This window comes from Kribbella sp. WER1 (assembly GCF_054189145.1).
On sequence record NZ_CM135186.1, the window covers coordinates 1 to 57,671 of the forward strand.

At 69.4% G+C, this 57,671-nt stretch carries 49 protein-coding genes, 1 tRNA gene, 1 pseudogene and 1 riboswitch (1 of these 52 running past the window's edge); of the genes and pseudogenes, 34 read left to right on the forward strand and 17 right to left on the reverse strand.

Going from position 1 to position 57,671, the window contains the following annotated elements:
• From ACXJJ3_RS00005 to ACXJJ3_RS00020, 4 genes are all read left to right on the forward strand, one after another.
• Positions 1–1,779, forward strand: a complete 1,779-nt coding sequence (locus ACXJJ3_RS00005) for an ABC transporter substrate-binding protein (protein ID WP_458167676.1) — start codon at positions 1–3, stop codon at positions 1,777–1,779.
• 95 nt (positions 1,780–1,874) lie between these two features.
• On the forward strand, positions 1,875–2,888 hold the full coding sequence (locus tag ACXJJ3_RS00010; protein ID WP_458167677.1) for an ABC transporter permease: 1,014 nt from the start codon (positions 1,875–1,877) through the stop codon (positions 2,886–2,888).
• Positions 2,885–3,955 carry an ABC transporter ATP-binding protein gene (locus tag ACXJJ3_RS00015; protein WP_458167679.1) on the forward strand — a complete coding sequence of 357 codons (1,071 nt, stop codon included), beginning with the start codon at positions 2,885–2,887 and terminating at the stop codon, positions 3,953–3,955. The genes ACXJJ3_RS00010 and ACXJJ3_RS00015 overlap by 4 nt, the downstream gene beginning before the upstream one ends.
• An 11-nt stretch (positions 3,956–3,966) precedes the next feature.
• On the forward strand, positions 3,967–5,016 hold the full coding sequence (locus ACXJJ3_RS00020) for an ABC transporter ATP-binding protein (RefSeq protein WP_458167680.1): 1,050 nt from the start codon (positions 3,967–3,969) through the stop codon (positions 5,014–5,016).
• On the opposite strand, the gene ACXJJ3_RS00025 is transcribed toward ACXJJ3_RS00020, so the two are convergent.
• The 4 genes from ACXJJ3_RS00025 to ACXJJ3_RS00040 are packed head-to-tail and all read right to left on the reverse strand — an operon-like array spanning position 5,010 to position 8,786.
• Entirely contained in the window at positions 5,010–6,131 is a 1,122-nt protein-coding gene (locus ACXJJ3_RS00025) for a hypothetical protein (RefSeq protein ID WP_458167681.1), read from the reverse strand. The two genes, ACXJJ3_RS00020 and ACXJJ3_RS00025, sit on opposite strands and share 7 nt — an antisense overlap.
• Positions 6,128–6,634, reverse strand: coding sequence for a SigE family RNA polymerase sigma factor (locus ACXJJ3_RS00030; protein WP_458167682.1), 507 nt, complete (start codon positions 6,632–6,634; stop codon positions 6,128–6,130). Before ACXJJ3_RS00030 ends, ACXJJ3_RS00025 begins: the two co-directional genes overlap by 4 nt.
• Before the next feature lie 20 nt (positions 6,635–6,654).
• Complete coding sequence (locus ACXJJ3_RS00035; RefSeq protein ID WP_458167683.1) at positions 6,655–7,458, reverse strand: SGNH/GDSL hydrolase family protein; 804 nt, start codon at positions 7,456–7,458, stop codon at positions 6,655–6,657.
• A complete protein-coding gene (locus ACXJJ3_RS00040) occupies positions 7,455–8,786 on the reverse strand; it encodes an alpha/beta hydrolase (RefSeq protein ID WP_458167684.1) in 1,332 nt (443 codons plus the stop codon). Before ACXJJ3_RS00040 ends, ACXJJ3_RS00035 begins: the two co-directional genes overlap by 4 nt.
• Positions 8,787–9,050: 264 nt before the next feature.
• Here ACXJJ3_RS00040 and ACXJJ3_RS00045 point away from each other — a divergent pair, with 264 nt between their 5' ends.
• The 3 genes from ACXJJ3_RS00045 to ACXJJ3_RS00055 are packed head-to-tail and all read left to right on the forward strand — an operon-like array spanning position 9,051 to position 13,164.
• Entirely contained in the window at positions 9,051–9,884 is an 834-nt protein-coding gene (locus ACXJJ3_RS00045) for an MIP/aquaporin family protein (protein ID WP_458167686.1), read from the forward strand.
• 30 nt (positions 9,885–9,914) lie between these two features.
• The gene (glpK, locus tag ACXJJ3_RS00050; RefSeq protein WP_458167687.1) at positions 9,915–11,432 is read left to right on the forward strand and encodes a glycerol kinase GlpK; all 1,518 of its coding nucleotides are present in this window, start codon (positions 9,915–9,917) and stop codon (positions 11,430–11,432) included.
• A 19-nt stretch (positions 11,433–11,451) separates the two neighbouring features.
• On the forward strand, positions 11,452–13,164 hold the full coding sequence (locus ACXJJ3_RS00055; protein WP_458167689.1) for a glycerol-3-phosphate dehydrogenase/oxidase: 1,713 nt from the start codon (positions 11,452–11,454) through the stop codon (positions 13,162–13,164).
• A 38-nt stretch (positions 13,165–13,202) separates the two neighbouring features.
• Here ACXJJ3_RS00055 and glpK (ACXJJ3_RS00060) read toward each other — a convergent pair whose 3' ends face one another.
• The 5 genes from glpK (ACXJJ3_RS00060) to ACXJJ3_RS00080 form a co-directional block, all read right to left on the reverse strand.
• Positions 13,203–14,708 (reverse strand): glycerol kinase GlpK, encoded by a 1,506-nt coding sequence (gene glpK / locus ACXJJ3_RS00060; RefSeq protein ID WP_458167690.1) that lies wholly within the window; start codon positions 14,706–14,708, stop codon positions 13,203–13,205.
• A gap of 156 nt (positions 14,709–14,864) precedes the next feature.
• A complete protein-coding gene (locus ACXJJ3_RS00065; RefSeq protein ID WP_458167691.1) occupies positions 14,865–15,623 on the reverse strand; it encodes an IclR family transcriptional regulator in 759 nt (252 codons plus the stop codon).
• A 39-nt stretch (positions 15,624–15,662) separates the two neighbouring features.
• Positions 15,663–18,185: an ABC transporter permease gene (locus ACXJJ3_RS00070; RefSeq protein ID WP_458167693.1), complete on the reverse strand. Its 2,523-nt coding sequence runs from the start codon at positions 18,183–18,185 to the stop codon at positions 15,663–15,665.
• Complete coding sequence (locus ACXJJ3_RS00075; protein ID WP_458167694.1) at positions 18,185–18,937, reverse strand: ABC transporter ATP-binding protein; 753 nt, start codon at positions 18,935–18,937, stop codon at positions 18,185–18,187. The genes ACXJJ3_RS00070 and ACXJJ3_RS00075 overlap by 1 nt, the downstream gene beginning before the upstream one ends.
• A gap of 38 nt (positions 18,938–18,975) precedes the next feature.
• On the reverse strand, positions 18,976–19,860 hold the full coding sequence (locus ACXJJ3_RS00080) for a RecB family exonuclease (RefSeq protein WP_458167695.1): 885 nt from the start codon (positions 19,858–19,860) through the stop codon (positions 18,976–18,978).
• A 108-nt stretch (positions 19,861–19,968) separates the two neighbouring features.
• On the opposite strand from ACXJJ3_RS00080, the gene ACXJJ3_RS00085 reads away from it, so the two are divergent.
• The 4 genes from ACXJJ3_RS00085 (at position 19,969) to ACXJJ3_RS00100 (ending at position 24,507) form a co-directional block, all read left to right on the forward strand.
• Positions 19,969–21,123 carry a M50 family metallopeptidase gene (locus tag ACXJJ3_RS00085; RefSeq protein WP_458167696.1) on the forward strand — a complete coding sequence of 385 codons (1,155 nt, stop codon included), beginning with the start codon at positions 19,969–19,971 and terminating at the stop codon, positions 21,121–21,123.
• Between the two features lie 40 nt (positions 21,124–21,163).
• Positions 21,164–22,126, forward strand: coding sequence for a tRNA (adenine-N1)-methyltransferase (locus ACXJJ3_RS00090; protein WP_458167697.1), 963 nt, complete (start codon positions 21,164–21,166; stop codon positions 22,124–22,126).
• 144 nt (positions 22,127–22,270) lie between these two features.
• The gene (gene arc / locus ACXJJ3_RS00095) at positions 22,271–24,016 is read left to right on the forward strand and encodes a proteasome ATPase (RefSeq protein ID WP_458167698.1); all 1,746 of its coding nucleotides are present in this window, start codon (positions 22,271–22,273) and stop codon (positions 24,014–24,016) included.
• 143 nt (positions 24,017–24,159) lie between these two features.
• On the forward strand, positions 24,160–24,507 hold the full coding sequence (locus ACXJJ3_RS00100; protein WP_458167699.1) for a hypothetical protein: 348 nt from the start codon (positions 24,160–24,162) through the stop codon (positions 24,505–24,507).
• 6 nt (positions 24,508–24,513) lie between these two features.
• Here the strand turns inward: ACXJJ3_RS00100 and ACXJJ3_RS00105 are convergent, their stop codons facing one another.
• Genes ACXJJ3_RS00105 through ACXJJ3_RS00115 form a run of 3 tightly spaced genes read right to left on the reverse strand, consistent with a single transcriptional unit; the run spans position 24,514 to position 27,170 of the window.
• The gene (locus ACXJJ3_RS00105) at positions 24,514–25,287 is read right to left on the reverse strand and encodes a hypothetical protein (protein WP_458167700.1); all 774 of its coding nucleotides are present in this window, start codon (positions 25,285–25,287) and stop codon (positions 24,514–24,516) included.
• The gene (locus tag ACXJJ3_RS00110; protein ID WP_458167701.1) at positions 25,284–25,895 is read right to left on the reverse strand and encodes an RNA polymerase sigma factor; all 612 of its coding nucleotides are present in this window, start codon (positions 25,893–25,895) and stop codon (positions 25,284–25,286) included. The genes ACXJJ3_RS00105 and ACXJJ3_RS00110 overlap by 4 nt, the downstream gene beginning before the upstream one ends.
• A 36-nt stretch (positions 25,896–25,931) precedes the next feature.
• Entirely contained in the window at positions 25,932–27,170 is a 1,239-nt protein-coding gene (locus ACXJJ3_RS00115; protein ID WP_458167702.1) for a phosphotransferase, read from the reverse strand.
• A 73-nt stretch (positions 27,171–27,243) separates the two neighbouring features.
• On the opposite strand from ACXJJ3_RS00115, the gene dop reads away from it, so the two are divergent.
• The 13 genes and pseudogenes from dop to ACXJJ3_RS00180 all read left to right on the forward strand — a co-directional run.
• A complete protein-coding gene (dop, locus tag ACXJJ3_RS00120; RefSeq protein ID WP_458167704.1) occupies positions 27,244–28,764 on the forward strand; it encodes a depupylase/deamidase Dop in 1,521 nt (506 codons plus the stop codon).
• A gap of 57 nt (positions 28,765–28,821) precedes the next feature.
• Positions 28,822–29,031 (forward strand): ubiquitin-like protein Pup, encoded by a 210-nt coding sequence (locus ACXJJ3_RS00125; protein ID WP_130448384.1) that lies wholly within the window; start codon positions 28,822–28,824, stop codon positions 29,029–29,031.
• A gap of 8 nt (positions 29,032–29,039) precedes the next feature.
• Positions 29,040–29,882: a proteasome subunit beta gene (prcB, locus tag ACXJJ3_RS00130; RefSeq protein WP_458167705.1), complete on the forward strand. Its 843-nt coding sequence runs from the start codon at positions 29,040–29,042 to the stop codon at positions 29,880–29,882.
• A 25-nt stretch (positions 29,883–29,907) separates the two neighbouring features.
• Positions 29,908–30,789, forward strand: coding sequence for a proteasome subunit alpha (gene prcA / locus ACXJJ3_RS00135; protein ID WP_458167706.1), 882 nt, complete (start codon positions 29,908–29,910; stop codon positions 30,787–30,789).
• Positions 30,786–31,436 carry an NUDIX hydrolase gene (locus tag ACXJJ3_RS00140; protein WP_458167707.1) on the forward strand — a complete coding sequence of 217 codons (651 nt, stop codon included), beginning with the start codon at positions 30,786–30,788 and terminating at the stop codon, positions 31,434–31,436. The genes prcA and ACXJJ3_RS00140 overlap by 4 nt, the downstream gene beginning before the upstream one ends.
• A 4-nt stretch (positions 31,437–31,440) precedes the next feature.
• A riboswitch (ZMP/ZTP riboswitch) is annotated at positions 31,441–31,526 on the forward strand.
• Between the two features lie 21 nt (positions 31,527–31,547).
• Positions 31,548–32,408: a bifunctional 5,10-methylenetetrahydrofolate dehydrogenase/5,10-methenyltetrahydrofolate cyclohydrolase gene (locus tag ACXJJ3_RS00145; protein WP_458167709.1), complete on the forward strand. Its 861-nt coding sequence runs from the start codon at positions 31,548–31,550 to the stop codon at positions 32,406–32,408.
• A gap of 31 nt (positions 32,409–32,439) precedes the next feature.
• On the forward strand, positions 32,440–32,808 hold the full coding sequence (gene aroH / locus ACXJJ3_RS00150; RefSeq protein ID WP_458167710.1) for a chorismate mutase: 369 nt from the start codon (positions 32,440–32,442) through the stop codon (positions 32,806–32,808).
• Complete coding sequence (locus ACXJJ3_RS00155; RefSeq protein WP_458167712.1) at positions 32,805–33,869, forward strand: prephenate dehydrogenase; 1,065 nt, start codon at positions 32,805–32,807, stop codon at positions 33,867–33,869. The genes aroH and ACXJJ3_RS00155 overlap by 4 nt, the downstream gene beginning before the upstream one ends.
• 31 nt (positions 33,870–33,900) lie before the next feature.
• Positions 33,901–34,581 carry a (d)CMP kinase gene (gene cmk, locus ACXJJ3_RS00160; RefSeq protein ID WP_458167714.1) on the forward strand — a complete coding sequence of 227 codons (681 nt, stop codon included), beginning with the start codon at positions 33,901–33,903 and terminating at the stop codon, positions 34,579–34,581.
• Positions 34,578–35,303: a lysophospholipid acyltransferase family protein gene (locus ACXJJ3_RS00165; RefSeq protein WP_458167715.1), complete on the forward strand. Its 726-nt coding sequence runs from the start codon at positions 34,578–34,580 to the stop codon at positions 35,301–35,303. Before cmk ends, ACXJJ3_RS00165 begins: the two co-directional genes overlap by 4 nt.
• Positions 35,300–36,667, forward strand: a complete 1,368-nt coding sequence (der, locus tag ACXJJ3_RS00170; protein WP_458167716.1) for a ribosome biogenesis GTPase Der — start codon at positions 35,300–35,302, stop codon at positions 36,665–36,667. Before ACXJJ3_RS00165 ends, der begins: the two co-directional genes overlap by 4 nt.
• Positions 36,668–36,737: 70 nt before the next feature.
• Positions 36,738–36,811, forward strand: a tRNA-Pro gene (locus ACXJJ3_RS00175).
• 477 nt (positions 36,812–37,288) lie between these two features.
• Positions 37,289–37,543 (forward strand): annotated as a pseudogene (locus ACXJJ3_RS00180) (group I intron-associated PD-(D/E)XK endonuclease); the annotation flags it as partial.
• A gap of 60 nt (positions 37,544–37,603) precedes the next feature.
• Here ACXJJ3_RS00180 and ACXJJ3_RS00185 read toward each other — a convergent pair.
• Positions 37,604–39,775: an MMPL family transporter gene (locus ACXJJ3_RS00185; protein ID WP_458167717.1), complete on the reverse strand. Its 2,172-nt coding sequence runs from the start codon at positions 39,773–39,775 to the stop codon at positions 37,604–37,606.
• A gap of 74 nt (positions 39,776–39,849) precedes the next feature.
• Positions 39,850–40,398 carry a TetR/AcrR family transcriptional regulator gene (locus tag ACXJJ3_RS00190; protein ID WP_458167718.1) on the reverse strand — a complete coding sequence of 183 codons (549 nt, stop codon included), beginning with the start codon at positions 40,396–40,398 and terminating at the stop codon, positions 39,850–39,852.
• A gap of 99 nt (positions 40,399–40,497) precedes the next feature.
• Between ACXJJ3_RS00190 and ACXJJ3_RS00195 the strand changes: the two genes are divergently transcribed.
• Positions 40,498–41,427, forward strand: a complete 930-nt coding sequence (locus tag ACXJJ3_RS00195) for a S1C family serine protease (protein ID WP_458167719.1) — start codon at positions 40,498–40,500, stop codon at positions 41,425–41,427.
• Here the strand turns inward: ACXJJ3_RS00195 and ACXJJ3_RS00200 are convergent.
• Both ACXJJ3_RS00200 and ACXJJ3_RS00205 read right to left on the reverse strand, forming a co-directional pair.
• Positions 41,417–41,950: a GNAT family N-acetyltransferase gene (locus ACXJJ3_RS00200; RefSeq protein WP_458167720.1), complete on the reverse strand. Its 534-nt coding sequence runs from the start codon at positions 41,948–41,950 to the stop codon at positions 41,417–41,419. The genes ACXJJ3_RS00195 and ACXJJ3_RS00200 overlap by 11 nt on opposite strands.
• 769 nt (positions 41,951–42,719) lie before the next feature.
• The gene (locus ACXJJ3_RS00205; RefSeq protein WP_458167722.1) at positions 42,720–43,379 is read right to left on the reverse strand and encodes an MBL fold metallo-hydrolase; all 660 of its coding nucleotides are present in this window, start codon (positions 43,377–43,379) and stop codon (positions 42,720–42,722) included.
• Positions 43,380–43,581: 202 nt separating this feature from the next.
• Between ACXJJ3_RS00205 and uvrA the strand changes: the two genes are divergently transcribed.
• The 8 genes from uvrA (at position 43,582) to ACXJJ3_RS00245 (ending at position 55,911) form a co-directional block, all read left to right on the forward strand.
• The gene (uvrA, locus tag ACXJJ3_RS00210; RefSeq protein ID WP_458167723.1) at positions 43,582–46,599 is read left to right on the forward strand and encodes an excinuclease ABC subunit UvrA; all 3,018 of its coding nucleotides are present in this window, start codon (positions 43,582–43,584) and stop codon (positions 46,597–46,599) included.
• Positions 46,600–46,828: 229 nt separating this feature from the next.
• Positions 46,829–47,167: a hypothetical protein gene (locus ACXJJ3_RS00215; RefSeq protein WP_458167724.1), complete on the forward strand. Its 339-nt coding sequence runs from the start codon at positions 46,829–46,831 to the stop codon at positions 47,165–47,167.
• Positions 47,168–47,181: 14 nt separating this feature from the next.
• Positions 47,182–47,487, forward strand: a complete 306-nt coding sequence (locus tag ACXJJ3_RS00220; protein ID WP_458167725.1) for a pore-forming ESAT-6 family protein — start codon at positions 47,182–47,184, stop codon at positions 47,485–47,487.
• 94 nt (positions 47,488–47,581) lie between these two features.
• Positions 47,582–47,956 carry a DUF6507 family protein gene (locus ACXJJ3_RS00225; protein ID WP_458167726.1) on the forward strand — a complete coding sequence of 125 codons (375 nt, stop codon included), beginning with the start codon at positions 47,582–47,584 and terminating at the stop codon, positions 47,954–47,956.
• Positions 47,953–48,255, forward strand: coding sequence for a hypothetical protein (locus tag ACXJJ3_RS00230; RefSeq protein WP_458167727.1), 303 nt, complete (start codon positions 47,953–47,955; stop codon positions 48,253–48,255). Before ACXJJ3_RS00225 ends, ACXJJ3_RS00230 begins: the two co-directional genes overlap by 4 nt.
• Before the next feature lie 2,770 nt (positions 48,256–51,025).
• Positions 51,026–55,162: a toxin glutamine deamidase domain-containing protein gene (locus ACXJJ3_RS00235; protein WP_458172004.1), complete on the forward strand. Its 4,137-nt coding sequence runs from the start codon at positions 51,026–51,028 to the stop codon at positions 55,160–55,162.
• Positions 55,162–55,635 carry a hypothetical protein gene (locus ACXJJ3_RS00240; RefSeq protein WP_458167728.1) on the forward strand — a complete coding sequence of 158 codons (474 nt, stop codon included), beginning with the start codon at positions 55,162–55,164 and terminating at the stop codon, positions 55,633–55,635. Before ACXJJ3_RS00235 ends, ACXJJ3_RS00240 begins: the two co-directional genes overlap by 1 nt.
• Complete coding sequence (locus tag ACXJJ3_RS00245) at positions 55,636–55,911, forward strand: hypothetical protein (protein ID WP_458167730.1); 276 nt, start codon at positions 55,636–55,638, stop codon at positions 55,909–55,911. It abuts the gene before it with no gap.
• 1 nt (position 55,912) lies between these two features.
• Here ACXJJ3_RS00245 and ACXJJ3_RS00250 read toward each other — a convergent pair whose 3' ends face one another.
• Positions 55,913–56,740, reverse strand: a complete 828-nt coding sequence (locus tag ACXJJ3_RS00250; RefSeq protein WP_458167731.1) for a hypothetical protein — start codon at positions 56,738–56,740, stop codon at positions 55,913–55,915.
• A gap of 242 nt (positions 56,741–56,982) precedes the next feature.
• On the opposite strand from ACXJJ3_RS00250, the gene eccCa reads away from it, so the two are divergent.
• Positions 56,983–57,671 carry the 5' end (the start) of a type VII secretion protein EccCa gene (gene eccCa / locus ACXJJ3_RS00255; protein WP_458167732.1) on the forward strand. Its footprint extends 3,256 nt past the window's final position, so the window shows 689 of its 3,945 coding nt (coding positions 1–689); the start codon lies at positions 56,983–56,985; its stop codon lies off the right edge, out of view.

A 57,671-nucleotide genomic window follows, 5' to 3' on the forward strand; every position in this document is an offset into this window, starting at 1 on the left:
ATGAGATGGAATCGCATCACGACGGCCACCGCCGTCAGTGCGGCCGTCGCCCTCAGCCTGGTGGCTTGTGGGGGACCCAAGGCCAAGCCGGGCGGCTCCGCCTCCGAGGGCGGCGGAGCGACGCCGGAGTACAACGCGGCTGTCGGCAAGGTGTTCAACCCGAGCGACAAGAAGGGTGGCACGCTGCGGATGGCGATCACCCAGCTCTGGGACTCCACCGACCCGGGTGACACCTACTACGGCCTGTCCTGGAACCTGGTCCGCAACTACGTCCGCCCGCTGATGACGTTCGCGGCGAAGCCGGGCGCCGAGGGTGCGAAGCCGGTACCGGACCTGGCCGAGGCCCCTGGGGTGCCGAGCGACGGCGCCAAGACCTGGACCTACAAGATCCGCAAGGGCATCAAGTTCGAGGACGGTACGCCGGTCACCTCGAAGGACGTCAAGTACGCCGTCGCCCGGTCGCTGGACAAGGTCACGCTGCCGAACGGCCCGACGTACTTCAACGACTTCCTGCTGGACATCCCCAAGGGCTACAGCGTCTACAAGGACCCGACGCTGGCCGGGGTCGCGAAGGCCATCGAGACGCCGGACGACTACACGATCGTCTTCCACCTGAACAAGCCGTTCGCCTCCTTCGACTACTTCGCGCAGCTGCCGTCGACGGCTCCGGTGCCGCAGAAGAAGGACACCGGCGCGAAGTACAAGGAACACCCGATCGCGACCGGTCCGTACAAGTTCGAGAGCTACAACGCGAACAGCGGTCTGAGCCTGGTCCGCAACGACCAGTACGACCCGGCGACCGACCCGGACTCGGGCCGCAAGGCACTGCCGGACAAGATCACCGTGGCGTTCAACGTCGAGGGCACCGACATCGACAACCGGTTGCTGGCCGGTGACCTGGACGTCGACATCGCCGGTACCGGTGTGCAGCCGGAGACCCAGGCGAAGATCCTCGCCGACCCGAAGCTGAAGGCGCACGCGGACAACGTGCCGGCGCCGCGGCTGAACTTCACCGTGCTGAACAGCCAGGTCGCGCCGCTGGACAACGTCCACTGCCGCAAGGCCGTCCTGTACGCCGCCGACCACGAGGGCTACCAGCGCGCGTACGGCGGTCCGATCGGAGGCGACATCGCCACCAACCTGATGCCGCCGTCGGTGTCCGGCTCGGAGCAGTTCGACGACTACGGCTTCAAGACCGACAAGAACGGCAACGTCGACAAGGCCAAGCAGGAACTGCAGCAGTGCGGTCAGCCGAACGGCTTCGCGATGAACATCGCCTACCGGGCCGACCGGGCCAAGGAGAAGGCCGTCGCCGAGACGCTGCAGCAGTCGCTGAAGCGGGTCGGGATCAACCTGACCACCAAGCCGTACCCGACCGGTGACTACACCAAGCTGTACGCCGGCAAGCCGGCCTTCGCGAAGGCGAACAAGCTCGGCCTGATCGTCTACAGCTGGGGCGCGGACTGGAACGACGGCTTCGGCTTCCTGAGCCAGATCGTCGACAGCCGGGTGATCCGGGACGCCGGTGGTAACACCAACCTCGGCATCCGCATCCCCGAGGTCGACACGATGATTGACCAGGCACTGAAGACGACCGACGAGACCGCCCGGAACAAGATCTGGGTGGACATCGACAAGAAGGTCATGGAGCAGGCGGCGGCGCTGCCGGGTATCTGGGCCAAGGGCCTGCTGTACCGTCCGGACACGCTGGCCAACGTCTTCACCAACGACGGTCAGAACATGTACGACTACGCGGCGATCGGGCTCGCGCAGAAGTAGTTGCTCTGACCAACCATCATTTCGCCAGCAGAGGTAGGTGAAGGCTGACGGTGGCCGGTGATCGTCGATGATCCCCGGCCACCACGCCGCGCACGGTGCTCGCATATCTGATCCGCCGCTTGATCGGGGCAGTGGTCCTGCTCTTCATCGTCACGGCAGTCACGTTCTCGATCTTCTTCCTGGTCCCGCGACTCGGCGGTGCCACCGCGGACGACCTGGCCTCGCGGTACGTCGGCCGGAGCGTCGGCGCGGAGCAGATCCACGAGACGGCGGTACGGCTCGGCTTCACCGATCCGCTCTACGTCCAGTACGGCCGGTTCGTCAAAGGACTGATCGTCGGTACCGAGTACAACTACGGCGCCGGCGTCGAGCACTGCCCGGCGCCCTGCTTCGGCTACTCGTACCTGACCCAGACCCCGGTCTGGCCGGACCTGGTCGCGCGAATACCGGTCACCGCCTCGCTGGCGGGTGGTGCGGCCTTCATCTGGCTGGTTACGGGTGTCGGCACCGGCATCATCTCGGCACTCAAACGCGGGTCGGTGCTCGACCGGTCACTGATGTCGGTGGCGCTGGCCGGCGTCTCGCTGCCGATCTTCTTCACCGGCCTGTTGTCGCTGTCGATCTTCAGTTACGGCCTCGGCTGGACGGTGCAGGGCGGTACCAACCCGCTCGACGAGACGAACCCGTTGTGGTGGGCGTACGACCTGATACTCCCGTGGGTGACACTCGCGTTCCTGTACGCCGCGGCGTACGCGCGACTCACCCGGGCCGGCATGCTCGAGACGATGAACGAGGACTTCGTCCGGACCGCCAGAGCCAAGGGCCTGACCGAGCGGGACGTGGTCATCAAGCACGGACTGAGATCCGCGCTGACGCCGATCCTGACGATCTTCGGCCTCGACCTCGGGCTGCTGATGGGCGGCGCGATCCTCACCGAGACCACGTTCTCGCTGCCGGGCATCGGCCAGTACGCCGTCATCGCGCTGCAGGCGAACGACCTGCCGAAGGTGCTCGGCGTGACGCTGGTCGCCGCGTTCTTCATCGTGCTGGCCAACCTGATCGTTGACCTGTTGTACGCCGTCGTCGACCCGAGGGTGCGGATCTCGTGACCGAGCCGATCGAAGAAGTAGAGGCCCCGAAGCAGCGCGTCGAGCGCGGCGAGGCGTTCCTCGACGTCCGCGACCTCAAGGTGCACTTCCCGACCGACGACGGTCTGGTGAAGTCCGTCGACGGGATCTCGTTCAAGCTCGAGCGCGGCAAGACGCTCGGCATCGTCGGCGAGTCCGGCTCCGGGAAGAGCGTCACCAGCCTGTCGATCATGGGCCTGCACAAGCCCGGCGTCGCGAACATCAGCGGCGAGATCTTCCTCGACGGCCAGGACCTGGTGTCCTCGTCGCGCGAGGAGGTCCGGCTGCTGCGCGGCAAGCGGATGGCGATGATCTTCCAGGACCCGCTGTCGGCGATGCACCCGTTCTACACGGTCGGCCACCAGATCATCGAGGCCTACCGGGTGCACAACGAGGTCAGCAAGCAGGTCGCGAAGAAGCACGCGATCGAGATGCTCGACCGGGTCGGCATCCCGCAGCCCGACCGCCGGGTGGACGCGTACCCGCACCAGTTCTCCGGCGGCATGCGGCAGCGCGCGATGATCGCGATGGCGCTGTCGTGCGACCCGGACCTGCTGATCGCGGACGAGCCGACCACGGCGCTGGACGTCACCGTGCAGGCGCAGATCCTGGACCTGATCCGGGACCTGCAACGCGAGTTCAACTCCGCGGTCATCATCATCACCCACGACCTCGGCGTGGTCGCGGAGCTCGCCGACGACATCCAGGTGATGTACGCCGGCCGCGCGATCGAGTACGGCACTGCCGAGGACATCTTCGACCGGCCGCAGCACCCGTACACCTGGGGTCTGCTCGGCTCGATGCCGCGGATCGACCGGGAACGGACCGAGCGGCTGGTCCCGATCAAGGGCACGCCGCCGAGCCTGATCAACGTGCCGAAGGGCTGCGCGTTCAACCCGCGCTGCAACTACGCCCACCTGAACGACGGCCTCAGCCAGACCGAGCGGCCGGAGCTGCTGGACATCGGCGACGGCCACATGGTCGCCTGCCACCTGTCCCCGCAGAACCGCCGCGAGGCGTGGGAGACCGACATCAAGCCGAAGCTCTGAACGGGACGACTGTGACCACTACTGACGCCGAATCCACTCCCGCCCCCGCTGAACCGGGCGAGGAGCTGCTGTCGGTCGACGGCCTCGTCAAGCACTTCCCGATCCGCAAGGGACTGCTGCAGCGCCAGGTCGGCGCCGTGCAGGCGGTCGACGGCCTGTCGTTCAGCGTGAAGCAGGGCGAGACGCTGTCGCTGGTCGGCGAGTCGGGCTGCGGCAAGACCACGACCGGCCGGCTGCTCACCCGGCTCGAGGTGCCGACGGCCGGCAAGATCGTCTTCGAGGGCCGCGACATCAGCCGGCTCGGCGAAGGCCGGATGCGCCCGCTGCGCCGCGACGTGCAGATGATCTTCCAGGACCCGTACGGCTCGCTGAACCCGCGGCACACGGTCGGCAAGATCGTCGGCGCGCCGTTCAAGCTGCAGAACGTGAAGACCGAGCACGGCGTGAAGCGCGCCGTGCAGGAACTCCTCGAACTGGTCGGCCTGTCGCCGGAGCACTACAACCGCTACCCGCACGAGTTCTCCGGCGGCCAGCGCCAGCGGATCGGCATCGCCCGTACCCTGGCGCTCCGTCCGAAGCTGATCGTCGCGGACGAGCCGGTCTCGGCGCTGGACGTCTCGATCCAGGCCCAGGTCGTGAACCTGCTCGAGGACCTGCAGGACGAGTTCGACCTGACGTACGTGATGATCGCCCACGACCTGTCCGTCGTACGGCACGTCTCCGACCGGGTCGCGGTCATGTACCTCGGCAAGATCGTCGAACTGGCCGACCGCGTCAGCCTGTACGAACGCCCGATGCACCCGTACACGGTCGCGCTGCTGTCCGCCGTCCCGGTCCCCGACACCAAGCGCAAGGGCAAACAGGAACGCATCCGCCTCCAGGGCGACGTTCCTTCGCCGATCAACCCGCCGCCGGCCTGCCGCTTCCACACCCGCTGCTGGAAGGCCCAGGAAATCTGCAAGACCAAGGAACCACCCCTGGTCGAACTCGCCCCGGGCCACCAAACCGCCTGCCACTTCCCGGAGAACGTGGAAACCCCGGCCGCCAAGACCGATCAGTAGAGGTCGGTGATCGGGTTCCCGGTCGGCAGCGCGAACGACGCCGACCGGGCCGGAACCTTGCTGAAGCTGAGCTTGGTGAAGCCGGGGACGGCCACTTTCGTGCTGCCGGTCCGGGCGTCGACGACCAGGAGGTCGAGGTCGCCGGTCCGACGTTCGGCGGCGATCGTGCAGGTGGCGTCGTCGAGCCACTGGCCGAAGAACTTGCTCCGGTACGTCGGTGGCAGCGCGATGTGGGTGCCTGTGGTCGCGTTGAAGACCTTGAGGTCCTGGACGACCGGCCGGGCGTCGTAGGGCTGGGTGACGAGGTACGCCGCGGTGGGGGAGAGGAACGCCTGCTCGCCGGTGAACTTCGCGGGAGCGGTCGGCGTGATGGCCGGCCCGATCGCCAGGGTGACGACCGCGAACTTGGTGTACGGCTGCTGGAAGACGAGCTGACCGTCCGCGACGGTGCGGACAATCTCCGGGCCGACCTTGGCCAGACGCTCGCTCTGGTTGGTGGTGAGGTCCCAGCGGTACAGGCCGTCCAGGGTCCCGAAGTACGCGTGGTCGCCGTCGAGTGCGACGACCCGGGGGCTGACGGCGAGGCTCACGTTGGGCGGGATCTTGTTGCCGATCGCGGTCCGCACGACCTCGCGACGGGCGGCGACGTCGTACACGACCGACTCGTCGTGGTCGTTGAACTCCTCCACCCACGCGGCGAGGTTGCCGCCGCTGATCAGGCGCCACGCGCTCTTGCCGAGCGGGCGTACGCCGGAGTGGTCGACGACGTGGATGGCGTTTTCCGCGTTCAGGAAGACGAAACCGGCGTCGGTCTGGACGAAGGTGGTCACCCGGTGCGGGGCCACTGAGATGATCTCGTCCCCGTAGTGGATCTCGTTGCCGACGGCATACGTCGGGCGCCGCTCGGTGAAGGGTGGCGGGACCAGGTGCTTGCGGGAGGCGGCGACCGCGAGGCTGCCGCCGGCCACCGCCACGGCGCCGCCGCCGAGGAGGGGCAGGGCGCGGCGGCGGGAGAGCCGGCGGTTGCCGGTGGCGATGATTGCGTCGAGGTCGAGAGGCGGTGGCTCGACGGTGTCGGCGCGTTCGGTGAGTGTGTCCTTGAGCAGGTCGGTCATCCGCCCATCCCCACCTTCTGTACGACGTCGGCGCCCAGCCTGGCGCGGAGCTTCTTCAAGGCGTCGGAGACCTGGCTCTTCACGGTCCCGACGCTGCACCCGAGGACGTCGGCGGTCTGTACCTCGGTCAGGTCCTCGTAGTACCGCAGGACGAGTGCCGCCCGTTGCCGTGGTGGCAACTGTTGGAGTTCGTGCCACAGCCAGATCCGGGCGGTCGAGTCGTCGGGGTGCGCGGCGCGGTCCGGTACGTCGCCGTTCGGGCGCTCGGCGTGCCAGGACTTGCGGCGCCACCAGGCGATCAGCGTGTTGGTGATCGTGCGCCGGGTGTACGCCTCGGCGTTGCGCGGGTCGCGCAGCCGGTGCCAGTTGACGTACGCCTTGACCAGCGCCTCCTGGACGAGGTCCTCGGCGAGGCCGCGGTCGCCGGCGAGCAGGTACGCGTACCGGAACAGCGCCGCATGCCGTCCGGTCGCGAACTCGGCGAACGCCGTCGAGTCGGCCATCTGGTCCCCCTTGCCTGTGTCTACCCTCCCTGATGCGAGGACGTCGGCAAAGGGTTGGGTGTGGCGGCGAGGAGGACGCTGGCGATCAGGGCGTGGCCGGCGGCGTTCGGGTGGTCGCCGTCGGCGGCGAGCAGGGACGTGATGTTCGCGCTGTCCTTGAACGGCGTGTAGATGTCGACGTACGTCGCGTCGTCTGCCGCGGCCGCTGCCTCGATGGCGCCGTTCGTGCGGAGGGTGAGCTGGTCGCTGGCTTCCCGGCCGCTGGCGGGGTACTGGCGGGCCGCGACGTCGCCGTCCTCGAAGACGTTCCAGTAGCCGGTCATCAGGATCGTGGTCGGCTTGTTGTCGCGGAGCGCGTGGATCCGGGTCAGGATCTTGCCCAGGTTCACGGTGAGCTGCTCGAACTCGTCGGACACGCAGTCGCCGGTGCACTGGCCGCTGGTGACGTCGTCGTGGTGGTCGCCGAAGTCGTTCGCGCCGATCGTCAGCAGGACGACGTTCGCGGCCGCGGTGTCGACCTCGGTGGGCGAGTTGGCCTGGTTCAGGGTCTGCAGCAGCCCGGACGAGTCCAGCCCGCCGACGCCCAGGTTCGTGACCGAGACGGAGGTCCCGTCGCGGTCCGCGAGCTGATCGCCGTACATCTGCGGGAACGCCGAGCAGTTGCAGTTGGAGCCGGACGTAACCGAGTCACCGAGAGCGACGACGTGGACCTTGGCCGGCGGCGGCGGACTGAAGACCTCACTCATCGTGTCGGCGCCGCTGATCACGGTGACGACGATGAGTACGAGCAGGCCGACGGAGAGCCGTCGAATTGTCTGGATCACGCGGGTTTCTTGTGCCTCGCTTCGATACGTCCGGGGAGGGCGAGCTGACTCGTCGCCGGATGGTGCTGCCCCGGAAGGGCCAACTGGTTCGCGAGCCAAGGATAGGCCGACGCGAAGGCGGGCGCTGCGAACTGCCACACATGCGTGCCGGGGGAGATCTGCACCCGGGACCAGATCCCGACCTTGGCGGCGGCCTTGGACAGTTCCTCGGCCTCGTGCTGGTGGCGGCGCTCCTTGGTGCTCGTCAGGAACAGTCCGTTCACGCCCTCGTACTTACCGTGCGCCTTCATCACGAGGAGCGCCTCGTTCTGGTGCTCGAGCGCCACGTTGCCGCCGTACAGGTCGTGCAGGCTGGCGGCCGGGGTGCTCGTGTACGGCGCGAGGTCGCCGGAGATGTCGATGAAGTGCCGGAACACGTCCGGGTGCTCGACGACCAGGTCGAGCGCGCAGGTGCCGCCCATCGAGAACCCGCCGACCGCCCACTGCTCCGGGTTGGTGGAGGCGCCGAAGGTCTTCTCGACGTACTTCGGGATGTCCTGGGAGAGATGGTCGGCCGAGTTCCCGCGCGGGCCGTTCACGCACTCGGTGTCGTTGGTGAACCGTGCGGTCGCGTCGGCGAACACCAGGATCGGCGCGTACCCGTGGTTGTCCCGCGCGTACTGGTCGGACACCTGGACGGCGTTGCCGAGCCGGACCCAGTCGCCGGGGCCGCCGCGCTCACCGCCGATCAGCTCGACCACCGGGAGCGGGTGCCGGTGCGCGGTCCGGACGAACCAGATCGGCGGCAGGTAGACCAGTTCCGGCCGGTGCTTGAAGTGGCTGTACGTCGCCGGGATCACGACCTGGACGAGCTTGCCGAAGCCCGGGGGCTTGACCGCGTTGGCCTCGTGCCGGAGCCGCGCGATCGACACCTGCCCCGCCAACGGGGTGTTGGTCCAGTCGCTGACGGCGGAGTCGATGGTCGGGTAGTACCCGACGAACTGGTTCACGCCGTTCGCGCACACCAGCGCGGCGAGCGCCGCGGCCACGACCGCCATACCCCGGCGCCACCACCGCGCGGTCCGCCATCCGGCGGCCAGCACGAGCAGCGCGGCGACCGAGGCGCCCAGCCAGAACCAGACGGAGAACGGCAGCGGATCGGTCACCCCGACCGCGTTCGCGCCGGGCTTCCACGCCAAGACGGTCAGCAGCACCGTGACGGCCGCGATCAGCGGGACCATCCGAAAGTGCCACTTGTAGTCGCGCCAGCCGATGGCCGCGATCAGCGCGCCGGCGGCGAGCACGTCGAGCATCGCCGGAAACCAGCCCCCCAGCAGCGATACGTTCATCCAAACCCTCCGAAGTCGAGTAGACCCAACCCCCAGACGCCGCACTACGACGGATGGTTGGCATGCCATTCCCGGACCGACTCAGCGTCCCCTCAGTTTCGTGCTTCTGAGTGATCAGGCTGTTACCGAGTGTCGTAGCTCAGGACAAAGCGCCCTCCGTTCGACAATGTCGAACGGAGGGCGTTGTTCCGCGCGTCGTTCGCTCTTACATTCCAGCCAGCCGTGGTCGTCACGGCTGAGTCGGTAAGGGAAGGGAGGTTCGGTATGGCTACGACCGAGACGGTCAAGGCGAAGACCCTTCTGGGGGAGTGTTCCGCCGAGTTCCTGGGCACGTTCATCCTGATCCTGTTCGGCGTCGGCGTGGTGGCGCAGGTGGTCGCCGGCGGGATTGGCAACCACGACTCGATCGCCTGGGCGTGGGGTCTCGGCGTCACACTCGGCGTGTACGTCGCGGGCCGGATGACCGGTGCGCACCTGAACCCGGCGGTCACGATCGCGCTGGCCGCGTTCCGCGGATTCAGCTGGAAGAAGGTGGCGCCGTACGCGGCGGCGCAGTTCTTCGGGGCGTTCCTGGCGGCGCTGGTGGTCCGGTGGAACTACACCGAGGCACTGAACAAGTTCGACCCGGGACACACGAAGAAGAGCCAGATCGTGTTCTCGACCCTGCCCGGCAACGGCGCCGACATCGGCGTCCACCTCTGGGGCGGCTTCCGCGACCAGATCATCGGTACCGCGATCCTGATGCTGCTGATCCTGGCCATCACCGATCTCCGGAACACCGCTCCGGCAGCGAACCTGGCCCCGTTCATCATCGGCCTGGTCGTGGTCGGCATCGGCATGGCGTGGGGGACGAACGCCGGCTACGCGATCAACCCGGCCCGTGACTTCGGCCCCCGGCTGGCCTCCTTCATCACCGGGTACGGCGGGGCGTTCAAGGACCAGTTCGGCGAGGTCTATTTCTGGGTACCGATCGTGGCGCCGATTCTCGGCGCGTTGCTCGGTGCCCTGATCTACGACCAGCTGGTCGGCCGCTTCCTCCCGATCGCCGACGAGGACGAGGAGCCGGGGCGCATTCCCGAGGAGGACACGACCGCATGACGCATCCCTTGTGTGAGGAGAGGACTTTCCATGGCTGACTTCGTCGGTGCCGTCGACCAGGGCACCACGAGCACCCGCTTCATGATCTTCGACCACTCCGGCAACGAGGTGGGCAAGCACCAGCTCGAGCACGAGCAGATCCTGCCGCAGGCCGGCTGGGTCGAGCACAACCCGGTGGAGATCTGGGAGCGCACCAGCGCGGTGATCCGGACCGCGATGAACGCGCAGGGCCTGCAGGCGAGCGACCTGGCCGCGCTCGGCATCACCAACCAGCGCGAGACCGCGGTCGTGTGGAACCGCAAGACCGGCCGCCCGTACTACAACGCGATCGTCTGGCAGGACACCCGGACCGACCGGATCGCCTCGGCGCTGGAACGTGAGGGCAAGGGCGACGTGATCCGGCAGAAGGCCGGCCTGCCGCCGGCGACGTACTTCTCGGCCGGCAAGGTCCAGTGGATCCTCGAGAACGTCGACGGCGTGCGGGCGGCGGCCGAGGCCGGGGACGCCGTCTTCGGCAACACCGACACGTGGCTGCTGTGGAACCTGACCGGCGGTACCGAGGGCGGCGTACACATCACCGACGTCACCAACGCCAGCCGGACCATGCTGATGAACCTCGAGACGCTCGACTGGGACGACGAGCTGATCAGCTTCTTCAACATCCCGCGGTCGATGCTCCCGGAGATCCGGCCGTCGTCGGACCCGAACAAGTACGGCGAGACGCTGGCGAACGGCCCGGTCGGCGGCGTCATCCCGCTCACCGGTGACCTCGGCGACCAGCAGGCGGCAACAGTCGGGCAGGTGTGCTTCAACCCTGGTGAAGCGAAGAACACCTACGGCACCGGCAACTTCATGCTGCTGAACACCGGCACCGAGCTGGTCCGCTCGAAGGCCGGTCTGCTCAGCACGATGTGCTACAAGTTCGGCGACGAGGCACCGGTGTACGCGCTGGAGGGCTCGATCGCGGTCACCGGGTCGGCCGTGCAGTGGCTGCGCGACCAGCTCGGCATCATCTCCGGTGCGGCCGAGATCGAGACCCTGGCCAAGCAGGTGAACGACAACGGCGGCGTGTACTTCGTGCCCGCGTTCTCCGGCCTGTTCGCGCCGTACTGGCGGTCCGACGCCCGCGGGGCGATCGTCGGGCTGTCCCGGTTCAACACCAACGCGCACCTGGCGCGCGCGACACTGGAAGCGATCTGCTACCAGAGCAAGGACGTCGCGGACGCGATGGAGAAGGACTCCGGCGTGCAGCTCGACGTCCTGAAGGTGGACGGCGGCGTGACCGCGAACGAGCTGGCCATGCAGATGCAGGCCGACGTGCTCGGCGTTCCGGTGAGCAAGCCGGTCGTCGCCGAGACCACCGCGCTCGGGGCGGCGTACGCGGCCGGGCTCGCCGTGGGCTTCTGGAAGACCAAGGACGAGCTCGTGCAGAACTGGAACGAGGACAAGCGGTGGGAGCCGCAGTGGACCGACGAACAGCGCACTCAGGGGTACGCCGGCTGGCAGAAGGCCGTCCAGCGAACGCTTGACTGGGTCGACGTCGACTGATCAGGAAGGAACGACAACAGTGGCTGTAGTGGCTCTGTCACCGCAAGCAAGGGCCGACGCGATCGACGCGCTGGCGGACGGACGCGAACTGGACGTCCTGGTAATCGGTGGCGGGGTGGTCGGCACCGGGTCGGCACTCGATGCCGCCACCCGCGGCCTGACCACCGGACTGCTGGAGGCCCGCGACTTCGCGAGCGGCACCTCCAGCCGGTCCAGCAAGCTGATCCACGGCGGCCTGCGCTACCTGGAGATGCTGGACTTCCGGCTCGTGCACGAGGCGCTGCAGGAACGCGGTCTGCTCCTGCAGCGCCTGGCGCCGCACCTGGTGAAGCCGGTGCCGTTCCTGTACCCGCTCCAGCACCGCTGGTGGGAGCGGTTCTACGCCGGCGCCGGCGTCGCGCTGTACGACGGGATGGCGGTCAGCTCCGGCCTCGGCGCCGGGCTGCCGCTGCACCGGCACCTGACCCGGCGCGGGGCGATGCGGCTGGTCCCGTCGCTGAAGAAGTCCGCCCTGGTCGGCGCGCTGCAGTACTACGACGCGCAGGTCGACGACGCGCGGCACACGATGGAGCTCGCCCGGACCGCGGCGTCGTACGGCGCCCTGGTCGCGAACCGGGTGAAGGTCACCGGATTCCTGCGCCAGGGCGAGCGGGTCACCGGCGTCCAGGCGAAGGACCTGGAGAGCGGGCGCGAGTTCGAGGTCCGGGCGAAGCAGGTCGTGAACGCGACCGGCGTGTGGACCGACGACACCCAGGCGATGGTGGGAGAGCGCGGGCAGTACCACGTGCGCGCCTCGAAGGGCATCCACCTGGTCGTACCGAAGGACCGGATCCAGTCCAGCACCGGGATGATCCTGCGCACCGAGAAGTCGGTGCTCTTCATCATCCCGTGGGGCCGGCACTGGCTGATCGGCACCACCGACACCGACTGGCACCTGGACAAGGCGCATCCGGCCGCGACCAGCAAGGACATCGAGTACCTGCTCGACCACGTGAACGCCGTACTGACGACGCCGCTCACCCGGGAGGACGTCGAGGGCGTGTACGCCGGTCTCCGCCCGCTGCTGGCGGGGGAGTCGGAGAGTACGTCGCAGCTGTCCCGCGAGCACGTCGTCGCGCACACCGCCCCCGGTCTCGTGGTGGTTGCCGGTGGCAAGTACACGACGTACCGGGTGATGGCCAAGGACGCGATCGACGCGGTCGCGGACGCGCTCGACGGACGGGTTCCGCGGAGCGTCACGAAGAACATCCCGCTGGTCGGCGCCGACGGGTACCAGGCGCTCTGGAACCAGCGGCAGCTGATCGCGCAGCGCTCCGGGCTGCACGTGGCGCGGATCGAGCACCTGCTGAACCGGTACGGCGCGCTGATCGACGAAGTACTCGCACTGGTCGCCGAGGACCCGTCGCTCGGCGAGCAACTCCCCGGCACGCAGGACTACCTGAAGGCCGAGATCGTGTACGGCGCCAAGGCCGAAGGCGCCCGGCACCTCGACGACATCCTGGCCCGCCGGACCCGGATCTCGATCGAGGCCTGGGACCGCGGCGTCGGCGCCGCCGAAGCCGCCGCCCGCCTGATCGCCCCGATCCTCGGCTGGAACGAGGCGACCATCGAGCGCGAGGTCTCGTTCTACGTCAAACGAGTCCAGTCCGAACGCGACTCCCAGGACCAGCCGGACGACGAGTCCGCCGACAAGGTCCGCCTGGAAGCCCCGGACATCGTCTCGCCCGCCTGAGACCCGGAGGGGTTAGGGAGGGCCTTCACCGGCCCTCCCTACAATTCGTGGTCCTCGGGGCGGATCCAGTTGAAGGTGCGTTGGACGGCGGCCTGCCAGTTCGCGTACTCCGTCGCGCGCCGGGCCGGGTCCATGTGGGGCATCCACTGGCCGGCCCGGTGCCAGTTGCTGCGGAGGCCTTCGAGGTCGGGCCAGTACCCGACTGCCAGGCCGGCGGCGTACGCGGCGCCCAGCGAGACGGTTTCGGTCACCATCGGCCGGACCACGCGGACGTCGAGCAGGTCGGCGAGGAACTGCATCAGCAGGTTGTTCGCCGTCATCCCGCCGTCGACCTTGAGGGCGGTGAGCGCGATCCCGGAGTCGGCGTTCATCGCGTCGACCACCTCGAGCGTCTGGAAACCGGTCGCCTCGAGGACCGCGCGGGCGAGATGGCCCTTGGTGATGTAGCCGGTCAGCCCGGCGATCACGCCGCGGGCCTCGCTGCGCCAGTGCGGCGCGAACAGGCCCGAGAAGGCCGGCACGATGTACGCGCCGCCGTTGTCGTCGACGGTCCGCGCCAGCGTCTCGATCTCGGCCGCGGTGTGGATCATCCCGAGCCCGTCGCGGAACCACTGCACGAGCGACCCGGTGACCGCCATCGAGCCTTCGAGCGCGTACGACGCGGCGTGGTCGCCGATCTGGTACGCGACCGTCGTCAGCATCCCGTGCTTCGACCGGACGATCTCCTGCCCGGTGTTCATCAACAGGAACGACCCGGTGCCGTAGGTGCACTTCGCCTCGCCCGCGCTGAAACACGTCTGCCCGAACAGCGCCGCCTGCTGGTCCCCGAGCGCCGCCCCGATCCGGACCCCCGGCAGTACCTCGGTCGCGGTCGCGAACACCCCCGACGACGGGCGGATCTCCGGCAGGATCGCCCGCGGTACGTCGAACGCCGCGAGCAGTTCGTCGTCCCAATCAAGCGTTTCGATGTTCATCAGCATGGTCCGGCTGGCGTTCGTGACATCGGTGACATGCAGGCCGCGCGTGAAGTTCCAGATCAGCCAGGTCTCCATCGTGCCGAACAGGATCTCGCCGCGCTCGGCCCGCTGCCGGAGCCCCGGCGTGTGGTCGAGCATCCACCGGATCCGCGGCGCCGAGAAGTACGTCGTCAACGGCAGCCCGCAACGATCCGCGAACCGGTCCGGTCCGGCGTCGCCCGCCAGTTCGGTGACCAGCCGGTCCGTCCGGGTGTCCTGCCAGACCACCGCGTGCCCGATCGGCTCCCCGGTGACGCGGTCCCAGAGCAGGCTCGTCTCCCGCTGATTGGTGATGCCGATGGCAACGACCTGCGACGGGTCCGCCCCGATCTGCCGGATCGCGGCCGGTACCACCCGGCTCACGTTCCGCCAGATCTCCTCCGCGTCGTGCTCCACCCACCCCGGCCGCGGAAACAACTGCCGATGCTCCCGCTGCGCCACCGACACCAACCGCCCGCGCCGGTCGAACAGGATGCACCGACTCGAGTTCGTCCCCTGATCCACCGCCGCCACATACTGCTCAGCCATCCCCGAACCCCCCACTCACCCAACCAACCGCCCCCACCGCCGTGCCGAACGCGAGGGGATATCCGCCAGTGTTGGGGGTTATCTGCTCGCATACCAGCAGATAACCCCCAACGCCAGGGGATATCCCCTCGCGCCGGAAGTGGGCGGCGGGACGGGTCATGCGTCGTCCCGGAGGTCGCGGGCGATGGCTTCGGCGGTGGCGCGGACCATGGTGATCAGGTCGTCGCGGTGCCGCAGCCGGCTGTCGCAGATCCGCTCGATCCGCCCGGTCAGCCCGACCGCGCCGACCACCAGCCCGCCGAGGCCGCGGATCGGCGCCGCGATACTCGCCGACTCGACGGTGTGCTCCTCGAACTCCGTCGCCCACCCTCGCGCCCGTACGCCGGCCAGTTCCTCGCCCAGCCGCGCCGGATCGGTGATCGTCCGCGTCGTGTACGCCTCCAGCACCCGCGGCCGCGCGGCCCCGCTCGTGTCGTACGCGAGCACCGCCTTCCCCAGCGCGGTCGCATGCGGCGGCAACGTCGTACCCACATCCAGATCCTGATCGCTGTCGTCCGGCCGGAACACATGGTGTACGACGACGACCTGCCCCTCGACCAGCCGCCCGACCCGCACCACCTCGCCACTGCGTGACGCGAGCGAATCCGCCCAGTTGATCGCCCGGCTGCGCAACTCGTTCGGATCCAGGTAACTCTCACCGAGCCGCCCGAACGCGTCGCTCAGGTGGTAATGCGCCCCACTCCGGTCCTGCTCCACGAACCCGACCTGGTGCAACGTCCGCAGAATCCCGTGCACGGTCGGCTTCGCCAGCCCGAGCGCGTTCGCCAGATCGGCCACCCCCAGCCCGTCAGGCGCGGCGGCGAGCAGTCGGAGCACCGCCGCGGCCCGCTCGATCGACTGCACGGTCCCCGGCACACCGGCAGGCTACCCGTGAATCACCCGCCTGGCTCCACCTCACTCGGCCGCGATCGCCCGCAACACATCCAACCGAGCCGCCCGCCGCGCCGGCCACACCGATGCCAGCACCCCGAACCCCACTGCCACCACGACCGCAGCGACCAACTGCAGCACCGGAATGTCCCGGACCGCCAGACCGTCGTCCACCAGCGTCGACTGGATCGAGGCCGCGATCGCGACGCCGATCAGCAGCCCCAGCAACGAGCCGAGCAACGTGATCGCGATCGACTCGACCCGGAGCATCCGGCCGAGCTGCCGGCGATCGGTGCCGATGGCCCGCAGCAGGCCGATCTCCCGGGTCCGCTCGACCACGCCGAGGGCGAGCGTGTTCACGATGCCGAGCAGCGAGATCAGGATCGCCATCGCGAGCAGGAACCCAACGCCGGCCAGTACGCCGTTCACCGGTTGCCGGGCGGCCGCGGCGTACGCCTGCTGGTCGCGGACCTGCAGCGTCGGGTAGTCCTTCTGCAGCGCGCCGACGATCCCGCCCCGGACGTCGGCCACCTGGTTGCCCTGGGCAACATCGACGTACAGCAGGTTGTCGGTACCCGCGCCGCCGATCTTCTGGTACGCCGGGAGCGACAGCACGACGGCGTTCAGCAACCGGTTCGGGGCGAGGACGGCGCCGACCGTCAGCCGGTGCGTACCGGTCGAGGTCTTGAGGTCGAAGGTCTTGCCGACGGACAGCTGCAACGTCTTCGCGAGGTTCCGGGGGAGGACCGCCTGCCCGGCACCGAGCGCCGCCGCGGTTCCCGAGTCGAACTTGGTGCTGATCGGCCCGCCGAGGGTGCCGTCGCTGACACCGCTGACCTGGACGTTCGTGGTGCCGACCTGCGCCTGCTGCTGCCGGACCCGGTGTACCGCCTCGACGCCGGGCACCTTGGCGGTCCGGTCGCCCACCTCGGGGCTGAACGCAGGCGTGTTGTCGCTGGTGACCACGATGTCGGACGTACCGAGCGCCTCGGTGATGCTCTGGTTGATCGACGCCTTCGCGGAGGCGGCGATCACCAGCAGGCCGGCGATCAGTGACACCGAGATCATCAGCGCGGAGGCGGTGGCCGACGTACGGCGGGGGTTCCGTTCGGCGTTCCGGCGGCCGAGGGTGACGGCCGCCGTCCGGCCGAACGGGTACATCAGCGCGCGGACGATGTACCGGCTGATCAGTGGGCTGAGCATCACGACGGCCAGTACGGCGATCCCGCCGGCCAGTACGACGAGCACCGTGCCAGGCAGTCCGCCGAGGCTCATCGCGACGGCGTACAGCAGCACCGCCATCAGGAACATGAAGGCGCCGATCGCGACCCGTTTCAGCAGCGATCGCTCCGGTACGCCGACGTCGTCGCGCATCGCGGCGACCGGCGGCAGCTTCCCGGCCCGGCGGGCGGCGGGTGCCGCGGCGGCGACCGTGACGCCGATGCCGAGCACGTAGCAGGTGATGATCGTGGCCGCGCTCACCTGCAGTGTTGCGGACGGGATCCGCAGCTCGAGGAGCTGGTACGCGTACCGGATCGCGACCGCGACGCCGATGCCGATCAGCAACCCGGCTGTCGCGCCGGTGAAGCCGATCACCGCGCTCTCGGTCACGATCGTGCTGGTCACCTGTCCGCGGGACGCCCCGATCGCGCGCAGCATCGCCAGCTCCCGGGACCGCTGCGCGACCACCATCGCGAACGTGTTGACGATCAGGAAGGTCCCGACGAACAGCGCCAGCCCGGCGAACAACGCCAGTACCGTGCTGAACCCGCCGAAGGTGTTGTCGAGGTCGTGCTGCCCCTCGGCGGTCACCTGCTGCGCGGTCCGTACCTTGACGGAACTGCCGACCGTCTTCGCGATCGCCTGTTGTACGGCGTCCGCGTCCGCGCCGGGCTTGAGTGAGACGGTGATCGACGTCCAGCCGGGCTGCCCGAGCAGCAGGAGCTGGGCACTCGCGCCGTCGAAGCTGACCAACGGTGCGCCGGCCGCCACGCCTGCGGAGACCGGAGTGGTGAGCGCGGTCAATGTCGCGGTGAGCGATCGCGCCGGCGTGACGACGCGCACCTGGTCGCCGACGTGGTACCCGGCGCGGGACGCCGTCGACTCGTCGAGGGCCAGCTCGCCGTTGCCTGCCGGGGGAGTACCGCTGATCTGCTTGAACGGCGCGCTGCTCGGATCGCGTGGCCAGGAGGCGCCGAAGCTGGTCAGGCCGTAGTTCTCGATCAGCTTGCCGTCCGGGCCGAGGATCTGCACGTCGCTGACCAGCAGCTGCGGTACGGCGTCGGCGACGCCCGGCACGGTCCTGATCTGGTCGGCGACCGACGACTGGAACGTCGGCGGCCGGTCGGTACCGGTGGTGATCGGAGCGGACGGGGTGACGGTGATGTCGGCGGTGCTGACCTCGAAGTTTTTCTTGAGGGCGGTGGAGAGGGTGTCGGTGAAGACCATGGCGCCGGCGGCGAAGGCTACGCCGAGGGTTACGGCGATGGTGCAGAGGGCGAAGCGGAGGCGGTGGGCGAGGACCGAGCGGAGGCCTAGTTTGAACATCAGCCGGCCAGCTCGCCGGCTGGGTCGAGTTGCTTCATGCGGTCCAGGACGGATTCGGCGGTCGGGTCGAGCAGTTCGGACTGCAGGGTGCCGTCGGCGAGGAACAGGACGCGGTCGGCGTACGACGCGGCCGTCGGGTCGTGGGTGACCATCACGACGGTCTGCTGGAAGTCGCGGACGGAGCGGTGCAGGAAGGCGAGGACGTCGCCGGAGGAGCGGGAGTCGAGGTTTCCGGTGGGTTCGTCGGCGAACACGACGTCGGGGCGGGAGATCAGCGCGCGGGCGCAGGCGACGCGTTGCTGCTGGCCGCCGGAGAGTTCGGACGGGCGGTGGCCGAGGCGGTCGGCGAGGCCGATCGTGTCGACGACGGTGGCCAGCCAGTCCGGGTCGGGTTTGCGGCCGGCCAGGTCGAGGGGGAGCGTGATGTTCTCCAGCGCGGACAGCGTCGGGACCAGGTTGAACGCCTGGAAGACGAACCCGATCCGGTCCCGGCGCAGGTGCGTGAGCTGCTTCTCGGGGAGCGTGGTCAGGTCGACGTCGCCGAGCAGCACCTTGCCGTCGGACGGCTGGTCGAGGCCGGCGAGGCAGTGCAGGAGGGTGGATTTCCCGGAGCCCGACGGCCCCATGATCGCGGTGAACCGGCCTTTGCCGAAGTCCGCGCTCACCCCGGCCAGTGCGTCCACCTGCGTCGAACCGCCGCCGTACCGCTTCCAGACCTCGACCGCCCGGACTGCCAGCTCATCCACCCTCATGCGACGAACCGTACCGACCGAGGGTTCCTCGTCCGTGGTCAGCCGTCCACGGTGATCAGATCGATGCCGGCCGACTCGGCGGCGACTTCCTCGACGGAGCGGGTGGGGAGTGGGGGTGGGGTGCCGCCCCAGGCGGGGCAGATGGGTTTGTGGTCGCACCAGTCGCAGAGCGGGCCGGGGGACGGGCGCCAGTCGCCGGAGTCGAGGGCGCGGGTGATCGCGACCCAGAGCGCGGACACCTTCCGCTCGCAGGCGCGCAGGTCGGCCTCGTCGGGGACATACCGGACGATCTCGCCGTTGCCGAGGTACACCAGTTGCAGCATCGCCGGGACGACGCCGCGCAGTTTCCACAGCACCAGCGCGTAGAACTTCATCTGGAACAGCGCCTTCGCCTCGAAGAACTCCGACGGCGAGCGGCCGGTCTTGTAGTCGACCACCCGGATCTCGCCGGTCGGCGCGACGTCCAGGCGGTCGACGTACCCGCGGAGCACCAGGCCGGACTCCAGCGCGGTCTCGACGTACAGCTCGCGCTCGGCGGGCTCCAACGCGTTCGGGTCCTCGAGGGTGAAGTACTTGCCGAGGAGCTGGTGCGCCTCGGCGAGCCACTTGGCCAGCTCCTCGCCGCCGGCGTCCTCCGCGAACAGCTCGCCGACCTCCGGCTCGGCCTCGAGCAGCCGCTGCCACTGCGGCTCCAGCATCTCGGCGGCCTGCTCCAGCGTCCGCTGCCCACGCGGCAGGTCGAACAACCGCTCCAGCACCGCATGCACGACCGTCCCGCGGACGGCGGCCGGAGACGGCTTCTCCGGCAGCCGGTCGACGACCCGGAACCGGTACTTGAGCGGGCAACTCATGAAGTCCGCGGCCCGGGACGGCGACAGGGCACCCCGCGGATGCGGATCGACTTCAGCTGCTGCAACGCTCATGCCCAAACCCTAGGCACAACCACCGACACTTCGCGTGCACCCCACCCCGGCCTGTGGAAAACCAGGCCTGTAGCACGCAGTTACCGTCGGCCAAGTAGCGTTACCTCGATGGCTGACTCGCGCGACCCCGACAACCCCGCCCAGCCGGCCGGCCCACCGCCGCCGGGAACGTGGGTGCTCGGCCGTGTCCGCGGGATCCGGCTGACCATGCGGTTCACCTGGCTGCCGGTGGCGATGCTGCTCGCGCTGGGCTTCGCGACCATCATCGGCCAGCAGTTCCCGTCGCTCGGCGGCTGGCGGTACGTCGCGGCCTTCGCGTTCGTCGTCGCGTTCACGTTCTCGATCCTGGTGCACGAGCTCGCGCACGCGCTGATGGCGATGCGGTTCGGGATCGGGGTCACCGAGATCAACCTCGGCTTCTTCGCGGCCGGTACCCACATCGAGGGCGAGCGGAAGTCGCCGCTGGAGGAGTTCGCGGTCTCGGTCGTCGGCCCGATCGCGTCGCTGCTGGTCGGCGGCCTGGCGTACTTCGCGTCCCGCGCGTTCGACGAGGGCGTCGGGTACGTCGCGCTCTGGGAGCTCGGCATCGCGAACCTGATCGTCGGCGTCACGAACCTGCTCCCCGGGCTGCCGCTGGACGGCGGCTGGGTGCTGCGCGCGATCGTCTGGAAGATCACCGGCAACATGCACACCGGTACGGTCGCGGCCGCCTGGGCCGGTCGCGGGCTCGCGATCCTGGTGCTGGCCGGCCCGGTGATCGCGGAGGAGCTCTGGGGCTGGCAGCCGTCGATCATCGACTTCGTGATCGCGCTGCTGATCGGGTTCTTCCTCTGGTCCGGGTCCACCGCGTCGCTGATGCAGGCCCGGCTGCGGCGCAAACTGCCCGCCCTCCAGGTCCGGACCCTGGCCCGCCGCGCGATCGCGGTCCATTCCGGTACGCCGCTGTCCGAGGCCGTCCGGATGGCCGGGCAGTCCCAGGCCGGCGCGGTCGTGGTGATCGACGGCGACGGCAAGCCGCATGCGCTGGTGTCGGAGTCCGCGGTCGCCGCGGTGGCCCCGAACCAGCGCCCGTGGACCACGGTCAGCGAGGTTTCCACCCGGATCGGCGCGGGCCACATCATCGGTGTGAACGACACCGGCGAGGAGATCCTCGCCACACTGCGCGAGCACCCCGCCTCGGAGTACCTGGTCCTGGACGCCGCCGGCGGCGTGTACGGCGTCCTCGCGACCGCCGATGTCGAGCGGGCGTTCCGGGCCCGCTGATTACGGAGTTCCGGTGACCGAAAGTTAAGGTGAGCGCCTTATGGCTGACTTGCGTGACTTTCCCGACCAGGCGTTCTCCGGCGTCCACCACGGACCGCTGCAGGAGGGCGAATGGATCACCCTGCAGGACTCGAAGGGCCGCCGGCACTCGGTGAAGCTGGAGCGCGGCAAGGTCTTCCACACCACCAAGGGCGGGATCGCGCACGACGACCTGATCGACGGCCCGGACGCGGTCACGATCCGCTCCAAGGGCAACGTGGAGTACCTGGCGCTGCGCCCGCTGATGGCCGACTACTCGGTGTCGATGCCGCGCGGTGCCGCGGTGATCTACCCGAAGGACACCGCGCAGATCGTCACGATGGCCGACATCTTCCCGGGCGCCAAGGTGGTCGAGGCGGGCGCCGGCTCCGGCGCGCTGACCACGGCGCTGCTCCGCGCGGTCGGCATCCACGGGCAGGTGATCTCGTTCGAGCGCCGGGAGGACTTCGCCAAGGTCGCGCGGAAGAACGTCACGGACTTCTTCGGCGGCGAGCACCCGGCCTGGCGGCTCGAGGTGGGCGACCTGGTCGAGCAGTTGGACGAGCAGGACGTGGACCGCGTCGTACTGGACATGCTGGCCCCCTGGGAGTGCGTCGACGTGGTCGCCGAGGCGCTGTCACCCGGTGGGGTGTTCTGCGCGTACGTCGCCACCACGACGCAGCTGAGCCGGTTCGTGGAGACGCTCCGGGCCCACGGCGAGTTCACGGAGCCGCGCGCGTGGGAGTCGCTCGTGCGAGACTGGCACGTAGAGGGTCTCGCCGTACGTCCAGGGCACCGGATGCAGGGGCACACGGCGTTCCTCGTGACCGCCCGGAGGATGGCGCACGGCGTCCAGGCGCCGCGGAAGAAACGCCGTCCGGCACCGGGCGCGTACGGCGACGACTACGCCGGCCCGCGGCGCGCGGAGCCCGGCGCCGAAGCACCGGCCGGACAGCCGGCGCAAACTTCCGGCGACATGCCGTAGGCAACCCGCACATCCGCGACCGGACCATGATGGGATTCCCCCTACCGGGCGACTCCATCCGCAACCGACACGTGATGGGATTCAGCTTGCTCGGCGAGGTTTTCTGGGTAAGGTCCATAGGGTCGAGCCCCACATGGTGAGGTGATGATCGTGGCTGGAGACGAGAGTCCTACCGCGGCAGAACTGCGTAACCAGGTCCGGTACCTGGAGGCCGAGGTCGCGGCGTTGCGACGTCGGCTGCTCGAGCACCCGGCGGACAGCCGGTCGCTCGAGAGCAGGCTGTCCGAAACCCAGGCCTCCTTGGCGAGTGTCACCGCTCAGAACGAGCGGCTGGCCGACACGCTGCGGGAGGCGCGAGAGAAGATCATCGCCCTGAAGGAGGAAGTCGACCGGCTGGCGCAACCGCCGTCCGGGTTCGGCACCTTCCTCGGACGGAACGAAGACGACACGCTCGACGTGTTCACCGGCGGCCGGAAACTCCGGGTCGCGGCGAGCCCGTCGGTGGACCTGGACGAGCTCAAGCTCGGCCAGGAACTGATGCTGAACGAAGCACTCAACGTGGTCGAGGCCTGCGAGTACGAGGTCGTCGGCGACGTGGTGATGCTCAAGGAGCTGCTCGCCGACGGTGAGCGGGCGCTGGTGATCGCGCAGGCGGACGAGGAGCGGGTGGTGCGGCTCGCGTCGCCGCTGCTCGACGTCCCGCTGCGCTCCGGCGACTCCCTGCTGCTGGAGCCCCGCTCCGGCTACGTCTACGAGAAGATCCCGAAGTCCGAGGTCGAGGAGCTGGTGCTCGAAGAGGTCCCGGACATCGACTACACCCAGATCGGTGGCCTGACCGGCCAGATCGAGCAGATCCGGGACGCGGTCGAGCTGCCGTACCTGCACAAGGACCTGTTCCTGGAGCACGAGCTGAAGCCACCGAAGGGCGTGCTGCTCTACGGCCCGCCCGGCTGCGGCAAGACGCTGATCGCGAAGGCGGTGGCGAACTCGCTGGCCAAGAAGGTCGCCGAGCGCACCGGGGTTGCGGAGCAGAAGTCGTTCTTCCTGAACATCAAGGGCCCCGAGCTGCTGAACAAGTACGTCGGTGAGACCGAGCGGCATATCCGCCTGGTCTTCCAGCGGGCCCGCGAGAAGGCGTCCGAGGGGATGCCGGTGATCGTGTTCTTCGACGAGATGGACTCGCTGTTCCGCACCCGCGGCTCCGGTGTCTCCTCCGACGTCGAGAACACCATCGTCCCGCAGCTGCTCAGCGAGATCGACGGTGTCGAGGGCCTGGAGAACGTCCTCGTGATCGGCGCCTCGAACCGTGAGGACATGATCGACCCGGCGATCCTGCGGCCCGGCCGGCTGGACGTGAAGATCAAGATCGAGCGTCCGGACGCCGAAGCGGCCCGGGACATCTTCTCGAAGTACCTGACCAGTGGGCTGCCGCTGCACACCGACGACCTGAGCGAGTTCGGTGGCGACAAGCAGGCGTGCGTGGACGGGATGATCCAGCGCACCGTCGAGCGGATGTACACCGAGGCCGACGAGAACCGGTTCCTCGAGGTCACCTACGCGAACGGTGACAAGGAGGTCCTGTACTTCAAGGACTTCAACTCCGGCGCGATGATTCAGAACATCGTCGACCGGGCGAAGAAGATGGCGATCAAGGCGTTCCTCGACGAGAACCAGAAGGGCCTGCGGGTGCAGCACCTGCTGCAGGCCTGCGTGGACGAGTTCAAGGAGAACGAGGACCTGCCGAACACCACCAACCCGGACGACTGGGCCCGCATCTCCGGCAAGAAGGGCGAGCGGATCGTCTACATCCGGACGCTCATCTCCGGCAAGCAGGGCACCGAGCCGGGCCGGTCGATCGACACCGCGACCAACACCGGGCAGTACCTGTAAAGAACCACCGAACCGCCCCCGCGACCGTCTCGTCGCGGGGGCGGTTTCGCGTTCCGGTGACCGGCTGGGGTGGAGGTAACCCCCGGTGCGATCCGGGGGTTTCCCCCATTGGAGGGGTGCCGCGGCGGTCGTACCTTGCTGCTATGGCGACGGACGATCTGCGCAAGGACCTGCGGGCGGCGGTGGCGGCGCGGCAGGAGCTCGGCCCGGAGTACGAGGCCGAGATCATCGACGGCTTCCTCGACAAGCTGGACCGGCGCGACCTGCAGCGCCGGGCAGGGCTGCTGCCCGAGCCGGTACCGGGCCGGCCGGTCAAGGCCCCGAGCCGCGAGACCGACCCGGGCGGGCTGGCGCTGGCGATCATCTCGATCGTCGCCGCGATCCCGATCACCGCGATCGCGGCCAACATGATGGGCAAGTCCGGCGTACTGATCTGCTGGCTCGGCCTCGTCGGCATCAACCTCGCACGCACCATGGCCCGCCGCCGCTGAGGTGCGCTAGTTCAGCTGGATCGGGACCGGCCGGCCCTGGGCGTCGTACGCCCGTACCTGCTCGGTCAGGCGTGCCTGGCTGGACGGAGAGCGGGTGTCGGTATAGGCGAAGCCGTCGGCGACCACGCCGCGTACCCAGGGACCGCCCGCGAACCGCGACTCGATCCGGACGATCTCAGGCCGAACACGGTAGATCCGCCACCACTGCCGGTACGTCGTGATCTTCGCGTCGGTCCAGCTGTTGCTCACGACGGGCGTCGCTCCCTGTGCCCTGGTCGGCTGCCTCGTCCAGTACACGTCCTGAACCATGAAGACACCGATCCCCGGCTGGCAGACCGCGACGCCCTGCGAGAAGTCGCCGCCGTTACTCTCCGCGCCGCGCACGATCAGCGTGATCAGGCTGCTGCCCGGCTTGGTCCCCTCGACGCGGCGGGCCCACAGGACCTGCAGGGGCTTCGGCCCAGCGCCCGGGACATGACAGTCTTCAGCAGCGGCCGCCGCGGCTGCCTGAGAGACCGGGCCGTAGTCGACTCCGACGGGGCCGATCGACGGGGAGGCGCTCGGGCCGGCAACCGCTGGGTCACCGCCGTCCGATGGCCGCTGCAGGAACACCAGACTGCCTGCGACCACCGCCGAGACCGCGGCCGTCGCGACGAGTGGTGCGAGCCAGCGTCGTCGTGCGGTCTTCCGCTCGGTCTTCGCCATGACCTGGTTGCGGAGGCGAGCGCGCTGAGCGGCCGGCAGAGGTGGAACCGTGGGTGGGTCGAGCTTGGTGGTCATGAGAGCTCCTCGAGTTCGGCGTTTCTGATCAGATCCGGGAACCGCCGACGAGTGCGGTGCAGGCGAGCTTTCACGGTGCCGAGGGGTACGCCGAGTGCCGCCGCGGCCTCCGTCTGCGTGAGCCCCGACCAGACGACCAGCTCCAACGTCTCCCGTTCGTGCCGGGGCAGCCGGGCGACCACCCGCCGTACGGCGGACATCTGCCGCTCGTCGTCGAGCCGCCGGGCCACCTCCGCCGCGTGGTCCGGATCGGGCGCCGGCTCCGGCAACCGGTCGACGAGTCGCCGGAACCTGGCCGCGGCACGCGCCGCCGTACGGCATTCGTTCCCGGCCACCACTAAGAGGTATCCGCGGGCCGAGGGAGCCGTCAGCGGGCCGGGTGGGTTGCGTTCGAACCGCCGCCAGACGCTGACGAACGTGGCCTGTACCACCTCCTCGGCCGAGGTCCAGGAGGCGGTACGGCGGAACGCGAAGGCGTTCACCGCGTCCGCGTGGCGGTCGAACAACTCACCCAGCGCCAGCGCATCACCCTGACGTAACCGCTCCCACAGTTCGTGGTCGGAAACGTCCGTCACCTGCGCCGGCTCGTCGGCAGGAATCCGGTTCACATCAGTAGATGACCGGTCGGCACGTGAAAGGTTGCATCACATTGCGGCGATGATCTCCACCAGCCCGCTCTCCACGTCGGCAGGCAGGTCGAGGAGCAGGCCGCGGTGAACGCCGTACCAAGGGGAAAGGCGCGCCCAGTCCTTCGAACGCTCGACCAGTTCGGGGGTCGGCCGGTAGACCTCGCGCACTCCGGCGGCGACGGGCGCCGGTGCGCCGTTGAGCGGCCAGCAGAGGTCGAGGGCCGGGTCTCCGATGACGGCGTCGGTCCAGTCGATGACGCCGGTGATCCGTCCGTCGAGGGCGAGGATGTGCTCGGGGCCGAAGTCGCAGTGCACCAAGGAGGTCCGGACCTCTGCGACCCGATCCAGGAGCTGCCCGGCCTGATCCTGTAGGTCGACCGGGAGACGCGGCAGGATCTGTTGCCGGAACTGCGCCAGTTCGGCCGTCTTCGCGGCTGTAGCGGTCGCTGCGTCGAGTGCGCCGTGTGCCACGGCCTCCTCGGGGTCGACGCTGTGCAAGGCCTTCAGGAAGCCGCCCAGCGCCCGTCCGGTCGCCTCGTCCCCGCCCGCGAGCGGTTCGCCGAGGATCAGCAGGTGCCGGACGCCGTCCGCTGTCGGCTCAGGTACCGGTACGGGCAGCGGGAGCTTCGGCGCGAGCCAGGGGAGGAGCGTGGTCTCGGCGGCGAGTCGTGGACCGACCTCAGGGCGTCGTGCAACACGATGCAGCCACGGGCCGTCGATCCAGGCGCGACTGTCCCAGCCCTCGTCGATCAGCAGGCTCCGGATGTACGCGCCCAGCAGGCCGACGGTGTCCGGCATGAACTCCCACTCGTCGAACTTGGCCACCAGCTCCGCAGGCGACATCCACGCGCCCCACGCGACCTCTTCCGGCTGATGCCGCACCGGGCCGTCCCAGACGCACGTGTAGAGGTAGGCGTGGTACCGCGTGTTCTCGTCCGCGTAGTCGCCCTCCGGCAGCCGCACCAGCTCGGCGCCGGAGATACCGAGCTCCTCGTCGAGCTCCCGTACGACGGCGTCGAACGGCTCCTCGCCCGCCGCGACCACACCGCCCGCGGCGAAGTCGTACCGGCTCGGGTAGACGTCCTTGGTGGGCGTCCGCCGGTGCACGTAGATGTCACCGGCCGGATTCCGGACGAGTACGCCGGTCGCCGAATGCCGCAGGTTGTCGCGGCGCATCACCGACCGCGGCGCCGAGCCGACCACCCGGTTGTCGTCGTCCAGCAGCGCCACCAGCTCGTCCACCGCGCCGTTCATTTGCGCAGTCTCACATGTAACCCTGTGGACACAGCAACCACTTAAGTCGCCGGTACCGCGTAGGCTCGACTGCATGAGTGTTCGGCGGATCATGGGTACCGAGACCGAGTTCGGGATCTCGGTGCCCGGTCAGCCCGGGGCGAACCCGATGCTGACCTCGAGCCAGGTGGTGAACGGCTACGCCCAGACGCAGCCGCTCGCGCGCAAGACCCGGTGGGACTTCGACGAGGAGCACCCGTTACGGGACGCGCGCGGGTTCGACCTCAGCCGGGAGGTGGCCGACTCCAGCCAGCTCACCGACGAGGAGACCGGCCTGGCGAACGTGATCCTCACCAACGGCGCCCGGCTGTACGTCGACCACGCCCACCCGGAGTACTCCGCGCCCGAGACCACGAACCCGCGCGACGCCGTGGTCTGGGACAAGGCCGGCGAGCTCGTGATCATGGAGGGCGCGCGGCAGGCCCGGCTGATCCCCGGCGCCCCGCAGCTGAACCTCTACAAGAACAACGTCGACAACAAGGGCGCGTCGTACGGCGCCCACGAGAACTATCTGATGCGCCGGTCCACGCCGTTCGCGTCGATCGTCCGGCACCTGACGCCGTTCTTCGTGAGCCGTCAGGTGGTCACCGGCGCCGGCCGGGTCGGGATCGGCCAGGACGGCGCCACACACGGGTTCCAGCTCAGCCAGCGCGCGGACTACTTCGAGGTCGAGGTCGGCCTGGAGACCACGCTGAAGCGGCCGATCATCAACACCCGCGACGAGCCGCACGCGAACCCGGACCGGTACCGCCGGCTGCACGTGATCATCGGCGACGCGAACCTGTCCGAGATCTCGACGTACCTCAAGGTCGGCACTACGTCGCTGGTGCTGGCGATGATCGAGGACGGCTGGCTGACCGACGACCTCGGCGTCGACCGGCCGGTGACCGCGCTGCACGAGGTCAGCCACGACCCGACGTGCACGCATCTGCTGACGCTCAAGGACGGCCGCAAGATCACCGCCGTCCAGCTGCAGACGGAGTACCTGGAGCAGGCCCGGAAGTACGTCGAGGACAAGTACGGCGACGACGCGGACCGGCAGACCAAGGACGTGCTGCACCGCTGGGAGCAGATCCTCGACCAGCTCGCCATCGACCCGATGAAGTTGTCGGACCAACTGGACTGGGTCGCGAAGTACAAGCTGCTCCAGTCGTACCGCGACCGCGACGGGCTGGACTGGGACGACTCGAAGCTGCACCTGGTCGACCTGCAGTACGCCGACCTGCGCCCGGACAAGGGTCTCTATTACAAGTTGGTGAAGTCCGGGCGGATGCAGCGGATCGTCACCGACGAGGAGATCCGGATGGCGGTCGCGCACCCGCCGACCGACACCCGGGCGTACTTCCGCGGCCGCTGCATGCAGCAGTATGCGCCGCAGGTCGCGGCCGCCTCCTGGGACTCGGTGATCTTCGACCTGCCGGGGAAGGAATCGTTGCAGCGGATCCCTACTCTGGACCCGTTGCGGGGCACGAAGGCGCATGTCGGGGCACTTCTTGACCAATGCGACACCGCCAGTGACCTGGTTCGCACCATTACTGGGGGTGCGGCCGGGTAGGGTCGCTAGTGGAGGTCGATTTGGGCGATCTCCCCAGCGGTTCTAGGAGGTGGCCATATGGCGAAGGACGGCGGTCAGCAGCACAAGCAGCCGAAGCGTTCGTCGACCGAGGAAGAGGTCGAGCAGGTCGAGGCGTCGGAGGACGTCCAGGAGCGGAAAGAACGGCTCGACGAGGACGTCGACTCGATCCTGGACGAGATCGACGAGGTCCTGGAGGAGAACGCCGAGGAGTTCGTCCGCGGATTCGTGCAAAAGGGTGGGGAGTGAACCGCTCGATGACATCTGATGCCTCCGGCCGGCTGCCGGAAGCCTTCCTGACCCCGGGCGGCTCGTCGTTCATGGACTTCCTGGCCGGGCACGCGCCCGACCTGTTGCCCGGACGCCGGTCGCTCGGACAGGGCGACCTGTCCAGCGAAGTCCCGCACGGTACGACGATCGTCGCAGCCACCTTCCCCGGTGGTGTCGTGATGGCCGGCGACCGGCGGGCCACGATGGGCAACATCATCGCCCAGCGTGACATCGAGAAGGTGTTCCCGGCCGACGAGTACTCGGTGGTCGCCTTCGCCGGCTCGGCCGGTTTCGGGATCGAGATGGTCCGGTTGTTCCAGGTCGAGCTGGAGCACTACGAGAAGCTCGAAGGCGCGACGCTGAGCCTGGACGGCAAGGCGAACCGGTTGAGCGCGCTGATCCGCGGCAACCTGCCGATGGCGATGCAGGGCCTCACCGTGGTGCCGCTGTTCGCCGGGTACGACGAGGACATCAAGGGCGGCCGGATCTTCTCCTACGACCCGACCGGCGGGCGGTACGAGGAGACCCACTTCCACAGCGTCGGCTCGGGCTCGCTGTTCGCCCGCGGCGCGCTGAAGAAGCTCTACCGGCCGGACTTGTCCGAGATCGACTGCGTGACGGTGACGATCCAGTCCCTGATCGACGCGGCCGACGACGACTCGGCGACCGGCGGGCCGGACATGCTGCGGCGGATCTTCCCGGTGGTCGGCGTGGTCACCGCGGACGGTTACCGGCGGCTGCCCGAGGACGAGGTGGCCTCCCTGGTCGACGCGGCCTGGGAGCAGCGCCACCGGCGTCCCGACGGTCCTGCCGCTCCGTCCCTGACCTGACCACCCTGAACTGACAGAGGACTCGATGAGCGTTCCCTTCTACGTCTCGCCCGAGCAGCTGATGCGGGACCGGGCGGACTTCGCCCGGAAAGGCATCGCCAAGGGCCGCAGCGCGATCGCGCTGCAGTACGCCGACGGCATCCTGTTCGTCGCGGAGAACCGGTCGCCCGCGCTGCACAAGGTGGCCGAGATCTACGACCGGATGGCGTTCGCCGCCGTCGGCCGGTACAACGAGTTCGAGAACCTGCGGATCGCCGGCGTCCGGCTCGCCGACATGCGTGGGTACTCCTACGACCGGCGCGACGTGACCGGCCGCGCGCTCGCGAACGCGTACGCGCAGACGCTCGGCGCGATCTTCTCCTCCGGCGGCGAGAAGCCGCTCGAGGTGGAGATCCTGGTCGCCGAGGTCGGCGCGGGTGCGTCCGACGACCAGATCTACCGGCTCACGTACGACGGCTCGATCGCCGACGTCCAGGGGTACGCCGTGATGGGCGGCCCGGCAGACCAGGTCGCTGACTATGTCGGCGAGCACTACCAGGAGGGGATCTCGCTGGCCGGCGCGCTCCGGCTCGCGGTGGATGCCCTCGGCCACGACGGCACCGAGGTCCGGCAGCTGACACCGGACCAGCTCGAGGTCGCGGTGCTGGACCGGACCAGGTCGCAGGTCCGCAAGTTCAAGCGCATCTCCGAGGCGACGCTGGAAACCATCCTCTCGGAGTCCCACCCGGACTCCGACGATTCGACGGATGGCGACGAGGAGACCGCGGCGAAGTCCGAGGACACAACCTCCGCCGAGACCACGTCCGCCGGGAGCACGTCCGCGGAGACGCCGGTCGCGCCGCCGTCCGACGATGACGACGCCCCGGTCGCCCCGCCGGAAGACCCCGACGACAACCGTCCGCTGTGACGGACCAGATCGACAACTCAGCCGCCACGACCAACGTGGCGGCTGAGCCGTCTCACCCCCCAAACCCCACCACCCACACGTCACCCACCGACACGGTGGTGGGGGATCCGGCGCCGTGGGAGTTGTTGGGGGAGGAGGTCGGGTTCGAGCGGTTCCTGTCGGTGCGGCTGCGGCGGTACCGGATGCCGGACGGGCGGGAGATCGAGTGGGACGTCTCCGGCCGTGAGGCGGGCGTGGACGCCGGGGTGACGGTGCTGCCGTTGACGCCGGACGGGCGGATCGTGACGATCCGGATGTTCCGCGCCGGCCCGGACACCGTCGTGACCAACCTCCCGGGCGGTCTCGTCGAGCCCGGCGAGGACGTGGCGGCGGCCGGTGCGCGCGAGCTCGAGGAAGAGACCGGGTACACCTGCGAGACCCTCGACGTGGTCGGCTGGCAGTGGTCCGGTGCGTCCTCGACCTTCCGCAAGTACGTCGCGATCGCCCGCGGCTGCCGCCCCGACGGCAAGCAGCAGCTGGACGAGGCCGAGGACTGCGTACCGGTCGAGCTCACCGTCGACGCATTCCGCGCCGAGCTGCGCAACCCGGGCGCGATGACCGGCATCGACGCCGCCTACCTGGCGCTGGACCACGCCGGCCTGCTCTAGACTCGAGGCGGACCGCGACTGGCGTTGAGGTGGACGAACCACCGGGGAACGGTCTGCCATCCGGCTTCGCCGCGCGCCTGGGCACCTTCGAACTCAGAGGAGTGTGCGCGCATGAGTGCTGAGCTGATGATCGGTACCGACCTCGCCGCCGAGATGGTGGCGAAGGCGGCGGAGCGGGCGGCCGTCCTGCAGGAGAAGTACGGCGTCCAGCCGTGCCTGGCGACCGTCCTGGTCGGCGACGACCCGGCGTCCGCGACGTACGTGCGGATGAAGCAGAACCGGTCGAAGAAGGCGGGTATCGCGTCCCGCAGCGTCGTGCTGCCGGCCTCGACGAGCACCCAGGAGCTGGTCGCGGAGATCACCAAGCTGTCCGAGGACCCGGCGGTGCACGGGATCCTGCTGCAGCATCCGGTGCCGGCGCAGATCGACGAGCGAGCCGCGTTCGAGGCGATCGACCCGGGCAAGGACGTCGACGGCGTCACGATGCGGTCGTTCGCGGCGATGGCGTTCGGCGATCCCGGCTTCCGGTCCGCGACGCCCGGCGGGATCATGCGGTTGCTGGCGGCGTACGACGTACCGCTGGAAGGCGCGCATGCGGTGGTGATCGGCCGCAGCCCGATCCTCGGGAAGCCGGCCGGCATGTTGCTGCTGGCATCGAACGCGACGGTCACGTACGCGCACTCCCGGACCCGCGACCTCCCGGACCTGGTCCGGACCGCCGACGTGGTGATCGCCGCGGTCGGCAAGGCGAACTTCGTCCGCGGCGACTGGCTGAAGCCGGGCGCGGTGGTCGTCGACGCCGGGTACAACGAGGGCAACGTCGGCGACGTGCACTTCGTCGAGGCGGCCGAGGTGGCGCGGCTGATCACGCCGGTGCCGGGCGGGGTCGGGCCGATGACGATCGCGCTGCTGCTGGAGCAGACGGTCGACGCCGCTGAGACGGCTGTCCACGCCTTGACTACGCTGAACTAGTCTTTGGGGCAGACGAACGAGGAGGAACGACGTGCCGGTACGCGCGATCCGGGGTGCCACCCAGCTGGACGTGGACGAGCGCGAGCATCTGCTCGAGCGGACCGCGGAGCTGGTGAAGGCGGTCCTGGAGGCGAACGATCTGGAGAACGAGGATCTGATCAGCATCCTGTTCACCGTCACGTCGGACCTCCGCTCGGAGTTCCCGGCGGTCGCCGGCCGCCAGATCGGGCTGACCGACGTACCGCTGATGTGCATGCAGGAGATCCCGGTGCCGCACGCGCTGCCGCGGGTCGTCCGGCTGATGGTGCACACCGAGACGCCGCGCTCGCGGGACAAGATCCAGCACGTGTACCTGCACGGCGCGGTCGCCCTCCGCCCAGACCTGACCGGCGCCCAGTGACCGAGCTGCGTGGTCCCGTGCGGATCGTCGGGACGGGCTTGATCGGGACGTCGATCGGGCTCGCGCTGGCGCGGCTCGGCGTCGTCGTGGAGCTCGTCGACGGCAACCCGGACAACGCGTTGATGGCCGAGCGGATCGGCGCCGGTTCGCGGGCCGTGCAGATCGAGCCGCAGCTGGTCGTGGTCGCCGTACCGCCGGATCACGTCGGAGCGGTCGTCGCCGAGCAGTTGCAGCAGACCACCGCGGTGGTGACGGACGCGGCGAGCGTGAAGAGCAAGCCGCTCGCGGACGCGCGCAGCCTGGTGCCGGACGTCAGCCGGTACGTCGGAAGTCACCCGATGGCCGGCTCCGAACGCAACGGCCCGCTGGCCGCGCGCGCCGACCTGTTCGACGGCGCCACCTGGGCCGTCACCCCGCACGGCACCAGCGACCCGGACGCCGTGGATCTGGTACGGCGGCTGGCCGAGGCGTGCGGTGCTCGTACCGTCGAGATGTCGGTGGCGGACCACGACCTCGGCGTCGCGCGCGTCTCCCACCTCCCGCACCTGATGTCCGCGCTGGCCGCCGGGACGCTGGCCGACGCGCCGTCCTCGCACCTGGAACTGTCCGGCCAAGGCGTCCGCGACGTGACCCGGATCGCGGCCGGCGACCCACGGCTGTGGACCCAGATCGTGTCCGCGAACTCGACGGCGCTGACCGGCCTGCTGGAGCAGATCCGCGGCGAGCTCGACCGGCTACTCGTTGCCCTCGGCAAGGAAGAGGCCGGCGACGAGCTGACCGCGATCCTCGGCCAGGGCGTATCCGGCGCGATCCGGGTCCCGGGCAAGCACGGCGCTCCGCACATCGACCTGGTCACGGTGCTGGTGACGATCCCGGACCGCCCCGGTCAGCTGGCGAAGCTGTTCGCCGACGCCGCCGAGTCCGGCGCCAACGTCGAGGACCTGCGCATCGACCACAGCCCCGGCCGCCCCGTCGGCGAGGTCGAACTGGCCGTCAAACCCGCCTCGGTCGACCAACTCGTCGAGGCCCTCAGCACCCGCGGCTGGGTGGTCCACACCTGAACTGTCCCTGTGCGACGGTAATCTTCGGGGCATGATCATCGCTGTGGACGGGCCGAGCGGCTCCGGTAAGTCGAGCACCGCCCGCGGAGTGGCCACCCGGCTCGGACTGCGGTACCTGGACACCGGCGCGACGTACCGCGCGGTGACCTGGTCGGCGGTCGAGCGTGGGCTGGACCTGGACGACACGGCGGCGGTCGCGCAGCGTGCCCGGGAGCTCGTGCTGGAGGTCAGCACCGACCCGTCGCGGCAGTTCGTGATCGCCGACGGGACCGACATCACCGCCGCGATCCGGGAGCCCGCGATCAGCGAGGTGGTCTCGAAGATCGCCACCAACCTGGACGTCCGCGCGGAGCTGATCCGGCGCCAGCGGGCGATCATCGACGACGCCCAGGAGACCGGCGGGATCGTCGTCGAGGGCCGCGACATCGCCACCGTGGTCGCCACCGACGCCGAGCTGAAGGTGCTGCTGACCGCCGACCAGGACGCCCGGATGGCGCGCCGCGGCGCCGAGCTCGCGGCCGGGTCTGTGACCGCGGCAGAGCTCCGGGACCAGATCGTCCGGCGGGATGCCGACGACTCGACCGTGTCGGAGTTCCAGGTCGCCTCCGACGGTGCGGTCACCATCGACTCCACCGACCTGACGCTTGAGGAGGTCATCGACGTGATCAGCCGACTCGCCAAGGAGACGGTCCCTCAAGGCCGGGAGCTATGACGGCGGAGCTCACCGGGCACCGGGAGCTGCCCCGGACCGACGATCTGCCGCCGCTGCCGTACCGGCTCGCGCTGCCGATGCGCGCGGTCGCCAGGCCGTACTTCCGGCTGAAGTACAACCTCACCGTCCACCACCAGGACCGATTCCCGCTGACCGGTCCGTTGCTGATGACCCCGAACCACCTGAGCCTGCTGGACGCCCCGCTGCTCGGCGCGATGGCGCCGCGGATGCTGCACCAGCTCGGCAAGATCGAGGTGTTCGGCGGGTTCCAGGGCGCGTTCCTGCGGCGGATCGGGCAGATCCCGGTCGACCGCTCGGCGTACGACGTCCTCGCCGTCCGCCGGTCGGTCCAGGTACTGCGGGACGGCCGGGTGCTGAACATCTACCCGGAGGGCACCCGTGGGCCGGGCGACTTCGGCCGGATCCGGAGCGGGGTGGCGTACCTGGCGATGGTCACCGGCGCGCCGATCCTGCCGGTGGCGCTGATGGGTACGCGGTTGCCGGACGGCGGCGTGGAGGGTCATCCGCCGACCGGAAGCCGGATCGACGTGGTGTACGGCGAACCCTTCACGGTCGACCGCGTACCCTTTCCCAGGAGACATTCCGACGTACAGGCGGTCGCCGACCACATCGGCGACGTGCTGCGCGCCCATGTGAAGGCGGCCGTCGAAGAAACCGGCCACCCACTTCCGGGCTGGCGAGACCAGAGGGACCCCCAATGACTGACCTGCCCACCGAAGTACCGACGCACGAGCGCGACGACGCCGGCCCGCTGCCGGTCCTCGCGATCGTCGGGCGGCCGAACGTGGGCAAGTCCACGCTGGTCAACCGCATCATCGGCCGCCGCGAGGCGGTCGTCGAGGACACCCCGGGCGTCACCCGCGACCGGGTGTCGTACGACGCCAACTGGTCCGGCCGCGAGTTCACGGTCGTCGACACCGGCGGCTGGGACCCGGACGCGGTCGGGATGGCCGCCCTGGTCGCGGCGCAGGCCGAGGTCGCGATCAACGCCGCGGACGCGGTGCTGTTCGTGGTCGACGCGGTGGTCGGCATCACCGACGCCGACGAGGCCGTCGTCCGGGTGCTGCGGAAGTCCGGCAAGCCCGTCGTACTGGCCGCGAACAAGGTCGACGACCAGCGCATCGAGGCCGAGGCGATGAACCTCTGGGGTCTCGGGATCGGCGAGCCGTTCCCGATCTCGGCGATGCACGGCCGCGGGACCGGCGACATGCTGGACGCGATCCTGGCCGCGCTGCCCGAGGCGCCGGCCGAGCGCGACGACGAGCTCGGTGGCCCGCGCCGGGTGGCGATCGTCGGCAAGCCGAACGTCGGCAAGTCCTCGCTGCTGAACAAGGTCGCCAAGGAGGACCGGGTCGTCGTCAGCGACGTCGCCGGTACGACGGTGGACCCGGTCGACGAGCTGATCACGCTGAGCGGCACGGAGTACCGGTTCATCGACACGGCCGGGATCCGGCGCAAGGTGAAGAACGCGACCGGCCACGAGTACTACGCCTCGCTGCGGACCAACGCCGCGATCGAGCGGGCCGAGGTCGTCGTGGTGGTGATCGACTCGTCGGAGTCGATCACCGAGCAGGACCTGCGGATCATGAACGCGGTCGAGGAGGCCGGCAAGGCGCTCGTGATCGCGTACAACAAGTGGGACCTGATGGACGACGAGCGCAGGTACTACCTGGAGCGGGAGATCGACCGCGACCTGGTGCAGTTCCGCTGGGCGCCGCGGGTGAACATCAGTGCGCTCACCGGCTGGCACATGGACAAGCTCGTCCCGGCGATCGAGGCCGCGCTGGACGGCTGGCAGACCCGCGTCCCGACCGGCCAGCTGAACGCGTTCCTCGGCCGCCTGGTGGCCGCGCACCCGCACCCGGTGCGCTCCGGCAAGCAGCCGAAGATCCTGTTCGGCACCCAGGCGACCACGATGCCGCCGACCTTCGCGATCTTCACCTCCGGCCAGATCGAGGCGTCGTACCAGCGCTTCATCGAACGCCGCCTCCGCGAGGACTTCGGCTTCGTCGGCAGCCCGGTACACGTCCAGATCCGCGCCCGCCAGAAGAACAAGAAACGCTGACCGGACCCAGTAAGAACTACCCGTCCGGATGCTGTAAGGTAATGCCCGGTTCGCTGTTGGGGCGGGCCATCGGGCTGTGGCGTAGTTTGGTAACGCGTCTGGCTGGGGGCCAGAAGACCGCAGGTTCAAATCCTGTCAGCCCGACCCTGAAAGGGCACCGATTCTGTCGGTGCCCCTTCTTATGTTTGTCCCATGGTGGCCTTGAGTGACAGACGAAGCTGGGACGACGACGACCTCCGCCGCGCGGTGGCCGAGAACCATTCGTGGCGTGGTGTTGCCCGCGTGCTGGGATTGAAGGGGACCTCAGCGGGGACCGTCCGTGCGCTGAAGAAGCACGTCGAGCGGCTGGAGCTGGACACGGCCCACTTCACCGGCCAGCGGCAGTGGTCCGACCGGAGGCTCGGTGAGGTGATGCGCGACGCGACCTGCTGGGCGGATGTCATCTCCGGCCTCGGAGTCAGCGACGGCAAGGAATCGCGTGTCCGGATCAAAGGTCACGCGGTGCGGCTGGGGCTGGACTGTTCGAAGCTCCGGTCCTCGCCGCCCTCGCGCCCGACGGCCGAGCCGTTCGAACTCCCTGCGTGTCGACAGATGCTTCGGACGGCGGCTCCCGCAATAGCCATGGCCTGGTTCACGCTGCACGGTTGCGCTGTCGCGTTGCCGATGGAGCCCGAGGTCTACGACTTGCTGGTGACCACGACGAACGGAATCCAGCGTGTGCAGATCAAGAGCTCAGAGCGTCCGGGTCGTGACGGCCATTGGCAGGTCGGGGTAGGACGGCGTCCGTACGTGCTCGACAAGTCGGCCACGAAGATGCCGTACGACCCTGACGACATCGATCTGTTCTTCATCGTCCTTGGCGACGGCAGCCTGTACATCGTGCCGAGTCCGGTGCTGGCCGGGGCACCGGTCGACGCCGGTGCCCCGAGGTGCGTGTCAGCGTACGCCCGCGAGTTCGTCGGTTCGCGGTTCCTCGACCCGAAGCGTTTCGCCTTCGATGTCTACCCGGGGCGTGATGCGATCGAGCCAGCGGGGGAACCACCAGGCTCGGTCGCCGAGGAGGCTGAGGATCGCGGGGACGAGGGTCATTCGGACCACGAAGGCGTCGATCAGTACGCCGATCGTGAGGCCGAAGCCGATCGCCTTGATGATCGGGTCGTGGACCAGGATGAAGCCGGCGAACACCGAGGCCATGATCAGCGCGGCGGCGGTGACGACGCGGGCGCCGTGGCCGAGGCCCTGGACGGTGGCGTCGTTCGCGTGCCGGCCGTGCACGAACTCCTCGCGGACGCGGGACACGATGAAGACCTCGTAGTCCATCGCCAGCCCGAACAGGATGCCCATCATGATGATCGGCAGGAAGCTGACCAGCGGCCCGGGGGAGTCCACCCCGACGAGCTTCGCCAGGTGTCCCTCCTGGAACACCGCGACCGTGATCCCGAACGTCGCCCCGATCGTCAGCACGAACCCGAGCGTCGCCTTCAACGGCACCAGCACCGACCGGAACGCGAGCAGGAGCAGCAGGAACGACAACCCGATCACCACGAACAGGTACGTCGGCAACGCGTCGGACAGCTTGTTCGACACGTCGACCCCGACCGCGGTGTTGCCGGTGACCGAGATCTCGGTGCCGCCGGTGACCAGCGGATGCACTGCCGAGCGCAGGTTCTTCACCAGGTCGGCGGTCTGCTCGCTGGCCGGTCCGCTCTTCGGGACGACCTGCAGCAGCCGGGTCGTGTGGTCGTCACTGGACCCCGCGGGCTGGGCCGCGACCACGTCGGGCAGCCCTTGGGTCTTCGCGAGCACCTGCTGTACGACGGACTCGGCCGTCGCCGCATCGTTGCTTGTCACAACGACCACGAGCGGCCCGTTGGCGCCCGGTCCGAACGCCGCCGCGGTGAGGTCGTACGCGACCCGCTGGTTGGTACCGGCGGCCGCCGACGCGCCGTCCGGCAACGCGAGCTGCATGTTCTTCGCCGGGATCGCCAGCAGCCCGAGCCCGATGATGCCGACGGCAACGATCGGCACCCGGAGCCGGGTGACCAGCCGGCCCCAGCGGAAACCGAACCCCTCCTTGTGCGCCGCCGCGGTCGGCGCCTTGCGCAACTTCCGCGGCAGCACCCGGTTCCCGACGAAGCCGAGCAGCGCCGGCAGCAACGTCAACGCGACCAGTACGGCGGTCAGCACCGTCGCCGCCGCGGCCAGCCCCATCGCGGTCAGGAACGGTACGCCGACCACCGACAGCCCGGCCAGTGCGATCACCACGGTCGCCCCGGCGAACAGCACCGCCGACCCGGCCGTCGCCGTCGCCCGTGCGACCGACTCCTCCGGATCCATGCCCTCGCCGAGCTGCGACCGGTGCCGTGAACTGATGAACAGCGAGTAGTCGATGCCGACCGCGAGGCCGAGCATCAGCGCCAGGATCGGCGCCGTCGACGAGACATCGGTGAAGGCCGTCACGATGAACAACCCGGCCATCCCGGCGAGTACGCCGAGCAGCGCCGTCACCAGCGTCATCCCGGCCGCGACCAGCGACCCGAACGTGACGATCAGGACGACGGCCGCGACCGCGACGCCGATCACTTCGGTCGCGCCGATCTCCGGGATGCCGGCCTTGATCTGCCCGCCCGGCACCACCCGCAGGTCGCCGGAGCTGAGCGCGCTGAGTCCGTCGTACCCGTCGCTGCTCGCGTGGGACAGCTCGTCGGCCGGTTTGTCGAACTGGACGCTGATGAGCCCTGTCGTCCGGTCCTGGCTGATCGCCCTGGTGGCGAACGGATCGATCGCGGCAACAACCTCGGGCACCTTCGTGGCCTTGGCGACCGTCGTGCCGACCGCCGCCTTCACCGCCGGGTCGTCGAGGGTCTTGCCCGCCGGCGCCTTGACGACGATCGTCGCGGACGCGCCGCTGGCGGCCGGCAGCTCGTGCTTGAGGGCGTCGAGCGCACGCTGCGACTCGGTGCCGGGGATCGAGAAGGTGTTCGCGGTCTTGCCGCCCAGGGTCAGCGCGCCGACGCCGAGCACCACGAGGAACAGGGCCCACAGCGCGGCGACCAGGCGCCGGCGCTGGTACGAGAACCGGCCGAGCCGGTAGAGCAGATTGGCCATCGGGAAGTGCGTCCGTTTCGGGTCAGCGGGCAGAAGTGATCGCCCCGCGGCGGCGGGGAGTCGGGGGTCGGCGGTCAGGCCCGCCGGAGCAGTCTCCGGAGCGCGAGGTCGCAGAGTCTTCGCAGGTCCTCGCCGGTGCGCTCGTGCGCGTGCCGGCACTCGCCGAGCAGGCCGTTGATGGCGAACTTCGCCAGGTCCCGCTCGATCGGGTCGTCGGAGCCGGCCATGAACTCGGTGAGCCGCATGCCGTCCGCGACCAGCGGCGCGATCTCCGGCATCTGCTCGATGACCGGAAGCACGTCCTGCAGCACGTCGACCACGCCGCGGTACTCGACGGCGAGGTCGATGAAGCGCTCGATCGCCAGGTCCTGCGCGGCGGCGCGGGGCAGCTCGGCCGCGGCCTTCACCAGGTCGGCCAGGTCGGCGGCGGCGGGGTCGAGGACGGCGGCAAGCACGGCCGGCTTGCCGCTGAAGTGGTACAGCACCGTCGCCTTCGAGCAGCCGGCCGCGGTGGCGATGTCCTGCAGCGACGTCGCGTTGTAGCCGGCCGCCTGGAACAGGTCCATCGCTTGGCGCACGATCTCGCGCCTGGTCCGCTCCCGGGCCGGGGTGGTGACTGCCATGTCAGCAGCTTGCCTGACCGATCGGCCAGTTTTCAACCGATCGGTCAGGATTGTGTTCTGCTTCACGTTGGTAATCTTGTAATTCAGGAGGTGAGGCCGATGCCTGAAGACGATGTACTGGACGCCTACTCCCGGGTGGTTTCGGGGGTGGCCGAGCACCTGATCCCGCGGGTCGCGAGCCTGCGGATCCACAGCCGGCGCGGCGACTCGTCAGGCTCCGCCGTCGTGCTGACCGGCGACGGCCATCTGCTCACCAACGCCCACGTGGTCGGCGGCGGCACCGAGGCGTCGGCGGAGTTCGCGGACGGTACGACGGCGCAGGCCCAGGTGGTCGGCGTCGACCGGCTGTCGGATCTCGCCGTACTGCGGGCCGACCGGGAGATCCCGGATCCGCCGGAGTACGGCGACGCGGACCACCTGAAGGTCGGGAACCTGGTCGTTGCGGTGGGCAACCCGCTCGGCCTGGCCGGGAGCGTGACCGCGGGCGTGGTGAGCGCGCTCGGCCGGTCGTTGCCGGTGCGCAGCGGTTCGGCGAACCGGATCATCGAGGACGTGATCCAGACCGACGCCGCACTCAACCCGGGGAACTCCGGCGGTGCGCTTGCCGACGGCAACGGCCGGGTGGTCGGCATCAACACCGCGGTCGCCGGCATCGGGCTCGGGCTCGCCGTCCCGATGAACCCGACGACCCGCCGGATCATCTACTCGCTTCTGCACGACGGCCGGGTGCGCCGTGGGTATCTCGGCCTGGTGACCACTCCGGCGCCGCTGCATCCGGCGCTGGCGGAGCGCTTCGACCAGCGGTCCGCGTTACGCGTCGTCGAGGTCATCCCGGCCAGTCCGGCGGCCGCCGCCGGCCTGCGGCAGGGCGACCTGGTGCTCGCGGTGAACGGTGTACCGCTGCGGGACGCGCAGTCGTTGCAGCGGCAGCTGTTCGAGGACGCGATCGCCCGCCGTACCGAGCTGACCGCGATCCGGAACAACGCGCTCGTCGACGTGATCGCCTACCCGGCGGAGCTCACCGACTGATCGGGGCGCGGAGGAGTACGCAGGTGCCGGGTTTGAGGGGAGCGTTCGGGAAGGTGAAGTCGCGGGTCACCTCGGTGAACCCGAAGCTCAGGTGGAGGTCGAGGGTTGCGCCGTTCTGGATGTTGGCGAAGTAGTAGACCTCGTCGGCGCGCTCCGCGGTCCACCGGATCCGCTCCCGGGTGAGCAGCTCGCCGATCCCGCGCCGCCGGTACTCCGGGTCGACGATCAGCCCGATCAGGTAGTACCCGCTCGGGGCGGTGTCCGGCGGGTCGGTGGGGGAGAGCTGGTGCCGGAGTACGAGCGCATACCCGACGACCTCCCCGCCGACCTCGGCGACCACCGTGTACTTGTCCGGATCCTGCAGATCCGCAACCAGCCGCGCCCGCCGTACGTCCACCGCCCCGCCGGTCCGCGACACGATCAACTCGGCACACCTGGTCAGGTCCGCGTCCACGGCCGGCCGGATGACGACGTCGACGGTCTGCCGGGCGACGCCGGGCTGATACTCCGCGAATCCGCTCATACCGCCACCCTAGGATCACCCGGCCGGACGACCTGATCCGGCAGGTAGACACGCACCACAACCGGACCGCCTCCAACACCGAGTACGTCGCGCACCGCCCGCCGAGGCCCGCCGCCCCCGGCCAGGCACCGGGCGCATCGGCCGCGCACCGGGTGCTCGGGCCGTCGGCCACGCACCCGGCCGCGCACCGGCGCTTAGGCCCGCCGGGCCGGCGACACCCTCACCCTCAGCGACACCCTTCGCGACCTGGGCATCACCGCCCGGATGCCGGCCGGCCTAGCTGAAGCTCAAGCGTTCGTCGAGGTTGGCGTGGTCTCCGCAGATTGCGGTCTGGGGAGGATTATCCGCCGATTCGGGCAGCAGATCCTCCCCAACCTGCTCGGCAAGGTGCTCTCTCGGGGTCGTTTCGGGGGTTTACGTCTGAGAGGGCGGGTTGGCGTCTCGCATGCGGGTGGTGAACCCGGCATCTCAGACGTGAACCCCTCAAACGTCAGACGTGAACCCCTCAAACGCGCGTCTGCGGAGGCAGCGGCCTGGCGGGAGGCATTCCGCCGGTAGGCGGATGACCTCGAGCGCGGGCGGTCGACGACTCGGCGGTCGAGTCCCTGACCGGCATCACCCCGACCCGGCCGGGCATCGGCTGCGCCGGAGCGGATTCGTGCCTTGCAAGATCACCCGGCCGGATGACTGACCAGCAGCGCCTCCGCACCGCAGGCACGGTTCGGAGGCGCTGGCACTGTCGGTACGGCGATGGGCCCGGGCGGGTGTCTTACCAGCCGCGTTCGCGCCATTCGGAGACGTGCGGGCGTTCGGTGCCGAGGGTGGTGTCGGAGCCGTGGCCGGGGTAGACCCAGGTTTCGTCGGGGAGGGTGCCGAAGAGCTTGGTGTCGACGTCGTCGATGAGGGACCTGAAGCGGGCCTTGTCGCCCTGGGTGTTGCCGACGCCGCCGGGGAACAGTGAGTCGCCGGTGAACAGGTGCGGTGCGCCCTCCGGGTCGTCGTACACCAGCGCGATCGAGCCGGGGGTGTGCCCGACGAGGTGGATGACGCGCAGGGTGCACTGGCCGACCGCGATGTGGTCGCCGTCGTCGACGAGCTGGTCGGTGGGGACCGGGATGCCCTCGGCGTCGTGGCGGCCGGCGACCGTGGTGGCGCCGGTGCGGGCGACGACCTCGGCGAGCGCCTCCCAGTGGTCCTGGTGGCGGTGCGTGGTGACGACCCGCGCGAGACCGGCGTCGCCGATCAGCCGGAGCAGCGTGTCCGCCTCGTTCGCGGCGTCGATCAGCACCTGCTCGTCGGTCTGCCGGCAGCGCAGCAGGTAGGCGTTGTTGTCCATCGGTCCGACCGCGACCTTGGTGATCATCAGCCGGGCCAGCTCGTGGGTCTGCGCCGGACCGCCGACCTTGACGTTCCCGTGGTACTCGGGCATCTCGCCTCTCCCTGATCTAGGTGACACCCCCGATCCTTGCACCTCCGGCCGGGTTGCATCGACCACGGTCCGCGATCGAATATACTTTCGAAGCGATCGCCCCGATCCGGCGGCGGAAGTTTTTGTCGGTGGGCCTCGTTAGCATGACCGGGCAGGCCGGAGAACCGTCCGGAAACCCTCGAGAACGGCTGAGAGTGAGCTTGTGTCTGACCGTCTGATCGTGCGCGGAGCACGTGAGCACAACCTGAAGGACGTCTCGGTCGACCTGCCGCGGGACGCCATGATCGTCTTCACCGGCCTGAGCGGCTCCGGGAAGTCCAGCCTGGCCTTCGACACGATCTTCGCCGAGGGCCAGCGGCGCTACGTCGAGTCGCTCTCGGCGTATGCGCGGCAGTTCCTCGGCCAGATGGACAAGCCGGACGTCGACTTCATCGAGGGCCTGTCGCCGGCGGTCTCGATCGACCAGAAGTCCACCTCCCGGAACCCACGCTCCACGGTCGGCACGATCACCGAGGTGTACGACTACCTCCGGCTGCTGTTCGCCCGGGCCGGCCGCCCGCACTGTCCCGAGTGCGGCGAGCCGATCGCGCGGCAGACCCCGCAGCAGATCGTCGACCGGGTGCTCGAGCTCGACGAGGGCACCCGGTTCCAGGTGCTCGCCCCGGTGGTCCGCGGCCGCAAGGGGGAGTACGTCGACCTCTTCCGGCAGCTGACCGGTCAGGGCTTCAGCCGGGCCCGGGTGGACGGCGAGACGATCCAGCTGACCGAGCCGCCGAAGCTCGACAAGCAGAAGAAGCACAGCATCGACGTGGTCGTCGACCGGCTCGCGGTGAAGGGCTCCGCGAAGCAGCGGCTGACCGACTCGGTCGAGACCGCGCTCGGCCTGGCCGGCGGGCTGGTCGTGCTGGACTTCGTGGACCTCGCCGAGGACGACCCGCACCGCGAGCGCCGGTTCTCCGAGAAGCTCGCCTGCCCGAACGATCACCCGCTCGCGATCGACGAGCTCGAGCCGCGGTCGTTCTCGTTCAACTCGCCGTACGGCGCCTGCCCGGTCTGCACCGGTCTCGGCACCCGGATGGAGGTGGACCCGGAGCTGCTGGTGCCGGATCCGTCGAAGTCGCTCGACGAGGGCGCGATCCAGCCGTGGTCGGGGCAGAACGTCACGCAGTACTTCGAGCGGCTGCTCGAGGCGCTCGCGCGGGACCTGAAGTTCAAGACGAGTACGCCGTTCGGCGAGCTGCCGGCGAAGGCGAAGAAGGCGCTGCTCACCGGCCACGACAAGCAGGTCCACGTCTCGTACCAGAACCGCTACGGCCGCGAGCGGTCGTACTACACGAGCTTCGAGGGCGTGATCCCGTACGTCGAGCGCCGGCACGCGGAGGCGTCCAGCGACACCGGGCGGGAGCGCTTCGAGGAGTACATGCGCGAGGTCCCGTGCCTGGCCTGCAACGGCGCGCGGCTCAAGCCGATCTCGCTCGCGGTGACTCTCGGCGGGAAGAACATCGCCGAGATCAGCGCGATGTCGATCGACGAGGTGCACGACTTCCTCGCCGGGATGGAGCTGACCCCGCGGGAGAAGCAGATCGCCGAGCGGGTGGTGAAGGAGATCGGCGAGCGGCTCCGGTTCCTGCTCGACGTCGGCCTGGACTATCTGGCGCTGAGCCGTCCGGCGGGGTCGCTGTCCGGCGGTGAGGCGCAGCGGATCCGGCTCGCGACGCAGATCGGCTCCGGCCTGGTCGGGGTGTTGTACGTGCTGGACGAGCCGTCGATCGGCCTGCACCAGCGGGACAACCGGCGGCTGATCGACACGCTGGTCCGGCTCAAGGAGCTGGGCAACACGCTGATCGTCGTCGAGCACGACGAGGACACCATCGACCACGCCGACTGGGTCGTCGACATCGGCCCCGGCGCCGGCGAGCACGGCGGCCAGGTGGTGGTCTCCGGCACCGTCGAGGACCTGCGCAACCACCCGGACTCGATCACCGGCGCGTACGTGTCCGGCCGCAAGGAGATCCCGATCCCGGCGGTCCGCCGGCCGCTCACCGAGGGCCGCGAGCTGACCGTGTACGGCGCCCGGCAGAACAACCTGAAGGACCTCGACGTGACCATCCCGCTCGGGGTGTTCGTCGCGGTGACGGGCGTGTCCGGTTCGGGCAAGTCGACGCTGGTGAACGACATCCTGTACACGTCGCTGGCGCGGCAGATCTACGGCGCCCGCGCGGTCCCGGGGCGGCACACGAAGATCTCCGGCATGGAGCTGGTGGACAAGGTGATCCACGTCGACCAGTCACCGATCGGCCGGACGCCGCGGTCCAACCCGGCGACGTACACCGGGGTCTGGGACCACGTCCGGAAGCTGTTCGCGGAGACACCGGAGGCGAAGGTCCGCGGGTACCAGCAGGGCCGCTTTTCGTTCAACGTGAAGGGCGGCCGCTGCGAGGCATGCTCTGGTGACGGCACGCTGAAGATCGAGATGAACTTCCTGCCGGACGTGTATGTCCCGTGCGAGGTGTGCCACGGCGCGCGGTACAACCGCGAGACGCTCGAGGTGCACTACAAGAGCAAGACCGTCGCGGACGTGCTGGACATGCCGATCGAAGAGGCGGCCGAGTTCTTCCAGGCGATCCCGGCGATCTCCCGGCACCTGAAGACCCTCGTCGAGGTCGGCCTCGGGTACGTCCGGCTCGGTCAGCCGGCGCCGACGCTGTCCGGCGGTGAGGCGCAGCGCGTCAAGCTGGCGTCCGAGCTGCAGCGCCGTTCGACCGGCCGCACGGTGTACGTGCTGGACGAGCCGACCACGGGTCTGCACTTCGAGGACATCAGCAAGCTGCTCGGCGTCCTCAGCGGCCTGGTCGACAAGGGCAACTCGGTGCTGGTCATCGAGCACAACCTCGACGTGATCAAGACCGCCGACTGGCTGATCGACCTCGGCCCCGACGGCGGCCGCCGCGGCGGCACGCTGGTCGCGGAGGGTACACCGGAGGAGGTCGCGGCGAACCCGGCGTCGTACACGGGCCAGTTCCTCGCGGAGATCCTCGAGGGCCGGGCCGCGAAGCCGAGCGCGAAGAAGGCGGCAGCGAAGGCCCTGCCGGCCAAGAAGACCGCTGCCCCGAGGAAGAAGTCCGCGGCCGCCGCGAAGAAGGCGCCCGCGAAGAAGGCCGCGGCCAAGAAGGCGCCGGCGAAGAAGACCTCCGCGGCGAGGAAGCGCGCGGCCGGCTGAGCCCCGAGCTGAAGCGGCCCCGGATCGATCCTGATCCGGGGCCGTTGCGTTTGCATCGGCGGTCGTTGCCTGGTCACGGTTTCTGGTTGCCCGGGGCAATTACAGTCGTGTCACGTGGACCTTTCGATCCTGATCGAAAGGTCCGTGCCCCGGGTCGACGATTGCGGTCCTGACCTGTACCTCCCACTATCGTGGCGGTGCGGCGCAACCAACTGTCGAAGGAGAAACCGTGACCGGACGCTGGGACATGGGTCAGGACACCCTGAGCCAACTGGCCAAGAAGACCTCGACCGGAACCCAGGACCTGGGCGGTCTGGTGAAGCGGCTGGTGGCCGCGGCGCAGCCGCTCGAGGGCAAGATGAACGGCGCCGGCAAGCAGATGTTCGACGCGTTCAAGTCGAACGTCGACGGGATCGCGGCCGACCTCAACGCCGGCCTCGCGGCGATCAACCAGGGGCAGTCGGGCATGGACACCGCGTTCCGTACCGGTGACACCGAGATGGCCGACACCGCGAAGAAGAACCAGGGTTCGGCAGACTTCAACGCCGCCAAGTTCGGCAAGCGCTGAGAGAGGAGCAGGCAATGGCAAACCGCAACAGCTACGACACCGCGGCCTCGGGTGAGGTGCAGGGCACGATCAACAGCCTCTCCGGCCAGATCACCGGCCTGATCGCGGCGCACAAGCAGAACGTGTCGGCCGCGCTCTCCGATGCGTCCGCCAGCGGCGTGACCGAGAACTACCGCGCCGTCGAGGACCGCTTCAACAAGGCGGCCGAGCAGACCCTGGCGATCATCCAGTCGCTCAAGGAGACCCTGTCGCAGAACGACGCGACCGCCGCCTCGACGCTGAAGAAGGCATCGGCCGCGGTCGACAACATCGGCGGCTGACCGCCGGACGCGGAGCGGTACCGCCCCGGACGTTCCCCCTCGGCGGGGCACGTCCGGGCTCGTTGTGCACAAGGTCCGAACGGGAGGAGCGACAGTGGACTGGGACATCAACGTCGAGGGCGTGAACGGCGTACTCCAGAAGACCGCGACGGCGGCGGAGCCCTTCGACGGCTACGCGAAGACGTACGGCGAATCGCTCCAGAAACTCGCGGAGGGCCTGAACTGGCAGATGTTCGCGGTCGTCTCCGCCTCGCTGGGGGAGTACGCGCAGCACTGGGGGCCGAATCTCGAGGCCGCGGCGAAACAGGTCGGCGCCTCGCTGACCGGTTGCCAGAACGCGGTCAAGGCCTACATGGCCGGCCAGGACGAGATGGCGCTGCGGGCCCAGCAGCAGGCCCAGAACGGGATCATTCCGGACGTCCCGGGCTCGACGTCCCGTACCAACCCCGGAAGGAACCGAGCGGTATGACCGACCAGAACCCGGCGCCGACCGTACCGGCCGAGGTCGCCGACGCCGGTCGCGTGCGGCTCGCGGAGTGGCTGAACCGCCAGGCGGCGACGCCCGAGGAGCGCACGACCCCCGAGGAACTGGCCGAGTGGGCGGCGTACCAGGTCGAGGAATACCTGGTCTACGTACCGCCGGGCTACGCGAACGCGATGTTCCTGGTCGCCGACCACGGCATCTCGTCGTTCCAGCCGAGCCGGCTGCCGCTGGAGCAGGCGATGATCGCGGCCCGCCCGCAGGGCTCATCACCTCCGGCCCCGTAGCCGTCCGCCGTACCCGAAGCACCTGTCGACCCCGCGCATGACCGAGGACTGAGTTGTCATGATCAAACCCGAAGGCATCCCGATCGACGACGTCGCCCGGATGATCAGCACCATCGACGCGCACGACCAGGCGCTTCGGACCCTCGGCCCCCAGTTCACCCAGCTGGGGCAGGGCGTGAACAGCGCGTTCAAGGGCCTCGACCCGGTCTACCAGGCGCCGGAGAAGTACAAGCTGGTCAGCTCGATGCAGATCGTCGAGACCAAGCTCGGCGAGTTCGGACCGACGCTGCCGCAGGTCGCGAACCACCTGCGCAACCTGGCCGGGGCGACGCAGGAGAAGCTCACCCAGCTGAAGAACATCCGCACCGAGGCGTACGACTGGCACCGCCGGAAGAACGGCAACCCGGAGTGGCAGAACGACCAGGCGATGATCGACGACAACAACCGCATGGTCAAGGACGTCACCCGGATCATGCAGGAGGAGTTGCCGGCGATCGCGATCAACGCCGCGAACTCGATCGCGAAGCTGTACGGCGGCCGCGCCTGGGACCCGAAGACCGGTCAGCGCGACGGCGACCCGGCGCCGCCGAAGCAGGACTCGGACAAGGAACCGGACCCGCCCGCGTGGGGTACCGAGGAAGAGCGCGACAAGCCGTGGTGGCAGGACTGCCTGGAGTTCCCGGTCAACGTCGTCAAGGGCATCGTGACCGTGGTCGGCGAAACGGTCCAGAGCATCCTCACGCTGATCCCGGTGCTGCCCGCGCTCGCCTCGATTCCCGGCGTACGGGACTTCATGAAGGACAAGCTCGGCTGGGACATGCCGACCTGGAAGGACGCGGGGAACGCGTGGGTCGGCCTGGGGAAGATGGTCGCGGAGGTCACGACCGCTCCGTTGCAGTTGTTGTGGGCCGGGTTCGACAAGATGACCGGGCTGGACACCAGACCGGACGCGGTCAAACAGTTCGGCCAAGAGGGCCTCGACATGGGCAAGAACATGCTCAAGGGGTTCGTGGCCTGGGACGAGTGGTCGAAGAACCCCGGTAAGGCGTTCGGGATGGCGCTCACGAACGTCGTCGCGACCGTCGCCAGCGGTGGCGCGGCCGGCGGCGTGAAGGCCGCGGCGATGGCCGGGAAGTTCGGCGCCGCGAGTATGACGGTGGCCAAGGTGGCCGGCGTCGCCGAGAAGTTGCAGGTCGCGCGGTCCGCGATCCATGACGCGGCCCTCGGCGCGGTGACGAAGATCCCGAAGGTCGAGCAGGTCGTGAACGGGATGTCGAAGATCCCGATCGTCGGCGAGAACTTCAAGATGCAGAACCTGACCAAGGTCGACGTACCGAAGGTCGAGACTCCGCACACCGGTCACGCGTCGGTCGACACACCACATGCCTCGGTGGACACGCCGTCGGTGCATACGGCCTCGGTCGATACGCCGAGCGTGCACACGTCTGGCGTCGACAATCCGACGGTGCACACGCCGGGTGCTGACGGCTCACCGGTGTCGCATGCCGGTCCGACGCACACGGATCCGGGTACGCCGGTGTCGCATGCCGGCCCTGGTACGACGCACACTCCCGGAACGACTCACACTCCGGACCCAGGCACGCACACGCCCGATCCGGTGACGCGTACGCCCGACCCGGGAACGCACACCCCGTCGACGACGCACACTCCGGACGCGGGCTCGCACACGCCGGGTACGACGCACACGCCCGAGCCGAACACCCCGGGCACCACGCACACGCCGGACCCGGGCACACGTACACCGGAGTCCCTCACCCACACGCCGGACTCCACCCACACGCCGGACTCCACCCACACGCCGGACCCGAACACCCCCGGCACCACCCACGCGCCGGACCCACATACCCCCGGGACCACCCACACGCCGGAGCCGAACACCCCCGGCACCACGCACACTCCCGAGTCCACCCACACCCCCAACGCGACCCACACCCCCGAACCGGGAACGCGAACCCCAGAGTCGACGACGCACACGCCGGAGGCGCGGCACACTCCCGAGTCCACGACTCACACACCTGAGTCGACAACCCACACGCCGGACTCGACGCACACGCCCGAGGCGCGGCACACGCCTGAGTCCACGACTCATATCCCGGACTCGACCCACACTCCGGAGGCGCGACACACGCCGGAGTCCACGACGCACACCCCCGAGCCCGGCACCCACACGCCCGACTCGACCCACACTCCGGACTCCACGCACACACCCGAGAACACGCGGACCCCGGAGAGCACCCGGACCCCGGAGAGCACCCGGACCCCCGAGTCGACGCACACCCCCGACGGCACGCCCGGCACCACGCGTACCCCGGACCCCGTCGCCGCGCCTGTCGCTCCGGTCGCGCCGATGCACGCCGGCGTACCCGGTCACACCGGCACCCCGACCCACGCGAGCAGCCCCGGCACCCCGCACAGCGACGTACCGCGCCAACCCCACGAGCAGAACCAGCCCCACCAGCAGCCGCACGAACCGCAGCGCGACGTACCGCGGCGCCCGCACGACGACGCGAACGACCCGAAGTACGACGACCCGAGCGCGCGTCAGGCGGAGATCGACAAGTTCAAGCCGGAGTACCTGCACGACGACCCGAACCTGAAGCAGGTCGACCCCCAGGGGTACCTGCACCGGGATCCGATCGACCCGCGCCGGCACACCCTGCAGCGAGCGGTCGGCGACCCGCCGGAGGGCAACCTCAAGGAGTGGATGGGGTCCGTCAACCCCGACCACGACCGTGGCATGCACTACCAGATGAATTGTGGCGACAACGCCCGCAAGGTCGCCGACATCCTCGACGGCAGGACGCCCGAGCTGGCCAACGGCCGCAAGCTCGCCAAGGGCGAGGGCCTCGAGCAGACCCTCGAGTGGATGGACCTCAAGGACTTCCCGCGCGAGAACAAGCTCAACCTGCACGAGACGAACATGAACCCGGCCGACTTCACCAAGGCCGCGTACCGCCGCGTGTACTCCGCCCTCGAAGGACGCCCGCCCGGCACCCACGCGAACATCTTCGTGAAGTGGAAGGACGGCGTCGGCAGCATCCCCGGCGCCGGCCACGTCCTGAACGCGGTCGTCGACGACACCGGCAAGGTTCGAATCCTCGATGGCCAACCCCCGGGCGGCAAGGTCCACGACGCCTTCCCGAAGGGCCGCCACGACGAGTTCCACAACCCGTACACGAGCGTCGACCCGCACGGGAACGTACACGAGGTCCACATCGAGGACCTGAAGTTCGCGGTCCGCGAACGAGGCGGCCACTGGGAAGGCGCCCCCCGCGACCCCAACACCCCCAAAACCTACGTCCAAGACCCGACCCACTCCGGCACCCCCAACGCAGGCACACCCCACACCCCCGACGCCGGCACGCCGAACGCGCACACGGCCGAGCCGGGTACGTCGAGCTCACACACACCGGACACCCACACCCCGGAGCCGGGCACGGGCGGTTCGCGCACACCGGCGGGACACACGCCGGAGCCGGGTACGTCGGGCACGCATACGCCGGACCCGCACACGCCTGAAGCAGGTACGCCCCAGTCCCACCCCCGCGACGGCGGTACGCCGGAAGCCCACACGCCAGAAGCAGGTACGCCGGGTACGCACGCGCCGGACCGGCACACACCTGAAGCAGGCACGCCCCAGTCCCACCCCCGCGACGGCGGTACGCCGGGCACCCACACGCCGGACGCCCACGCCCCCGACGCCCACACCCCCACGCCGAAGCATGCGCCCGACGCGCACACGTCGGACCCGCACAGGCCTGAGGGACACGAACGGGGAGGGGACGGGCCCGACGCCCACACCCCCGACGCGCACACCTCCGAGGGACGCACCCGCGACGGGCAGACACCCGGCTCGCGCGCCGGCGACCCGCACACGCCGACCACGCACACACCCGAGCCTCACACCCCGAACGCACACACGCCGGACGGGCATGCGCTCGACGGGCGGGCTCCTGAGGGGCATACGCCTGCAGCGAGCGGTGGGGAGTACGGAAGTCACCACCCAGGCAGTGAGAACCCGTTTGCTGGTTCTGAGCTGGCAGACCGCGGCTTCCGCGCCTCCGAGCGCGACCTGCAAGACCTCCGCGCGCAAGGCGGCATGGAGCCCCGAAAGCTCGCCGAGATCCGCGGTCGGCTCGAGCAGCAGGTCGGCAACGCGAACGCGCTGTCCGACATCGAGGTCACTTCCCTCGAACGCATGCTGATCGGCCACGACCACCAGGACGTCAACACCGCGTTCCGCGAGGGCGACCGCCTGGTCGAGCAGAAGCCCGTCGTACGCGTAGCAACGTCCGCGCTGAACAAACTGCCCGACTACCACGGCGACCTGCAGCGCGGCCTGAGCTTCTACTCGGCGGAAGAGTTCGAGACGTTCCTGAACCGCTACCGCCCCGGCCAGACCGCACACGAACCCGCCTTCACCCACTCCGCCAAGGGACGCGAGGGCGCCGAGGACTTCAGCGGCGGCCAGTACTCCGTCGGCCGCGTCGTACTGCACATCGACGCACAGCACGGCAAGGACCTGTCGTTCATGCGCGACCCCGCCGTCGGTATCGACGAGGTCATGCATGGCCCGCACACGCCGTTCTACCCGACGAGAATGGACCCGCCCGGGGAGGACGGCGTCTGGCATATCCACGTACGGGACCACGGCGGCCCGGTCACCCCGGCCGCGCACGACCTCGAGCCGATCTCCGTAGACCGCCCGTCGTCGAGCACCTCACCGTGGTCGCAGCAAACCCCGCAAACCCCCACGAACCCGTTCGGCCCCGGCGGCCGCGACCAGTGGACCCCGCCCACCCACACTCCCGCGACACCCCGAGACCCCCAGCCGACCTACACCCCAGGCGACCCCCAGCCGTACAACCCCGGCCAACGCCAGCCGTACGACGCAGGTCAACCGCAGCAGCCGTTCGGCCCAGGCCAGCCCGAGCCGTACAACCCGGGCCAGCACCAGCCGTACGACGCAGGCCAGCCGCAACAGCCGTTCGGTCCGGGGCAGCGTGAGCCGGACAACCCGGGCCAGCACCAGCCGTACGACGCAGGTCAACCCCAGCAGCCGTTCGGCCCGGGGCACCAAGACCCATACAACCCCGGCCAACCGCAGCAGCCGTTCGGCCCGGGGCAGCGTGAGCCGTATTACCCAGGGCAGACGCAGCAGCCGTTCGGGCCAGGGCATCAGCCGAACCAGCCGCAGGCGCCGGGTCAGCAGTACCACCCCGGGCAGCCGCAGGCGCCGTACGGTCCGGGACAGCACGCGCCTGGGCAGCCACAGCAGTTCGGGCCGGGTCAGTCGCAGCAGCCGTTTGGTCCTGGTCAGCGTGAGCCGTATAACCCGGGTCAGCGCCAGCCGTACAACGCAGGGCAGCCGCAGCAGCCGTTCGGCCCGGGCCGGAATGAGCCGTACAACCCGGGGCAGCCGCAACAGCCGTACGGCCCTGGCCGTCAAGAGCCGTACAACCCCGGCCAACCGCAGCAGTTCGGCCCGGGGCAGCCGCAGCAGCCGTTTGGGCCAGGGCAGCAGCACCAGCCGCACGCGCCGGGGCAGCAATACAACCCGGGGCAGCCGCCGTACGGTCCGGGGCAGCACGCGCCCGGTCAGCCTCAGCAGTTCGGGCCTGGGCAGGTGCAGCAGCCGTTCGGGCCTGGGCACCAGCATCAGCCGAACCAGCCGCAGCCGCCGAGCCCGCAGTACAACCCAGGTCAGCCGCAGCCGCCGTACGGTCCGGGGCAGCACGCGCCTGGGCAGCCGCAGCAGTTCGGGCCTGGGCGTCAGCCGGAGGCGCCGGGGCAGCAGTACAGCCCGGGGCAGGCACAGCCGCAGTATGGGCCTGGGCAGCAGGCGCCGTATGGGCCGGGGCGGTCGCATGGGGAGCCGCAGTACGGGCCGCCGGCGGGGTCTTTTGGGCCGCAGCATCCGGGGTACAACCCGGAGACTGACTTTGGGCCTCGGGGGAGTCAGCAGGCTGGCCCGGGTGGATATGAGGCACGGCAGCAGCCTGGGTACGATCCGCGGCCGCAGGAGCAGGGTGGGTATGCGCCTCGTGGGCAGGAGCATCCGTATCAGGCGGGGTATGACCCGCAGGGTGGGTTTGGGCCGACTGGGCATCAGCCTGAGCAGGGATATGGGTCGGGGGAGTTTGGGCCGGTGGCTCGGCATGCTCCGGAGGGGCCGACGTCGTACGGCGGACAACCGCAGGGTGGGCAGCCGGGTGATGGGGCGACGTCGTACGGCGGGCAGCCGGGTGGTGGAGGTCAGCATGTGGGTAGTGGGCCCGCAGGGCAGCACGCGGCTGGTGACCAGCAGACCGGAAGTCACCAAGCCGGCGACCACCAGGTAGCTGAGCATCAAGCAGGTGACGGCCAGGTTGGTGGGCAGGAGTGGCGGGTTGGGGACTCGGCGTTTGGGGTTTCTGATCGGGCCGGGTTTGATGCGGCGTTTCATCACAAGGCGTTGGGGGAGGAGTTTGCTCCTGGCGTGCAGGACCCGGGTGCGGTCTTCAGTCCTAAGGAACGGGCTATTGGGGACCGGCTCGGTGAGGAAGGGTGGCGGGTTGATGCTCGCCGGCCCGACCACACTGTCGACAATCTGAAGAACCCCGAGTGCATGGTCCGGAAGCACGGGGCCGACGAAGGCGTGATCACCGAGTACAAGACGCTGGAGAGTGACTCCAACAACGCCGTCAAGCGGAACATCAACGCTGCCAGTGAGCAGGTTCCGGCGGATGGTGAGGTGGTGATCGACGGGCGGGACGTCGGGCTCACCGAGGAGAATGCGGAGCGGGCGTTCCGGCGGGCGGTGTCGCAGCAGCAGAAGACGGTGGCGGGTGCGGTGCATATCATCCTCGGCGACGGCCGGATGGTAACTTACGTGAAGGAGAGTTGATGGCCGAGCGGGAGAACATCTTCGTGCGGTCCCGGGATGCCGTGCAGGACGAGGCGAATGCGTTGCAGCGGCTGCTGGGGCTGGAGCCGATTCCGAACGCCGAAGGCGAGCACGGTTTGCGGGGCCCGGCCAGTACGGTCGACGGCACGCTCGGGTATCTCGTTCAGCAGAACGGGCACGTCGATCCGGACGCGGAGCCGGAGGACGCGCAGGCGTTCGACGGGTATCCGGTGGAGATCGACGTCTGGCTGGGGACGCGCGGGGCGGAGCAGGCCCAGGAGGCGCGGCTGGTGTTCGACCGCCTGGTGGCGGCGCGGCCCGGAGTGCCGATGTTGTTGTGTCATGACCTGGATCTGCTGGTCGCGGCGTACCGGCCGGGGCAGGGTGTTCACGAGTTTCCGGCGGGTACGACGGTGGATGCGCAGGACGCGGACCGGTGGCGGCCGTGGGTCGCTGTGGATCAGGAGGCCTGAGTGTCGGGCGCGTACGGAACGCAGGTCATCGAGTCGGTCGCCGTTCGGCGGCGCCGGCTCCGGGAAGCGTGGTTGTTCGGGGCCGAGCGGGCCAAGAACACGTTGAACGAGCAGACCGGGAAGGTGCTGGCGAGCGTCATGATCGGCGCGTTGGCGTGCGCGGGCTGTGCGGGTGTCTCGTACTTCAAGTCGGCGCAGGCGAAGGAGAAGGAAAAGCAGCAGCCGACGCCGGCCCAGACGACCAACGGGCCGGTCAGTCCGTCCCCGGCGCGGTAGGTCAGCCGCCGAGGTCGCCGGACTGCCGGCTGAACAGGTGCCGCAGCCACGTCCGTCGCGGCTGCGGTTTGAGGGCCGGAGGCACCAATGCGGACGGGGGTGTGCCGAGCGTGACCGGCACCTGCACCATCTGGTCGCCCTGCAGCCAGTAGAGATCCGGCGAGCACTGGTCGGTCGCGGTACGGTAGCTCTCGGCAACCATTCCGGCGAGTGCGTCGGCCCGCGCCTGGCCGGCGTCGGCCGCGCAGTACAGCACTTCGCTCAACCGTGGTACGCCGATCAGCACGCCGGACCCCAACGATGCCGCGGGCAACAAGTTCTCCCGGTCGACGACGGCCATCGAGACCAGCGGGTCGCCGTCGCGGTGCAGGACCGAGATACCGTCCTCGTCCCGCGGCCGCAGGTCCGAGATCGCCGCCAGGCTGAGCTGCACGGGCGACGGTACGTCGGGATCCCCGAGCCCCAGCATCGACCGCCGGACGACGGTCAGCCGCCGGAACTGATCGCCGGTACCGACGAAGACGACCACCTCGAAGTGGTCGCCGAACGGGATCAGCGCGTCCGCGACCGGTCCGGCCGTCCGGGCCGACCAGCCGCGCTGGACGAGGACCGCGCGTTGCCGTTCCGCGACGTCGCCGAAGCGGTGTTCCTCGGTGGCGAGCTCGCCTTCGGCAACCACGGCGTGCAGCCAGGCCTCGATCTGTTCCGGCCACCGGGCGGTTGGTAGCTGAAGGCAACGATCGACGATCTCACCGATGCCGACGACGGCAGACATCTGCAGCGCACCACGTCCCCAGCCGACCTCGACGGTGCGTTGTGCAACGTCCACAACGCAACCCGGTAACCAGATCGGTGCCAGTTCCGCAATCATTTCGACCACGGTTGAATCGCTCGTGTCTGTCATCTACTGACCTCACCCACCACTACAGTGTCTCGCACATCCGTCTGTAAGAAGTACGAAGTCCCCCGCGCAACCGCGGGCTGGTCCAGCGGAGGAATACCTTAGTGGCAAGCCGGATGGTGCACCGCCCGGCGCGGCGTACACCTGTCCCCGCGGGACAGCAGCAGCGCGTGATCGAACCGGCCCCGAGTCTCGGCGGCGGTGGTGGCGGAGGCGGCGGCAGCGCGATGCAGATGCTGCTCCCGATGGTCGGCAGCGTGGGCTCGGTCGCGATGATGACGATGGGCCGGTCCGGCCCGATGGTGATGGTCGGCGTCGGCCTGCTCGCGCTGACCCTGCTCGGGTCGGTCGGCGGCATGATCACCTCTCGCGGTAAGGGCGGCAAGGACCGGAAGAACCAGCGCACCCGGTACCTGGACTACCTGGAGCGGATGCGCGACGACTTCTCCACCCAGGAGCGTACGGCGCGCGCGGAGGCGCTCGAGCTGAACCCGCCACCGGACGCGCTGCTGGACTGTGTCGGTGACGTGTCCCGGGTCTGGGAGCGGCGCCGGACGGACAGTGACTTCCTGCAGCCGCGCTGTGGCAGCGGCCGGGTCCCGGTGGTGCCGGCGGTGGTCGGCCAGGGCGGGTCCGCGATGGAGCCGCCGGACCAGTTCATGATGGCCGAGGCGAACGCGCTGGTACGGCGCTTCACCGAGATGCCGAACATGCCGCTGACCGTCCCGCTGGACCATGTCGGCAACGTCAGCATCGTCGGCGACCGCGAGGGCGTGGTCCGGGTGGCCCGCTCGCTGCTCGTCCAGACGGCGGTGTTCCACGCGCCGGAGGACGTGTCGATCGCTGCCGCGTTCCCGGG

Bases quoted from the DNA above. Each gene is read 5' to 3' on its own strand.
- ACXJJ3_RS00165 (WP_458167715.1), top strand. From the start codon at position 34,578: ATGACGGCGGAGCTCACCGGGCACCGGGAGCTGCCCCGGACCGACGAT.
- glpK (WP_458167687.1), top strand. From the start codon at position 9,915: ATGGCTGACTTCGTCGGTGCCGTCGACCAGGGCACCACGAGCACCCGC.
- ACXJJ3_RS00100 (WP_458167699.1), top strand. From the start codon at position 24,160: ATGGCGACGGACGATCTGCGCAAGGACCTGCGGGCGGCGGTGGCGGCG.
- ACXJJ3_RS00220 (WP_458167725.1), top strand. From the start codon at position 47,182: ATGGCAAACCGCAACAGCTACGACACCGCGGCCTCGGGTGAGGTGCAG.
- ACXJJ3_RS00195 (WP_458167719.1), top strand. From the start codon at position 40,498: ATGCCTGAAGACGATGTACTGGACGCCTACTCCCGGGTGGTTTCGGGG.
- ACXJJ3_RS00205 (WP_458167722.1), bottom strand. From the start codon at position 43,379: ATGCCCGAGTACCACGGGAACGTCAAGGTCGGCGGTCCGGCGCAGACC.
- ACXJJ3_RS00005 (WP_458167676.1), top strand. From the start codon at position 1: ATGAGATGGAATCGCATCACGACGGCCACCGCCGTCAGTGCGGCCGTC.
- ACXJJ3_RS00085 (WP_458167696.1), top strand. From the start codon at position 19,969: ATGGCTGACTCGCGCGACCCCGACAACCCCGCCCAGCCGGCCGGCCCA.
- der (WP_458167716.1), top strand. From the start codon at position 35,300: ATGACTGACCTGCCCACCGAAGTACCGACGCACGAGCGCGACGACGCC.
- arc (WP_458167698.1), top strand. From the start codon at position 22,271: ATGATCGTGGCTGGAGACGAGAGTCCTACCGCGGCAGAACTGCGTAAC.
- ACXJJ3_RS00030 (WP_458167682.1), bottom strand. From the start codon at position 6,634: ATGGCCGACTCGACGGCGTTCGCCGAGTTCGCGACCGGACGGCATGCG.
- ACXJJ3_RS00235 (WP_458172004.1), top strand. From the start codon at position 51,026: ATGAATTGTGGCGACAACGCCCGCAAGGTCGCCGACATCCTCGACGGC.
- ACXJJ3_RS00240 (WP_458167728.1), top strand. From the start codon at position 55,162: ATGGCCGAGCGGGAGAACATCTTCGTGCGGTCCCGGGATGCCGTGCAG.
- ACXJJ3_RS00080 (WP_458167695.1), bottom strand. From the start codon at position 19,860: ATGAGCGTTGCAGCAGCTGAAGTCGATCCGCATCCGCGGGGTGCCCTG.
- ACXJJ3_RS00105 (WP_458167700.1), bottom strand. From the start codon at position 25,287: ATGACCACCAAGCTCGACCCACCCACGGTTCCACCTCTGCCGGCCGCT.
- prcA (WP_458167706.1), top strand. From the start codon at position 29,908: ATGAGCGTTCCCTTCTACGTCTCGCCCGAGCAGCTGATGCGGGACCGG.
- prcB (WP_458167705.1), top strand. From the start codon at position 29,040: ATGACATCTGATGCCTCCGGCCGGCTGCCGGAAGCCTTCCTGACCCCG.
- ACXJJ3_RS00025 (WP_458167681.1), bottom strand. From the start codon at position 6,131: ATGACCGACCTGCTCAAGGACACACTCACCGAACGCGCCGACACCGTC.
- ACXJJ3_RS00125 (WP_130448384.1), top strand. From the start codon at position 28,822: ATGGCGAAGGACGGCGGTCAGCAGCACAAGCAGCCGAAGCGTTCGTCG.
- ACXJJ3_RS00185 (WP_458167717.1), bottom strand. From the start codon at position 39,775: ATGGCCAATCTGCTCTACCGGCTCGGCCGGTTCTCGTACCAGCGCCGG.
- ACXJJ3_RS00070 (WP_458167693.1), bottom strand. From the start codon at position 18,185: ATGTTCAAACTAGGCCTCCGCTCGGTCCTCGCCCACCGCCTCCGCTTC.
- ACXJJ3_RS00040 (WP_458167684.1), bottom strand. From the start codon at position 8,786: ATGAACGTATCGCTGCTGGGGGGCTGGTTTCCGGCGATGCTCGACGTG.
- ACXJJ3_RS00090 (WP_458167697.1), top strand. From the start codon at position 21,164: ATGGCTGACTTGCGTGACTTTCCCGACCAGGCGTTCTCCGGCGTCCAC.
- ACXJJ3_RS00145 (WP_458167709.1), top strand. From the start codon at position 31,548: ATGAGTGCTGAGCTGATGATCGGTACCGACCTCGCCGCCGAGATGGTG.
- ACXJJ3_RS00200 (WP_458167720.1), bottom strand. From the start codon at position 41,950: ATGAGCGGATTCGCGGAGTATCAGCCCGGCGTCGCCCGGCAGACCGTC.
- dop (WP_458167704.1), top strand. From the start codon at position 27,244: ATGAGTGTTCGGCGGATCATGGGTACCGAGACCGAGTTCGGGATCTCG.
- cmk (WP_458167714.1), top strand. From the start codon at position 33,901: ATGATCATCGCTGTGGACGGGCCGAGCGGCTCCGGTAAGTCGAGCACC.
- glpK (WP_458167690.1), bottom strand. From the start codon at position 14,708: ATGGCTGAGCAGTATGTGGCGGCGGTGGATCAGGGGACGAACTCGAGT.
- ACXJJ3_RS00190 (WP_458167718.1), bottom strand. From the start codon at position 40,398: ATGGCAGTCACCACCCCGGCCCGGGAGCGGACCAGGCGCGAGATCGTG.
- ACXJJ3_RS00115 (WP_458167702.1), bottom strand. From the start codon at position 27,170: ATGAACGGCGCGGTGGACGAGCTGGTGGCGCTGCTGGACGACGACAAC.
- ACXJJ3_RS00075 (WP_458167694.1), bottom strand. From the start codon at position 18,937: ATGAGGGTGGATGAGCTGGCAGTCCGGGCGGTCGAGGTCTGGAAGCGG.
- ACXJJ3_RS00045 (WP_458167686.1), top strand. From the start codon at position 9,051: ATGGCTACGACCGAGACGGTCAAGGCGAAGACCCTTCTGGGGGAGTGT.
- ACXJJ3_RS00230 (WP_458167727.1), top strand. From the start codon at position 47,953: ATGACCGACCAGAACCCGGCGCCGACCGTACCGGCCGAGGTCGCCGAC.